The sequence below is a fragment of the Acinetobacter sp. FY683 genome, assembly GCF_059515885.1.
The window spans coordinates 1-54335 of sequence record NZ_JCAKNA010000011.1 but is presented as its reverse complement, the minus strand read 5'-3'; the positions used below and the strand labels follow the sequence as shown (position 1 = coordinate 54335).

The following is a 54335-nucleotide window of genomic DNA, read 5'->3' as shown; positions in this document are numbered from 1 at the left end:
TGTACGTCCGCAAACTGTAGGCTTTGTCATTCCTTTAGGTACGCAATTGAATATGGATGGAACTGCGCTTTATGAAGCGGCAGCAGCGTTGTTTATCGCAAACTTAATGGGTTTAGATTTGACTATTGGTCAGCAGCTGATTGTGTGTGCAACAGCAATGATTGCATCGCTTGGTGCACCAGGTATACCAAGTGCAGGTATGGTCACTATGATTATGGTTTTACAATCTGTTGGCTTGCCTGCCGAGGCGATTGCAATTTTACTACCTATAGATCGTTTGCTTGATACAGTTCGTACTGTGGTCAATGTTCAAGGGGATATGATGATTAGTGTGGTAGTAGATCGTTATACGAAAGAAGAAAGTGCAACTTAAATTTTAAAAAGTTGAATGTAAAAAAGGTCGGATATTCCGACCTTTTTTACTTGTTACTGGGGAAGAAAGTTAATCTTCTTTTTTATTTACTTCAGATGCTGTGGTGTTTTCAACATCAAGTTGACCTTCAAATTCAACATCATCAAAACTGCCTTCTTCAAACTCGAATTCACCTTCTTCAAAATCATTTTCAGAAGCTTCAGGAATACTGTCTAAATCGAAGTTGTTTGATTGTTCAAGTGTGAAGTTCAAACGACCTGCCATAACACTCGCAAGTTCTTCTAAACCTTGTTTGTTCATTGAAGAAAAAAGTTGAATTGAGAAGTTTAACTTCATCTTTTTCAATTCTGCTTTCACTTCTTGCAGTGCTTTAGAAGCAGGACCACGGTTTAATTTGTCTGACTTCGTTAAAAGTACATGTACAAATAATTTACGTGAGTAAGCCCACTCAAGCATCATGACATCAAAATGTTGTAATGGATGACGAATATCCATTAATAAAACTAAGCCCTGTAAGCTTTCGCGATGAATTAGGTAGTTTTCTAATTCTTTTTGCCAAACAATTTTCATGGCTTCTGGTACTGCAGCATAACCATAACCAGGTAAATCGACTAAACGCTGGTCTGGATTGCCTAAGCTAAAAAAGTTGATCATTTGTGTACGACCAGGTTTTTTAGAAGCACGAGCCAATTGCTTTTGGTTGGTCAAGGCATTGATTGCACTAGATTTTCCTGCATTTGAACGACCTGCAAATGCAACTTCATAACCTGTATCTTCAACACAAAGATTAAGCTTAGGCGCACTCATTAAGAACTCAGCTTTTCTTAACCAATTTAATGAGCGAACAGAGTACTCAGTAATGGCAGAATCAACTTTTTTCTCATAGCTGATCTTTTGCTTAGGCGCATTTGCTGTCTTACTGTTTTTAGACTTTCCTCTGCTGTGGTGCATAGCTTAACTTCAATCAATAATCTACAAACAGCTATTATAAAGGAAGTCGAACATTCAAGCGACCTTTGCAAATTTTAAAGCGAAGGAAATTTACAAAAGAACGTTATAAATGAATGAGAGGAATGGCAGACAGAGTGGAATATTTTGCTTTGGGCGATGTGTTGAGGACATCGTTGAGGGTGTATTGATTTAAGCTAATATAAAATTGTTCAAGTGCTTGATCTAAAATACCTTTTAGTCCACATTTGCTACGTAAAACACAAGGCGGGGTATTACATTCAACAATGTGATGGTCGCCTTGTAAAATTCTAACAATTTCACCAAGTTGTGAGTTTAATGCTTGAGGATTTAAGCGAATTCCACCACCTTTGCCACGAGTGGTAATAATCCAATCATGTTGTCCCATAAAATGAACAATTTTAACTAAATGATTTTTAGACACATGCAAATCTTCCGCAATTTCGGCAATGGTATACGGCATATCTCTTGGTTGAGCGATATACATTAAAATACGCAGTGCATAGTCGGTAAATTTGTTTAGTTGCATGTGATTTAAATAATATTAAGACCTGTTCTAGTGTAGCGTGAAAGTTCCTCTAAAGGAACTTTCAGCATAGAATCATCTATTTAGAATAAGGTGTTATAACTTAAAGAGGGGCAGTTACTTGTACTGTATCGCCTACTTTATAGTTTTCTAGCAATATATTCGCAACAGAGAATTCAGTACCATTTTCTTCAGCTTTAACCACAAATTTAAACTCGTTATGATCTTGTGCTTCAGCAAATTTAAATTGTTGAGGTTGTTGGAGCTCGTGGTTTGGCACATTAACTTTGACTGAAATGTATTGACCAACTTCTGCATTTACAACATCTTTTCCATCACTTGCTTTAATGGTAAAGGTCGTACCATTTTCGTTGCTTTCAATTGTTGTGATCTCAAATGTGCGCCATCCGCTCCATCCACCTTGTTTTGCAGCAAGGTTTTCAAATTTTTGTTTTTCTGCATTAATTAAAATATCAGCAAGTTGAAGATATGCTTCTTTCCAAGCTGCAATTAAGTCTGAATCCATAGGTACATCTAAAACCTCACTAATGGAATGAAGTAAATTTTCACCCACAATTGAATATTCATCTGGCTGAATGTTTAAGCTCACATGCTTTGTGGAAATGTGTTCAATTGCTTTTGCAAGTACGCTTGGGTTTTCAATGTTTTCAGCATAAGCCAATACAGCAGCTGCAAGGGCACGAGGCTGGCGACCAGTACTTTGGTGATCTAAGTTAAATGTATTTTTTAGCTCAGGATGATTGTTGAGCATGCGGTTGTAAAAATAACTTGTGAGTGCAACACCGTTTTCACGTAGTACAGGAACAGTTGATTTTACGAGTTCAATATATTGCGGATTCATGGCTTTACTTCTTGAGAGAGTTATAAGATATATTTAAAATACATCTTATAAAATGTATTTACAATACATCTTTAAGAAAACCATAAAAAAAATATGGGATATAAAAATATCCCATAATAAGTTAATAAATGATCGGTTTATTGGATTATTTTCTACCAAACAATGAGCCAAGCAATCCACGAACAATTTTTTGTCCTGTCGATCCACCTAAGCTACGTGCGGCACTTTTTGCAAAAGTACCGACTGTGTCTTGAATAATTTTTTCACGTTGTTTTGCTGCACGCTCAGCTTCTTTTTGCTGTTCGCGTGTAATACGCTCTTGCTCTTTGGCTTGTTGTTTGGCAAGAGCTTCTGCTTCTTTAGCTTGCTGTTTCTTTAGAGTTTCTCTTTCTTTTGCTGCTATTTTTTCTTGTTCTGCTTGAGCTGCCTGTTGTTGCATTTCGGCTACTTTATTTTGTAGGCGCTCAAATGCACTTTCGCGATCAACTTCTTTTTCATAAATACCAGCAACAACACTTTGGCTTATTAATGTTTTACGCTCATCAGTGCTAATTGGGTTAAAGGAGGAGTGCGGTGGCATAATCCAAGCACGCTCAACCATTTGTGGAATTCCTTTTTCATCTAAACAGCTTACAAGCGCTTCACCAACACCAAGTTCGGTAATTGCTTGGTCTACTTTAAATTCAGGATTGGCACGGAATGTATCCGCCGCTGTTTTCACTGCCTTTTGATCTTTAGGGGTAAAAGCACGTAAAGCGTGTTGAATGCGATTACCTAGTTGCCCTAAAACACTTTCGGGTAAATCGAGTGGGTTTTGGGTAACAAAGTAAATGCCAACACCCTTAGAGCGAATTAAGCGTACAACTTGTTCAATTTTCTCTTGTAGTGCTTGGCTTGCATTATCAAATAGTAAATGGGCTTCATCGAAGAAGAAAACAAGTTTTGGTTTGTCCATATCGCCAACTTCAGGAAGTTGCTCAAATAATTCAGAGAGCATCCAAAGCAAGAAGGTTGCATAAAGTTTTGGTGTATTCATTAATTTATCTGCCGCCAATAAATTAATATTTCCTCGACCTTCGCTATCTGTTTGAATGAAATCTAAAATATTTAAGCTTGGCTCGCCAAAGAATTTATCTCCGCCTTGATCTGCTAAAGCAAGTAAATTACGTTGAATTGCACCTAAGCTTGCAGGAGATAGGTTGCCATATTCTGCCTGATAACTTGCGGCATTTTCACTAACATGGCTAATCATTGCTTTTAGATCTTTAAAATCTAAAAGGAGTAGACCTTGGTCATCAGCAATTCTAAAGACTGCTGAAAGTACGCCTTCTTGTGTGTCATTTAAATTCAACATGCGTGAAAGTAATAACGGACCAATTTCTGAAACTGTTGTTCGAATAGGGTGTCCTTGCACACAAAATAAATCCCAAAAAACAACAGGGGATGCAGCAAAATCGACGGATTCTATATTTAGAGCTTTTAAGCGTTCATCAAATTTGGTATTGCTTTCACCTGCTTTAGCAAGGCTTGAAACATCACCTTTAGCATCGGCTAAAAATACAGGTACACCAAGACGTGAAAAACTTTCTGCAAGAACCTTTAGTGTTACAGTTTTACCTGTACCTGTAGCGCCTGCAATTAAACCGTGTCTATTGGCAAATTGGGAGTGTAAAACAACATCTTTTGTGGTGTCTGATGTTTTCTTTGCAACAACAATTGGTGTACCCATATTTATTCCTATTTCATTGTAATTTATGGCTTATCTAAGGTTTTAATTGCATTTTCTATATCTTGTATTAAATCTTCAGGGTGTTCTAGTCCTATACAAAAACGAACCAGTAATCCTTGTTTTATATGAGTATGTTCTAAAGTACGCATCTCATTCAAGTTGTATAGCATAACAAGGCTGATTGGGCCGCCCCAGCTAAAGCCAAGCTTAAATAATGTAAGAGCATCACAGAATTTACGAACATCTTCAAGTGTGTATTTAGGGTCTAAAATGACACTCACTAAACCTGCGCTATGACCGTCTGTACACACTTCTTTCCAATATGCGTGACCGGGTGATTCTTCATCACTTGGATGTAAAACTTGTATAAATTCTTTTTGCTGTTTTAACCAGTTTAATAGCGTAATTGTGCTTTGAGATTGATGTTCATAGCGGAGTTGCATAGAAGATAAGCTACGTTGAATTTGTGCTACATCATCTCCTGAAATGCTAATCCCTTGAATTGCATGCATACGATACAACTGATGGTGTAGCTTTTGGTTACGCGTTACTACTGAACCCATCAAAATGTCACCACCACCACTTGGATATTTCGTGAGTGCGTGAACTGTAATATCAACACTTAAATGCTCACTGCTAAAATCAAAAGCGTTAAAGGCTAAACCTGCACCCCAAGTATTATCAATAGCGGTAATAATATTGAGTTGTTTTGCTTTTTTTGCAAGATTGACTAAATCGGGGAATTCTAAAGTGACTGAACCAGCGGCCTCTAGCCATAAGAGTTTTGCTTTTTCTGTAGGTTGAAAAGATGAGGCATCAATAGGGTTGTAGACTTTTACAGTAATCCCATAACGAGATGAAAGGTTCTGTAAATGTTCCATGTTCGGACCATAAATATTATCAGCTACCCAAACCTCATCTCCTTGAGATAAAAAGCATGAGTTCACTAAATTGATAGCAGATAATCCACTTGGTGCAAGAAGTGAATAAATCCCGCCTTCAATCTGGGCAATGTTATCGCCTAAGGTAAAAGTCGTTGGTGTGCCGTGAGTACCGTAGCTGTAGTCGTAGTTATCTGTCCAATGACGATTAAATAAGGCATCTGTATTCTTAAAAATAATAGTGGATGCTCGATATAGGGGAGGTTGAATCGTATTTATAAGTTGGGGGGCTTTTCTTGGTGCATGGATAAGCTGTGTTTGTTGATTTTTTTTCACTTGAAAGTCTCTTGATCTGTCCGTAATGAAACTAGCTTAAGAGAAAATAAGCAATTCATGCTACAGAATTACGTAATTCTGTTAAAAACTGACAAATAAATAAAAGTTGGCTTCCTTTTTGCAAAACTAAAATTAGAGCAACAACAATTAGGTTATCGCGCATGAAGTCGCAGTTAAAAGTACATTATTTTCAGCATATTGCTGGCGAAGGGTTCGGGAGTTGTTATGAGCATTTAAAAAAGCTTAATGCACAAATAACAGCAACAGAGTTTTTTGCTTTACCTTTAGATCGTCCTTTAGATATCGAGGCATTACCTACAGTAGAAGAGGTAGACCTATTGATTATTATGGGGGGGACTATGAGTGTGAATGATGAAGCAAATTTCCCATGGTTAAAAGTAGAAAAAAGATGGCTAAGAAGATACCTGTCATTGGGTAAACCAGCTTTGGGGTTGTGTTTAGGAGGGCAGTTGATTGCAAATGCGCTGGGTGCTGCTGTTAGTAGAAACTCAGAGCAAGAGCTGGGGTGGAGTGTGGTTAATAAAGTTCAAAATGTACCTAAAGAATGTTTTGAGTTGCCACATACATTCAATGTAATGCAGTGGCATAGTGAAACATTTGAAATACCTAAAGGAGCAGTGCATTTAGCAGAAAACAATGCTTGTCGAAATCAGATGTATCAAATAGGCAAAAATGTGCTTGGCTTTCAGTTTCATCCAGAAATGACACCAGAAGCACTAACCTTATTTCTTGAAGATGAAGATGAGCTATCTAAATTTGCAGGTAAATATGTGCAATCTGAATTGAATTTAAAGAAAACACCAAAGGAAAAGTTTAGCGAAGGAAATTTTGTATTAAAGAATGCAATTGAATATGTTTTAAGAAGATCAGTGTATTAGAAAAGTGTTTACAAAATAAACAGGCCAAAAGCAGGGATATTTAAGATAAAAAGTAAAATAGGTTTGCTTATGCAATAAACAATCGTTATAATAAGCGACCCTTTAATGAAAGGGGTTAGCTACAAATAAGTTAGCTAATATCGTGACAGTCGTGGCATCGATCATGACCTTAGTGATTTTCACTGCCTTTGACACTTGCCTTACATTTGTGGGGGGGAGATGCGTCAAGGGTGATTCTTTATATATTTTGGCTTGGAGTTAACTGGTATGTCTAACCAGAGAATTCGTATCCGTCTTAAGTCTTTTGATCACCGTTTAATTGATCAATCAGCTCAAGAAATCGTAGAAACAGCAAAACGTACTGGCGCACAAGTTTGTGGTCCAATTCCGATGCCTACACGTATCGAACGTTTTAACGTTTTAACATCACCACACGTAAACAAAGATGCACGTGACCAGTACGAAATCCGTACTTACAAGCGTTTGATCGACATCGTTCAACCTACAGATAAAACTGTAGATGCGTTGATGAAGTTGGATCTTGCAGCTGGTGTTGATGTTCAGATCGCATTGGGTTAAGGCTTTCGGGTTAATTAACGTTCTATAAGTTAATTAGGCCGCTTTTTTAGAGGTTTATGCACATGGCTATTGGTTTAGTCGGTCGCAAGTGCGGTATGACACGTATCTTTACAGATGCTGGTGTTTCTGTACCTGTAACAGTGATTGAGGTTGATCCTAACCGCATCACTCAAATCAAAACGCTTGAAACTGATGGTTATCAAGCGATTCAAATCACTACTGGTGAACGTCGCGAATCTCGCGTAACTAACGCTCAGAAAGGTCACTTTGCGAAAGCTGGTGTTGCTGCTGGTCGTTTAGTTCAAGAATTCCGCGTTTCGGAAGCTGAACTTGAAGGTCGTGAAGTTGGTGGTACGCTTACTGTTGACTTGTTCACAGTTGGTCAAATTGTTGACGTAACTGGTCAGTCTAAAGGTAAAGGTTTCCAAGGTGGTGTTAAGCGTTGGAACTTCCGTACTCAAGACGCTACTCACGGTAACTCACTTTCTCACCGTGTTTTAGGTTCTACAGGTCAAAACCAGACTCCTGGTCGCGTATTCAAAGGCAAAAAAATGGCTGGCCATTTAGGTGCTGAACGCGTAACTACACAGGGTCTTGAAATTGTTGCTATTGACGCTGAACGTTCTGTTCTAGTTGTTAAAGGCGCGATTCCTGGTGCTACTGGTGGCGACGTAACTGTTCGTCCTACGATCAAGGCCTGAGGGGAAATAACGTGAATTTAAATACTGTTTCCGGCTCTGCTGTTGAATTATCTGAAGTTGCTTTCGGTCGTGAATTTAACGAAGCTCTTGTACACCAAGTTGTTACAGCTTATTTAGCTGGTGGTCGTCAAGGTTCGAAAGCTCAGAAATCACGTGGCGAAGTATCTGGCGGTGGTAAAAAACCTTTCCGTCAAAAAGGTACTGGCCGTGCACGTGCTGGTTCTATCCGTAGCCCAATCTGGGTTGGTGGTGGTAAAACTTTTGCTGCTCGTCCACAAGATTGGTCTCAAAAAGTTAACCGTAAAATGTACCGCGGTGCAATGCAATGCATCCTAGCTGAACTTGTTCGTCAAGATCGCTTGGTATTGGTTGAAGAGTTTGCTGTTGCAGCTCCAAAAACTAAAGAATTGCTTGCAAAACTTAACGACTTGAATGCAACTCGTGCATTAATCGTTACTGATGCTGTTGATGAAAACTTGTATCTTGCTGCTCGCAACATTCCACATGTAGATGTGGTTGATGCTACTGCAATTGATCCTGTTAGCTTGATCGCGTTCGATAAAGTTGTTATGTCTGTTGCTGCTGCTAAGAAAATTGAGGTAGAACTAGGATGAACAACGAACGTTTATATCAAGTCCTACAAGGACCTGTATTTTCAGAAAAAGCACAAGTTTTAGGTGAAACTGCTGGTGTTCAAGTTTTTAAAGTTGCTTTAGGCGCTAACAAACTTGAAATCAAAAAAGCAGTAGAACAATTGTTTGGTGTGGAAGTTGTTAAAGTTAACACGACTATCACTAAAGGTAAGACTAAACGCTTTGGTAAAACATTAGGACGTCGTTCTGATGTTAAAAAAGCATACGTCACCCTGAAAGCTGGCCAAGATGTTGAAATGGCTGACTTGGGCGATACCGCTGAAAGCGCAGCGGAATAAGGACGAGAATTATGCCTATTCAAAAATGTAAGCCAACGTCACCAGGACGCCGCTTTGTAGAGAAGGTTGTTCACAGCCATCTACATAAAGGTGCTCCTTACTCTCCGTTGGTTGAAGCTAAAAAACGTACTGGTGGTCGTAACAATAACGGTCACATTACGACTCGTCACGTTGGTGGCGGTCATAAGCAGCACTACCGTCTTGTTGATTTTAAACGTAACAAAGATGGCATTCCTGCTGTAGTTGAACGTATTGAATACGATCCTAACCGTACTGCACACATTGCACTTGTATTGTATGCTGACGGTGAGCGTCGTTATATTATTGCACCTAAAGGCCTTCGCGCTGGTGATCAAGTACAGTCTGGTAACGATGCTCCAATTCGTCCAGGTAACTGCTTGCCACTTCGTAACATGCCAATCGGTTCTACTCTTCACAACATCGAGCTTAAAATCGGTAAAGGCGCACAATTAGTACGTTCTGCTGGTACTTCTGCTCAATTGTTGGGTCGTGACGGTTCTTACGCAATCATTCGCTTACGTTCAGGCGAAATGCGTAAAGTACACGTTGAATGTCGTGCAGTTCTTGGTGAAGTTTCTAACCAAGAAAGCAACTTACGTTCACTAGGTAAAGCTGGTGCATCACGCTGGCGTGGTGTTCGTCCTACCGTTCGTGGTATGGCGATGAACCCAGTTGACCATCCACATGGTGGTGGTGAAGGGCGTAATAAAGGTATTCAACCTGTAAGCCCATGGGGTCAAAAAGCTAAAGGGTACAAAACACGTACCAATAAGCGTACGACTAAGATGATCATTCGCGACCGTCGCGTTAAGTAACAAGTAAAGGAATCTGACAATGCCTCGTTCTCTGAAAAAAGGCCCATTCGTCGATGCGCACTTGTTCGCTAAGGTTGAAGCGGCTATCGCGGCTAATAACCGTAAGCCGATCAAAACTTGGTCGCGTCGTTCGATGATCCTCCCGGATTTTGTTGGTTTAACAATTTCTGTCCATAATGGTCGTAACCATGTTCCAGTGATTGTATCTGAACACATGGTTGGTCATAAACTCGGTGAATTCGCGCCAACTCGTACCTATCGTGGTCACGGTGTTGACAAGAAGTCTAAACGTTAAGGTGCTATGATGGAAGTTACTGCTAAATTACGCGGTGCCGCTATCTCGGCACAAAAAACACGTTTAGTTGCAGATTTAATCCGTGGCAAATCAGTTGCTCACGCGCTTAATATCTTAAACTTCAGCAACAAAAAAGCTGCAGTTTTAGTTAAAAAAGCATTGGAATCTGCAATCGCAAACGCTGAACACAATAACAGTTTAGATGTTGACGATCTTAAAGTTTCTACGATTTACGTTGATGAAGGCACTAGCCTTAAGCGTATTTTGCCACGTGCTAAAGGCCGTGCAGATCGTATTACTAAGCGTACTTGTCACATTACCGTTAAGGTAGGGGTTTGATATGGGTCAGAAGGTTCATCCAATCGGTATCCGCCTAGGTGTTGTGAAACGTCATAACGCTAATTGGTATGCGAGTCCGAAACAATACGCTGAATACTTGCTTAAAGATTTGCAAGTTCGTGAGTTTTTGAACAAAAAACTTAAGAATGCAATGATCAGCAATATTCTTATCGAACGTCCTACGGGCGCTGCTAAAATTACTATTAGCACTGCACGTCCTGGTATCGTTATCGGTAAAAAAGGCGAAGATATTGAGAAATTACAACGCGAATTAACATCTATTATGGGTGTTCCTGCGCAAGTAAGTATCAACGAAATCGACCGTCCAGATTTAGATGCTCGTTTAGTTGCTGAAGGTATTGCTTCACAATTAGAAAAGCGTGTTATGTTCCGTCGTGCTATGAAGCGTGCGGTACAAAACTCTATGCGTGCTGGTGCTAAAGGTATCAAAGTTGAAGTTTCAGGTCGTTTAGGCGGTGCTGAGATTGCTCGTACAGAATGGTATCGTGAAGGTCGTGTACCTTTGCATACTCTACGTGCTGACATTGATTACTCATCAGTTCGTGCTGAGACTACTTACGGTACGATCGGTGTTAAAGTTTGGGTATTCCGTGGTGAGATTTTAGGTGGCATGAAACAAGTCATGAACCCTGCTCCTGCTGAAGAACGTCCAGCTAAACGCGGTCGCGGTCGTGGTGAAGGTCAAGAGCGTCGTGGTCGTCGCAATGATCGTTCTGCTGAAAAAGGAGAATAATCCATGTTGCAACCTAAACGTACTAAATTCCGCAAAGTGCAAAAAGGCCGTAACACTGGTTTAGCACATCGCGGTAGCACTGTATCTTTCGGTACAATTGCACTTAAATCAATTGAACGTGGTCAAATGACTGCGCGTCAAATTGAAGCAGCGCGTCGTACAATCAGCCGTCGTATTAAACGTGGTGGTAAGATCTTTATCCGTGTTTTCCCAGACAAACCAATTACTGAAAAACCATTAGAAGTTCGTATGGGTAAAGGTAAAGGTTCTGTGGAATACTGGGTTTGCCAAATCAAACCAGGTAAAGTCTTGTACGAAATTGATGGTGTTAACGAAGAATTGGCTCGCGAAGCGTTCACGCTTGCAGCTGCTAAACTTCCGTTTAAAACCACTATCGTGACTCGGACGGTAATGTAATGAAAACTAAAGATCTACGTGAAAAGTCGGTAGAAGAATTGACAGCTTTGCTTGATGAGCAACAGTTGAACCAATTCCGTCTTCGTATGGCGAAAGCAACTGGTCAATTGGGTAAATCGCACGAAGTTGCGCTTACTCGTAAGACAATTGCTCGTATCAAGACCCTCCTTACCGAAAAACAGGGGAACGCACAATGAGTGAGCAAACAGTTCGCACGTTAACAGGCAAAGTAGTAAGCGACAAGATGGACAAATCTATCGTTGTTCTTATCGAACGCCGCGTTCAACACCCGTTGTATGGCAAATTAATCCGCCGTTCAACAAAATTACACGCTCATGATGAGAGCAACACAGCTAAACTTGGCGACGTTGTAACCATCAAAGAATGCCGCCCAATGTCTAAAACTAAGTCATGGACTTTAGTTGAAGTTATTGAAGCTGCAGCTGAGTAATTAACGTTCTTGTTGCATCATCGGTCAAATTCGAGTACTCTTTGAGCCTTTCGAATTTGCGACCGGTGATGCTCGGTTTTGGAGTAGGGCAATGATTCAAACCGAAAGTATGCTAGACGTAGCAGACAACAGTGGTGCTCGCCGCGTACAATGTATTAAAGTACTAGGTGGTTCACATCGTCGTTATGCTTCTGTTGGCGACATTATTAAAGTTACTGTAAAAGAAGCTATTCCACGTGGTCGTGTTAAAAAAGGCGACGTGATGAATGCTGTAGTTGTTCGTACTAAGTTCGGCATCCGTCGTCCAGACGGTTCTGTAATCCGTTTTGATGATAACGCTGCTGTTATCTTAAATACGAACAAAGCGCCGATTGCAACTCGTATTTTCGGACCAGTGACTCGTGAACTTCGTACTGAACAGTTCATGAAAATTATTTCATTGGCTCCTGAAGTACTATAAGAGGCGATCATGGCTAAGATTAAAAAGGGCGATCAAGTAATTGTGATCGCAGGTAAAGAAAAAGGCAAACAGGGTTCTGTTTTGTCTGTTTCAAATGACCGTGTTCTAGTTGAAGGCTTGAACTTGGTTAAGAAGCATCAAAAGCCTAACCGTGCAACAGGTGCTGAAGGCGCTGTAGTTACACAAGAAGCTTCGCTTCATATCTCTAACGTGGCAATTTTTAATGCTACAACCCAAAAGGCTGACCGTGTTGGTTACCAAGTGATTGATGGCGCGAAAACTCGCGTTTACAAATCAAATGGTGAATCAGTGGCGGTAGCGAAGTAATAGGTTGAAAAGGCTATGGCCAGACTTAAAACACGTTATAACGACGAACTTAAGGCTCAGTTACAAGAAACTTTAGCTCTTAAGAATGTGATGGATATTCCACGCATTACTAAAATTACCATTAACATGGGTGTTGGTGCAGCTTCAGCTGACAAGAAATTGTTAGATGGCGCTTTAGCTGACATGCAAGCTATTGCTGGTCAAAAACCAGTTCTTACATTAGCTCGCAAATCAATCGCTGGTTTCAAAATCCGTGATGGTTGGCCGATTGGTTGTAAAGTTACTTTACGCGGCGAACGTATGTACGAATTCTTAGACCGTTTGATCTCTATCGCGATCCCTCGTATCCGTGACTTCCGTGGTTTCTCTGCGAAATCATTCGACGGTCGTGGTAACTACTCAATGGGTCTTAAGGAACAAATCATGTTCCCTGAAATCGATTTTGATAAGATTGACCGTATTCGTGGTATGGATATTACCATCACTACGACTGCTCGCACTGATGACGAAGGCCGTGCGCTTATGCGTGCATTCGGCTTCCCGTTCAAATAAGAGGTCGATATGGCTAAGAAAGGTATGATTAATCGCGAATTGAAACGCGAAGCTACTGTTGCTAAATACGCTGCGAAACGTGCTGAATTAAAAGCAATTATCGCAAACGTAAATGCATCAGACGAAGAACGTTTCGAAGCGATGATGAAATTTCAAGCATTACCACGTAATGCGTCTCCAGTACGTCTACGTAACCGCTGTGGTTTAACTGGTCGTCCTCATGGTTACTTCCGTAAGTTCGGTCTAAGCCGTAACAAATTACGTGATACAGTAATGCAAGGTGATGTGCCGGGCGTTGTTAAGGCAAGCTGGTAAGGAGCACTATAAATGAGTATGCAAGATACCGTTGCCGACATGTTAACACGTGTTCGTAACGCACAAATGGCTAAGAAACAAACTGTTTCTATGCCAAACTCAAAGTTAAAAGTTGCGATTGCTAATGTTCTTCAACAAGAAGGTTACATTGCAGACGTAGCTGTTGCTGATGCTGAAGGCAAAGCAACACTTACTTTGACTTTAAAATATTTCGAAGGCAAGCCAGTTATCGATACTGTTAAGCGCGTAAGCCGTCCAGGTCTTCGCCAATACCGCGGTAAAGATGCACTTCCTAGCGTTAAGCAAGGTTTGGGTATTGCAATTGTTTCTACAAGCAAAGGCATCATGACTGATCGCGCTGCACGTGCTGCAGGTATCGGTGGTGAAGTTATTGCTTTTGTTTCTTAATAGGTGATTCCTCATGTCTCGTGTGGCTAAAGCCCCAGTAACTGTGCCTAACGGTGTAACAGTTACTCAGAACGGCCGGCAGGTCGAAGTGAAAGGCAGCAAAGGTACATTGTCTTTCAACCTGCATGCGCTGGTCGAGCTTAAACAGGAAGACGGTACTCTAGTTGTTGCTCCAGTTAAAGAATCTAAAGATTCTTGGATGCAAGCTGGTACTGCTCGCGCTGTGCTTAACAACCTTGTTAAAGGTGTTAGCGAAGGTTTCGAACGTAAGTTGCAACTTATCGGTGTTGGTTATAAAGCTGCGGTTAAAGGTAATGTTATTAACCTTAACCTTGGTTTCTCTCACCCGATCGATTACAACCTTCCTGAAGGTGTGACTGCAGAAACTCCAACTGCTACTGAAATTGTTCTTAAATCTGCTGATAAAGCAGCTTTAGGTCAAGTAGCTGCTGAGATTCGTGGTTACCGTCCTCCTGAGCCTTATAAAGGTAAAGGTGTTCGTTATTCTGACGAAGTTGTACTTCGTAAAGAAGCTAAGAAGAAATAAGGCGCGAGGTTCTTATGAACGAAAAGAAACAATCCCGTTTGCGTCGTGCGAAAAGCACACGCTTGCACATTCGTGCATTGGGTGCGACTCGTTTGTGTGTAAACCGCACTCCGCGTCACATCTATGCTCAAGTTATCTCAGCAGATGGTGGCAAAGTATTAGCTCAAGCTTCTACTTTAGATGCTACTCTACGTGCTGGTACAACTGGTAACGTAAATGCAGCCCAACAAGTTGGTGCTTTAATTGCAGAGCGTGCGAAAGCTGCTGGTGTAACTAAAGTTGCATTTGACCGTTCTGGTTTTAAATATCATGGTCGTATCAAAGCCTTGGCTGATGCTGCTCGTGAAAACGGTTTGGAGTTCTAATCATGGCTAAAGTTGAACAAAACGAAGGTCTTGTTGAAAAGCTGGTTGCCGTTGATCGTGTAGCCAAAGTTGTTAAGGGTGGTCGTATCTTCTCTTTCACAGCATTAACTGTTGTGGGTGATGGTAATGGTCGTGTAGGTTTTGGTCGTGGTAAAGCACGTGAAGTTCCAGCTGCTATTTCTAAAGCACTAGAAGCTGCTCGTCGCAACATGATTACAGTTGATCTAGTTGATGGTACTGTTCAGCATCCTATCAATGCTCGTCACGGTGCAAGCCGCGTTTACATGCAACCTGCTTCTGAAGGTACTGGTGTAATTGCTGGTGGCGCTATGCGTGCAGTTTTAGAAGCTGTTGGCGTACGTAACGTATTGACTAAATGTTATGGCTCTACCAATGCTGCTAACGTAGTAAACGCAACTTTTAACGGTTTGCGTGATATGACTTCTCCTGAGAAAGTCGCTGCGAAACGTGGTTTGACAGTAGCACAAATTCAAGGGTAATCAATCATGAAAACGATTAAAGTTACCCAGACTAAATCTTCAGCTCATCGCTTGAAAAATCACAAGCTTAGCTTGCAAGGTTTAGGTCTGCGTCGTATTGGTCATACTGTAGAAGTGCAAGATACGCCTTCTAACCGTGGTATGATCAACCAAGTCTACTATATGGTTAGTGTAGAGGAGTAAGCCATGACTCTGCGTTTAAATGAACTTGCGCCTGCAGAAGGTGCAAAACGCGACAATTTGCGTAAAGGTCGTGGTATTGGTTCTGGTGTTGGTAAAACCGGTGGCCGTGGTGTGAAAGGTCAAACTTCACGCTCTGGTGGCGGTGTACGTGCTGGATTCGAAGGTGGTCAAACTGCGTTGTATCGTCGTTTACCTAAATTCGGTTTCACTAGCCAAATCGCTTTGAAAACTGCTGAAGTACGTTTATCTGAGCTTTCTAAAGTTGAAGGTGATATCGTTTCACTTGAAACTTTAAAAGCGGCGAATGTTGTTCGTAAAGACATGATTCGTGCACGTATCGTACTTTCTGGTGAAATTACTCGTGCTTTCACTGTACAAGGTGTTGCATTGACTAAAGGCGCTAAAGCTGCTCTTGAAGCTGCTGGCGGTAAAGTCGAGGAGTAATTCCCAGTGTCTATGACTCCTAGTTCTTCAGGTCATGTAAACATGATGAAAGGTCAACCATTTCATGTGAAATATCGTGAAATTATTCGCCGAATGATGTTCCTCATTGGTGCTTTGTTGGTTTTTCGACTAGGAGCGCATATTCCAGTACCGGGTATCAATAATGCTGCCCTTGAGAACCTTTTTAATGCAAACCAAGGTACTATCCTTGGTTTGTTTAACACGTTCTCAGGTGGTGCATTAGAGCGAATGTCTATTCTTGCATTAGGCATTATGCCGTATATTTCTGCATCGATTATTGTGCAGTTAATGTCTACGGTAGTACCTTCGCTTGAAGCTTTGAAAAAAGAAGGCGAGCAAGGTAAACGCAAAATAAACCAGTACACACGTCAAGGTACGTTGTTGCTTGCTTTTGTGCAGGCTACAGGTATGTGTGCAGGTCTTATTAGTCAAGGTATTACTTTGACTAATGGATTGGCATTTTATGTACCAGCAATAACATCGTTAGTTGCTGGCACAATGTTCCTTATGTGGTTGGGTGAGCAGATTACTGAGCGTGGTGTTGGTAATGGTATTTCCATGATCATCTTCGCTGGTATTGTTGCAGGGTTACCAAATATGGTTCTGCAATCGTTCACTTCTGTTGAGAACGGTCAAATGACTTTGATCAGTTTGGCTGTATTTGCACTTATATCATTAGGTGTACTTGCTGCAATTGTATTTATTGAGAAAGCGCAACGTCGTATTCCAGTAAACTACGCACAGAAACAACAGGGACGTCGTGTATTTACAGCGCAACAGACACATTTGCCATTAAAAATTAATATGGCTGGTGTTATTCCTGCAATCTTTGCAAGCTCATTGTTATTGTTCCCTGCGAGCTTAGGACAGTGGGTAGGAAGTTCTGATGCAAATGCTGGTTTTATTAAGCGTGGCTTACAAGAATTAGCATTAGTTCTGTCGCCTGGACAACCGTTGTATTTGGTGCTCTTTGGTGCGTTAATTATCTTTTTCTGTTATTTTTATACGGCTTTACAATTTAGCCCTAAAGAAGTTGCAGAGAACTTGAAACGCAGCGGAGCTTATGTACCTGGTATACGCCCAGGTGAGCAAACTGCTCGTTACTTAGATCATATTCTTAATCGTTTGACTTTTATTGGTGCAATCTACATTACAGTCATCTGCTTAATGCCGATGATTTTACAAAGTTCATTTGGTATCCCTTTCCATTTAGGTGGTACTTCTTTGTTAATTGTAGTAGTCGTTGTGATGGACTTTATGGCTCAGCTTCAAGCCCATCTTACTTCTCACCAATATGATAATCAGACATTAATGAGAAAAACGACTGCTCATCCTAAGGGATAAGCGCACTTAGAGGTTTCATCATGAAAGTACAAGCTTCTGTAAAGAAAATTTGTGGTAGCTGTAAAGTTATCCGTCGTAATGGGGTTATTCGCGTAATTTGTAGCGCTGAACCTCGTCATAAGCAGCGTCAAGGTTAATCTAATCAAGACCTGTTGATTTCAGTAGGCTAATTAGGTTATTATCCGCCCCTCAAGATTTTTGTGGGGCGGTTGATTATCTCAATTGCCTTTTTGGAGAAAATTGAATGGCTCGTATTGCCGGTGTAAACATTCCGGATAACAAGCATGCTGTTATCTCTCTAACGTACATCTTTGGTATTGGTCGCCATACTGCTAAGTCTATTTTGGCTGCAGCTGGTATTGCAACGACTACTAAGATCCGTGAATTAGATGACGCTCAGCTTGATGCGATTCGTGCAGAAGTTGCTAAGGTTCCGACCGAAGGTGATTTACGTCGCGAAATTTCCATGAACATTAAACGTTTAATGGATTTAGGCTGCTACCGCGGTCTTCGTCATCGTCGCAGCTTGCCTGTCCGCGGACAACGCACTAAAACTAACGCTCGTACCCGTAAAGGTCCGCGCAAACCTATTAAGAAATAAGATTTCTGGAAGCTAAAAGATGGCTAAAGATACTCGCACACGCAAGAAGGTCACTCGTACCGTCTCTGAAGGTGTTGCACACATTCACGCTTCTTTTAATAACACCATTGTGACTATTACCGATCGTCAAGGTAATGCACTGGCTTGGGCTACCTCTGGTGGACAAGGCTTCCGTGGATCACGTAAATCAACACCGTTTGCTGCTCAGGTAGCTGCTGAAGTTGCTGGTAAAGCTGCTTTAGATTACGGTTTGAAAAACTTGGACGTCCTTGTAAAAGGTCCTGGTCCTGGTCGTGAGTCTGCGGTTCGTGCTTTAGGTGCAGTGGGTTATAAAATTAACAGCATTACCGATGTGACGCCAATTCCGCACAACGGTTGCCGTCCACCTAAAAAACGTCGCGTGTAAGGAGAAACATTCATGGCTCGTTATATTGGTCCAAAATGCAAACTCTCTCGCCGCGAAGGGACAGACCTGCAACTTAAATCAGGCGTTAAACCGTTTGATGTTAAGACTAAAAAACATGCTAAAGCTCCTGGCCAACATGGCGGGGCTCGTGGTAGCAAACAATCTGAGTACTCACTACAATTACGTGAAAAACAAAAAGTACGTCGTATGTACGGTGTTTTAGAGCGTCAATTTAGTAATTACTATAAAGAAGCTGCTCGTGTTAAAGGCGCAACTGGTGAAAACTTGTTGAAATTGCTTGAAAGCCGCCTAGATAACGTTGTTTATCGCATGGGTTTTGGTTCTACACGTGCAGAAGCTCGTCAGCTTGTATCTCACCGCTCAATCACTTTAAATGGTCGTCGTGTTAACATCGCGTCAATCCAAGTTAAAGCGGGCGATGTGATCGCAGTTCACGAAGGTGCTAAACAACAATTACGTATTAAAAACGCAATTGAATTAGCTGCTCAACGTGGTATTCCTGCTTGGATGGAAATTGACCATTCTAAACTGGAAGGTACGTTTAAAGCTGCACCAGATCGTTCTGATTTACCTGCTGAAATCAACGAAAGCTTGATTGTAGAATTGTATTCTAAATAATCCTTGAGGTAGCAATAATGACGCGTACTGCAAATGAGTTTCTAACTCCGCAAGCGATCAAGGTCGAAGCGGTTAGCGGGACCTCGGCAAAAGTTATTCTAGAACCATTAGAGCGTGGCTTTGGTCATACTCTTGGTAATGCTTTACGTCGCATCCTTCTTTCTTCTTTGCCTGGCGCTGCTGTGGTAGAAGTTGAAATTGAGGGTGTTGAGCACGAGTACAGTACCTTGGAAGGCTTGCAGCAGGACATCGTCGAGCTCTTGCTGAACCTAAAAGGATTGTCTATTAAGCTGTTCGATCAAAATGAAGCTTATTTGACATTAGAGAAACAAGGTCCTGGCGACGTAACTGCCGCTGACCTTCGTTTACCTCATAATGTTGAAGTGGTTAACCCTGAACACTTGATCGGTACTCTTAGTGCTTCTGGCTCTTTAAAAATGCGCTTGAAAGTTTCTCAAGGCCGTGGTTATGAAACTTCTGATTCACGCTTCCCTGAAGGCGAAACTCGCCCTGTAGGTCGCTTACAATTAGATGCTTCTTATAGCCCGATCAAACGTGTGTCTTACATCGTAGAAAATGCGCGTGTAGAACAACGTACTGACCTTGATAAGCTGATCATTGATCTTGAAACAAATGGTACAGTAGATCCAGAAGAAGCGATCCGCAAAGCGGCAACAATTTTGCAACAACAAATTGCAATTTTTGTTGATCTTCAGAAAGATCAAGCTCCAGTTGCTCAAGAGCCTCGTGAAGAAGTTGACCCAATCTTGCTTCGTCCAGTAGATGATCTAGAGCTTACTGTTCGTTCTGCTAACTGTTTGAAAGCAGAAAATATTTACTACATCGGTGATCTTGTTCAACGTACTGAAGTTGAGTTGTTAAAAACTCCTAACTTAGGTAAAAAATCGTTGACTGAGATTAAAGATGTTCTGGCTTCAAAAGGCTTGCAACTCGGCATGCGTTTAGAGAACTGGCCACCGGCTAGTCTCCGTATGGACGATCGCTTTGCCTATCGTAGCCGTTAATTAAGTAGGACTATCACCATGCGTCATCGTAATAGTGGTGTGAAATTAGGCCGTACAAGCAGTCATCGTAAAGCGATGTTCCAAAACATGGCTAATTCTTTGTTCGAACATGAGTTAATTAAAACTACTGTTCCTAAAGCTAAAGAATTACGTCGTGTAGCTGAGCCTTTAATCACTTTAGCTAAAGTCGATACAGTAGCAAACCGTCGTTTGGCGTTTGCTCGTACTCGTTCAGCAGCAACTGTTGGTAAATTATTTACCGTTCTTGGCCCTCGTTACAAAGAACGTAACGGCGGTTATCTACGTGTGCTTAAAGCAGGCTTCCGTGCAGGTGATGCTGCGCCAATGGCTTATGTTGAGCTTGTAGATCGCGAAGTTAAATAATTTCGTAAGAATAGCTTCAGTTGTTCTTAGAAAAAGCCGGTTTTTAACCGGCTTTTTTTATGCTTAAATTTTGATATTAAACAAATGTTAAATTGACATTTTATATTGTCAAATTGTATTTTGGATTTAAATTTAATTTTGGGCATTATCGTGAAATCAGTAGATATCTTAATTGTAGGTGCAGGTATTTCTGGGCTTGGTTTAGCTGTTCATCTATTAAAGTCTTGTCCACAATTAAAATTTAGTATTCTAGAGAAACGTGAGCGTATAGGTGGTACTTGGGATTTGTTTAAATACCCTGGAATTCGTTCAGACTCTGACATGACTACATTTGGTTATAGCTTTAAGCCATGGACTAGAAAAAGTATTTTGGCTGATGGTGCTTCTATTCAGAAATATCTATTAGATGTAGTCGAAGAATATCAATTAGACCGTTATATTCAGTTTAATCATGAGGTTGTTAAAGCAAATTTCGATTCTTCTCTTCAAAAGTGGTTAGTCACAATTCAAAATAATCTTGGTGAAATACAAGATATTGAAGCAAAATATTTTGTGGGTTGTACTGGCTATTATCACTATGATCAGCCATATCAGCCAGAATTCGATAGTCAGGATGAGTTTAAAGGGCAGCTAATTCATCCACAATTATGGCCTGAAAATTTAGATTATAAGAATAAAAAAATTGTTGTTATTGGTAGTGGTGCAACGGCAATTACAATTGTACCTGCAATGGTTAAAGGTGGGGCAGCTCATGTAACGATGCTACAACGTTCGCCAACTTATATTGCATCCATTCCTGCATTAGATGTGCTTTATACGAAGTTAAGTAAAGTTGTCCCTACTAAGTATGCATATATGCTTACACGAGCAAGAAATATTGGTATGCAGCGTTTAGTTTATGTGCTCGCTCAAAAATACCCAAAACTACTTAAATATTTTCTATTGAAAGATATTCAGAAAAACCTTGAGGGTAAAGTCGATATCAAACACTTTACGCCAACATATAATCCTTGGGAGCAGCGTTTATGTGTGGTGCCTGATGGAGATTTATTTGAAGTATTGAAAACAGATAAAGCAGATATTGAAACGGATGAGATTGATCAATTTACAGTAAATGGTATTCAAATAAAATCGGGTAAACATCTTGATGCAGATATTATTGTGGTTGCAACAGGACTGAATATTCAGGTACTGGGCGGTATTCAAGCAAGTACAGATGGTCGAATGATTGATACCTCAGAGACTATGTTATATCAGGGTGTGATGGTGAGTGATGTACCAAATATGTTTATGATGATTGGTTACATTAATGCTTCATGGACATTAAAGGTGGATATTGCATCTGAGTATTTATGTCGCTTGTTTAATTATATGAGTGAAAATCATTATAAAAGCGTAGTGGCAGCTAAACAGCCCGATGCAATAACAGGTGAAACGATTATGGGGAAAATGTCATCGGGTTATATTGCTCGCGCATCTAGTGTACTGCCAAAACAGGGGAAATTTGTGCCTTGGCAAGTAACCAATAATTTTTTGGTGGATAGAAAAACATATAAACATGCAAAATTTGAAGATGGTGTGCTCAAATTTAAAGTTTAACTAGATGGTAGATGTAGTGGTGAAAAGTGTTGGGATTGTGATAAAGCCATCGAAACTTTTGAAGGGCTAGGGTACACTAGAGTTTATTAAAATACATGTATTTTGGGTAAAACGATGACTGAAGATATTAGCTTAGAAGAACGTAAGGTAATTTACCGTGCACGTCGTGGCTTAAAAGAAATTGATGTTTATTTTGATCCGTATGTAAAAAACTATTATTTGAAAGCAGATACTGAAGAGAAGCAAATGTTCAATGAACTTGTTGATCAAGAAGATCCAGATCTTTTAGATTGGTTTATGGAGGTTTCTGAGCCACCACGTCCAGAGCTTAAAGATTTCATTAAAAAGTTAAAGTTCTACGTGCATGGTTCATAAAGAATTTCACCTGAAACACAGTCGGTTTTCGATTGTGTTTCAATTTGTGATTATTCTCTTAATTATTTTCATTCTATATCAAGTATTAAGTATTCTATTTTTTATTATCGCTGTAGTACTTTTACTTCTTTCATTTTTCTTCTTCAATCAAAAACAAGAAATAGAATATTTTGCATATTTAGATGATGCTGTTTGGAGTTTGAAATTTAAAAATAATAAGAAAATATATAGAGTTAAAATCCAAAATATTTTAAATCATCAATTGTATATAGTTATCCAATTAAAAGATTCTGACTGTAAATCATTTGTTATTTGGTTTGATCAGCTTAATCGTATGCAGTGGAAAAATTTAAAAATATTATCAGTATTAAAATAAAAATCATGTAAAAAATAAGCATTGTTAGACAATTTTTATATGATGTTATTTAATTTCAATATAAATTAAGACCTAGAGAGCAATATTAATTTAAATTTTTATCTTATTCATTATTTTAAACAAATAGCCAAGTGATTGGCTGACCAGTTTATAAGTAGCATGTGCAGAACCGTCGCAATGCTACTTTTTTTTGTCTATTTTTAACTGCTTAAAGCTTTTTTTGAATGAGTGGGCTACAAAGTAAAATGGCAGACAAAATTAATACAAAGCCAATTATGCTATAGATGTCGGGCAGTTCGTGCCAAAATAAATATCCCCAAATTCCTGCAAAAATAATCGCAACATAATTGACGGGTCCAATTTGACCTGCAGGTGCGAGTTTGTAAGCATTAGACATAAAAATTTGACTAATATTTGCAAGAATCCCCGCGCAAACTAAATAACCGAGTTCTGTATAAGTATATGGACGCCAAACAAAGAACATCGGGATAGATGAGATTATTGTGCCAAAAAAGCAAAAGTAGAAAACAATTCGTTCTGGTGGTTCAGTTGCTGTTAATGCACGAACTGTCACAAATGCCATTGCAGCTAAAAAACTAGATAAAAGCCCAATAATAGAGAGTAAATTAAATAGACCTGAATCGGGTTTTGCTACACAAAGTACGCCAAATAATCCGATAGTTGCAGCTATAAGCATTGCCTTTGTTATTTTTTCTTTTAAGAATAGCCATGCAATCAGTGGAATGAAAATTGGGGATGAATAAGAAAAAACCATCGCATTAGATAGTTTTAAATGTGCAATCGCGTAGAAAAAACCATACATTGCCATTAAGCCAACAATTGATCGCCAAGTATGCATCCAAAGCTTATCTGTTTTGAAAAAGGGGGTGCCGTATTTGATGATAAATGGGATAAAAATAAATAGACCAACAACATTTCTAAAGAACACAACTGTTGCGTTATCAACTGTATGGGAGGCGTAGCGAATGCAGACTCCCATGAGTGAAAAAAGCAGTGCAGAACAGGTTAAACAAAAGATTGCTTTAGATAAGTCTTGCTTTGATGAAATGCTGGACATAAAAAATGGCTAGGATGAGTTTTCACCATTCTAGCCGAATTAGATAAAATTGATAATTTATTGCGATTCAGCAAGTTGTGCCTCAAGCAGTTTTATTTGCTCTTCTTTTAGCTCAATGAGTTGGTCTGCATCGGCATGTTGTTCTTTTAAAATAGTTTCTTGATCTTTGAGTTGGTTTTGAATGTCTTTAAGTTTAGCAACTTCTTCTTTTGCTAAAGATGCATTTTCAGGGATGGCTTCTTTTAAAATATCTTCTGAAATTAAAGTTGATGTGCTCGTTTCCGTAAGAGTGACTTCGCTTGCTGCTGGTGCAGGTTCACTTGTGGCAATCACTTCTGAAGCGGGTGTTGAAGTATTAGGTATCTTTTCAACGTCACTTTTTGTAAAGTTGAAATAGGCAAAGGCACTAGCAACAATTAAAATTAGAAGACCAGTAATTCCCCATAAAACCTTTGAACTATTTCTTTCTCTTATTGCCATGTGATTAATCCTATTATTATTTTTGACGTGGTTTGAATTGTATTACGCCAATATCATCTGGAATAGCGGGAACTTCAGGCTCATCTATATGAGTCGGTCGGTTCTCACTATAACCACAATCAATACATTCTATCCACTCATTTTCACCAGAAGTAAGCATGACAACACGATCTAAAGCCTGACATTTTGGACATTTTGCACCAGCGATGAAACGACGTTTAATAGTCATCATACTTACCTAAATTTAAACTAAGACTAGTAGTTTAAGATTTTACTAGGCTTTCGTCCAACCCTGATGACGCAATAGTGCATCAATTTTAGGCTCACGTTTACGAAAATTGATAAATGCATCAAGTGCTTGATCTTTTCCGCCGACTGCTAGAATAGAAGCTCTGAACTGTTTTCCTGTCTCTGTATTAAAAATACCATCTTGTTCGAAACGGTCAAACGCATCACTCGCTAGTACTTCAGCCCATTTGTATGAATAATAACCTGCTGCATATCCGCCTGCAAAAATATGGCTAAACCCGTGTTGGAAGCGATTATATGATGTTGTCGGCGCAACAGAATATTTGTGACGAATATCATCCATTGTGGCTTGGATACTCATCGCATTTAAAGCTGGATTGGCTTTATGAATGTTTAAGTCGAACAAAGCGAATTCAATTTGACGCAGGGTTTGCATGCCAGATTGGAAGAAACGTGCATCTAACAGGGCTTTTAAAAGTTCTTTAGATAAGGTTTCTTTGGTTTCGATATGTTCGCTCAGTAAATCTAGACTTTCATGATCCCAAGCCCAAAACTCCATAAATTGGCTTGGAAGTTCAACAGCATCCCATGCAACACCATGTGTACCTGCAACAGAAATATTGTCTACTTCTGTCAGCATGTGATGTAAGCCATGTCCAAATTCATGGAAAAGGGTGATGACTTCATCATGTGTTAATAAAGCAGGTTGATCACCTACAGGTGGGGTAAAGTTACATACCATGTAGCAAACTGGGTTCTGTAAGCCGCTATTTGTTTGCATACGAGAACGGAAACCACTCATCCATGCACCACCACGTTTACCGCTACGAGCATATAAGTCAAAGTAGAATCCACCTACAACTTTACCGTGATCTTCTAGTTCGTAATAATGTGCATCCTCATGCCAAACTGGTGCTTGGCGTTCTACGATATTAATACCGTAAAGGCGGTTCACAATACTAAACAAACCTTGCAAGACTTTAGGTGCAGGGAAGTATGGCTTTAATGCTTCTTGAGATAAGTTGAATTGTTGAACTTTCAGTTTTTCTGAATAGTAAGTGGTATCCCAAGGTTCTAAGTTTGTAATGCCATCTTCTGATGCAATTGCTTTTAATTCTGCAATTTCTTTTTCGGCAGGTGCTCGAGCATGTTCAGCTAAATCGATGAGGAACTTATCTACAGTTTCAACATCGGGTGCCATTTTGCTTGCAAGCGAAAGTTCGGCATAGTTTTGGAAACCTAAAAGCTGTGCCATTTCTTGACGCAGGCTTAGAATTTCTTCCATTACCGTTGTATTGTCAAATTCAGGATGATCACTCATTTCCGATGCGCGTGTTGTATAGGCTTTATAAAGCTCTTCACGTAATTCACGATTTTCGGCATACGTCATAATTGCTAAATAAGATGGAATATCTAAAGTAGCAACGGCTTGTTCTAATTCACGCTGTTGACCATATTGTTTTAAGAGTTCAATACTGCTTTGTGGTAAGCCTTTGAGTTGATCTTCTGAAAGTGCTTTAAAGTACGCTTGGGTTGCATCTAACACATGATTTGAAAAGTCAGATGAAAGCTGTGATAAACGAGCTGAAATTTCTGCATAGCGTTTTTTCGCTTCGCCTTCTAAAGCAACACCTGAAAGTTTGAAATCGCGTAAAGCAAGTTTGATTGCACTTTGTTGTGCTTCTGAAAGTGCTGAAAAATCGGCAGAATCATGTACGTGTTGGTAAGTTTGATAAAGTGCAGTGTGCTGACCAAGCGCTGTGTAGTATTCACTTAAAGCCGGAAGTAATGCTTGGTAAACTTCACGTGTTTCTGCATTGTTCATCACTGCGTTTAAGTGAGATAAAACACCCCAAGCTTCACTCATATTGTTTTCAAGTGCGTCAATTTGGTCGAGCGTTGCGAGTTGTTCAGTTGTTGAAGTAGGAACTTCTGTAAGATTTTTTAAGAAGCTTTGTCCTTGTTGAATGGCGTTTTCAATATTTTGTTTTAATGATTCGAGTGTAATTTGATCGAACTGTGGTACTGGCAAAGTTGCCTTTTCTAAAGTCATCGCAATGCGCCATAAATTTTTTAAGTTAGTAGTAGATGTAAGGGCAGTGAGAAGATAAATCAAGAAGATTTCTATGCTTTACGCTAATTAATAACTCAGAAGCATTTTTATTTAATTTTTTTCAGATAAAAAAAAGAGCGCCTAAGCGCTCTTTTCCGTTTTAAGAATTACTCTGTTTTTGCTTTCGCATTAGATTTTTTCTTTTTTGCTTTGGCTTTTTTCTTTGCCTTCGCTTTTTCTATTTTCTCCGCCGATTTTTTACTTGGCTTTTTCGTATACGAACTCGGTTGTCCTTTGGCTTTTTTCTTGCGAAGAGGTTTTTCACCATCTTCACTTAAAACTGCTTTAGGACGTTCGCCAAATACTTCTTTTTTGGTTTGAGTTGGGGCTTTCGCTGCAACTCGTGGAGCACGGCTACGAATAGTTCGACCTGCGTGGGTTAATTGTTGAAGCAATTCAAAGTCAATCTTACGATCTTCTAAGTTTACTGCTGCAACTTTAATTTTCACTTCATCGCCTAAGCTAAATGTTTGACCACGACTTTGTCCCACCAAGCTTTGACTTGCTTGATCGAAAACAAAGAAGTCATCGCCCAATTGGCTAACATGAATCATGCCATCTACATATAAGTCTTTTAAGGTTACAAATAGACCAAACTCAGCAACAGCTGAAATAACCCCAACAAACTCTTCACCTAAATGCTGATGCATGTAGTGACATTTTAGCCATGTAGTTACTGAGCGAGATGCTTCATCTGCACGACGTTCAGTTGCAGAAAAATGAGTTCCTGCTTCTTCTAAAGCACCGCCAGAAAGAGGAGATGGCTTTTGCTTCAAGTGTGCCTTGATTGCTCTATGAAGCAACAAGTCAGGGTAGCGACGAATTGGCGAAGTGAAATGCGTATAAGCATCGTAAGCCAAACCGAAGTGACCTGCATTGTTTGGACCATAATAAGCTTGCATCATTGAACGTAAAAGTACGGCATGAATGCTTGGCGCATCAATACGGTCTTTGGTCGCTTCAATCACTGCTTGATAGTCTGCTTGCGTTGGTTGTTCAGGGAATTGTAAACCTAAAAGTTTTACAAAATCGCGAACTTTTTGAATGCGTGAAAATTCAGGTGGCTCATGAATACGATAGAGCATTGGAATTTCATTTTTTAATGCATATTCTGCGGCTGCAACGTTGGCAAGCAACATACATTCTTCAATTAGTTTATGTGCATCGTTACGGCTACGAGGTAAGATTTTATCAATTCCACCAAGTTCATCGAATGTCATGTAGGTTTCAACAGTTTCAAATTCCATGGCATGGCGTTCCGCACGTAAGCCTTTTAGAACTTGGTATAACTGGAATAACGTATTTAATGATTTGCGAACATCACGATCTTCAGTGATTGCATTGCTGTCACCATCAAAATACTGTGCAACTTTGTCGTAGGTTAAACGTGCTTTTGAATGCATCACGGATGGATAGAATTCATAACCTGTTACTCGACCTGCACGTGATAATTTTAAATCACACACCATGCATAAGCGGTCAACATTTGGATTTAATGAACATAAGCCATTTGAAATTGCTTCAGGAAGCATTGGTAGAACAAAGTGAGGGAAGTATACAGAAGTACCGCGCTCTTGAGCTTCATCGTCTAGAGGCTTGCCTGTACGCACATAGTGGCTTACATCGGCAATGGCAACAACAACACGATAACCACCACCTGGACGTTTTTCTGCATATACAGCATCATCGAAGTCGCGTGCATCTTCACCATCAATCGTCACTAATGGTAAATCACGCAAATCGATACGATCTTTACGGTCTTGTGCTGATGGCTCTTTAAAGCTTTCGGCATCTTTAACTACTTCAGCAGGGAACTCATAAGGCAAACCAAATTCTAAAATAGTTTGCGGAATAATAATTTCTGTATCTGCTTTGTCTGCCATAGATTGAACAATATGACCTGTTGCAAATTCTTCGCGTGTTGGGTAGCTGTCGAGTTCTACACGTAGCGAGTCGCCCACATTTGCTTTGGCATGTTCAATCAGTTCTTTTTCTAAGGTAATAGGCTGATGTGCATTTGGATTTGAAGGTTGAATAAAGTATTCACCTTCATGAACAGCTAATTTACCAATAATTTGTTTTACACGATGTTGCACAACTTCTGTAATAAAGCCCCAAGCTTTACCTTTACGATCGACAGAAGTTTGGCGTACTTTAACGCGGTCACCGTTAAATACAAGACGAAGTTCACGCTCAGGAAGTAACAAGTCATCATGACCTGAAATGTTTGCGCTACCCATACCTTTAGAGTTGATGTAAACCGTTGCTTCGTGAACAGGTTGCTCTTCTGCAATTTGGAATTTAAACCCATCTTTCATGAGCTGACCATCACGAACCATTGCAATTAAACGATGGCTTAAAGCATCAATACTTTTTTGATCTACAATTTTAAATTGCTCGACTAAATCTGCATGAGATAAAGGCGTAGTTTGCTTTTCAATCGTCTCTAAAATAAGAGTACGACTTGGAATGGGATTTTCGTAACGTTCAGCTTCTGCTTTCGCTTCAGGATCGACCCAATTTTTCATAATATTTGTGACTTCAAGTGAGAAGAATAGGTTTAGCATAAGTCATGCAAAGAAATACTGCACGTAATTGATTACAATAATATGTATTCGATCGATTTTTATAAAAATGGCTTGGCTTAAATGATGTAAAAATATCAAAAAACACCCAAAATAAGAAAAACACACCATAAATTGTTTAAAAAGTATTTAATTGAACGAAAATATGAAAAATTTATAAAGACTAGGCTTGCAGTAAAGCTATTATCTTTGTATTATGGCGCCTCGTTACGGTGAGATGGGTGAGTGGCTGAAACCACATCCCTGCTAAGGATGCATACGGGTAACTGTATCGAGGGTTCGAATCCCTCTCTCACCGCCAACGAATAACTTGAAATGCGCTCATAGCTCAGCTGGATAGAGCACTTGGCTACGAACTAAGGGGTCGGGAGTTCGAATCTCTCTGAGCGCACCAATCAAGTTAATCGTGAACGAAGTCGAAAGACACTGGTACGCGCTCATAGCTCAGCTGGATAGAGCACTTGGCTACGAACTAAGGGGTCGGGAGTTCGAATCTCTCTGAGCGCACCAATTTAAACATTATTGCAAATGTTTAAAAATAAAGAACCGCACATGTTGCGGTTTTTTTGTGCCTGTAGGTTTTGTTTTATATCTCTTAAGCTGTGTTCTAGACGCAGACTAGATGCAAATTTTAGTCTTTTTAATACATAAAAGATGAAAGGTTACTTAGAAAATCAAAGATCGAATAATTACTAGACACTTGATAGCTAAATTGAAAAATAACACTTAACATCTTTGAATTATCACGTATAATGCGTTCCATCAAGACGTCGCGCTCATAGCTCAGCTGGATAGAGCACTTGGCTACGAACTAAGGGGTCGGGAGTTCGAATCTCTCTGAGCGCACCAACTTGATCATCTTCATGATGTAAAAAATAGAAAAAACCGCTTAATTGCGGTTTTTTTGTGCCTGAAGTTTATGAAAATAAAACCTTTACTAAATTAGCTCAATGTTTGGTATATAAAAAGACAAGCTAAGTCCGTTTCTAGTGTAATATTTAGTTCACTTTATAGAATATTGATGATGCATAGATGTCTGAAACTAAACCTACTTTATCTCTACGTTATTTTTTGAACTTAGAAGAATCGCAAGATGGTTTCGCACTTGCGACTTTTGGTAAAAAACAATTCACTCGCTTTATTACACCTGCGGTTAGCCTTGGTATTATGATTTGGGGCTTTTACTTAGGTTTTGAAGGTGTTGGGCGTTATTACGTTGCCTTAGGTGCAGTATTTTTACTTTTGCAGTTGTTTATGCGCTATTGGTTTTTACCTATGATGTTTAAGCGCCAATTTGTAAAATATCAGTTTGGTAAAAGTGAACAAGGTTTAGACTTATACCAAGATTATGCAGATCTTTATGCGAATGGTCGTAAAGTAACTGTAAATTATGCAGATGTACAAAATTTTGCCAGCGGTAAGTTAACTTATATGCTTGAGTTAAAAAATAAAACCGTCATTATTGTGCCAAAACGTGCAATTAGTGATTCGGCAGATATCACTATCTTTGAAAACACATTCAATAAAAAGTAATTTAAGATCACTGAAAGAAAGGGAATATCATGAGTACACGTCCGTCTAAAATTGTTTGTGTTGGTCGTAGCTATGCAGATCATGCAAGAGAGTTAGGAAATGCAATTCCTGATCGTCCCGTGCTATTTATCAAACCACCTAGCAGCTTGGTTTCATTGGAAGAGGGTATTTCATGGAATTCTGACTGGGGTAATTGTCATTATGAGTGTGAGCTGTCTTTACGTATAGACCGAACTTTAAAAGCGGAAACAGATCCGAAAAAAGCGTTAGAAGCGATTGGTGCAATGACATTGGGTTTAGACTTAACTTTGCGTGATGTGCAAGATGACTTGAAAAAGAAAGGTCAGCCTTGGGAGCGTGCAAAAGCTTATGATGGTTCATGTATTTTGGCAGATTGGATAGACGCTTCTGAAGTTAAAGATTGGGATGATGTTCATTACACCTTGCATATTAATGATGAGTTACGTCAAAAAGGTGATACATCTTTCTTAATTTTTGATATAGGTTATTTACTTGCAGATATTAGCCAAGTCTTTACTTTAGAACCTGGTGATGTTGTGATGACAGGTACGCCAGCAGGTGTGGGTGCACTTGTAAAAGGTGATCAATTGAAAATGACTTTAAAAGGTCAAAAGCAAGATTATGTTTGGAATACTGAAGTAAAAGCTTAATAATTCCGTGATAAAAAGGACTGTTTATACAGTCCTTTTTTTATTGAGTTTATTTAAGTAAATCTGAAAATTTACTACTCAGCTTTAATAGTTTCGGTGGAATGGCAAAGTTGCAGTAACCCTGAGTTGGATTTTTTGCAAAATAGTTTTGGTGATATTCTTCAGCAGGATAGAAGGTTGGAACAGGGCTTAATTCAGTCACAATATTTAGCTCTTCATCTTTTAATGATTGAATCATTTTTTCTGCTTGTTGTTTTTGTTCATCATTAAAATAATAAATTACAGAACGATATTGTGTGCCGACATCATTGCCTTGACGGTTTAATGTAGTTGGATCGTGAATTGCAAAAAAGACATTAAGCAATTGTTCATACGAAATTTGAGTTTCATCAAAATCGATTAAAATTACTTCAGTATGGTTGGTGTCGCCACGGCAAATATCATCATAAGTTGGGTTGGTTGTGTGCCCACCAGCATAACCACTCGTGATATGTGTAACACCTTGAAGTTGTAAGAATACGGCTTCTGTACACCAAAAACATCCACCACCGAATAATGCTTTTTGCATGAAATGATACCAACGATTTATATTGTTTAAATATATGGGGAGAGTTTGGGTAATTACAATATTGTTCGGGTAAATAGATACAAAAAAGCCTGCTTAAAGCAGGCTCTCTTTTCTGTTTGATTAACGCGGTTGAATTGCGCTTTCAAATTCGATTTGTACTGCACCTTGAGCATCAAGTAAATAAAGTTTTTTACCGTCTACTTTGTATTTTGTTACTTGAGATAGAGCTTTATTAAAGAGTTGATCTACATTGGCGTTGTTTAAGCAAGCCATACGAGTTGATGCAACTTGGCTGAAAGAAATTGAGTGTCGACCAGCGTCGAAAGAACCCATTAAGCGGTTACAGCCATCTGAACCTGTTACACGTTTTGTTGCTTCATCAAATTGTAAGCTCGCAATATTGCGCTCTGTTGGGTTTGTAATAAGCGCAGCATTGCCAATTTTAGTTGCTACCCAAGTTTTATTTTGTAATTGATTTAAGTTTGCAGTTGTTCCAGGTAGCTGAGGTGCTGATTGGCAACCAACGAAAGCTAATGTTGAGCCTAAAAGTGAAACTGCTAAGAATTTTTTTAACATTTTATAAAGTCCCTATAAATTGACTTGATTAATATAACTAAAAAAATTAGAAACTTATTAAGTTATTTGTATATAAATTTTTCATATTTATAGGCTTCTTGTTCAATCTGCTTGAGACTTTGGTTGGAGCAACTGTTGTCGTATGGTTTCTGAGTACTTTTCACTCGTAAATTTATCAATATTATTTACTTTAGGGTTTATGTGGGCTTTTTCATACCATGTTTTCATAGACCAATCATGACTTAATGCATTTAGGTCATATAAATAATTGGGTAAATAGCCTGAAGCAATAAGGCGATAATCGAATGGTAGTTGATTATTTGAAACGGATTGCACCATGTCAAAAACCAATGTCGTACAGTTGCTTGTTAGGGTGTTATACCATTTCGCTTGTGCTTTTAAGTCTGCTGATTTCTCTAAGTATTCTTCAAATAAAGCGCGCATTTCAGATTTAGGCATAGCAACAGGGAAAAAATAAACTTGCTCACCGCGGATATTGCTACGTGTATAGATAATATCTTTTTCATCTGCAGCAATTAGACTTAATTCAAATTTTCTAAAAAAACCACCCAATGCAGAAAAGCTTTCATTTTTTTCTTTACGAATTTCAATGGAAAAGGTAAGTGGGGCACTGTTTTTAAAATCAAAACTGACAAGTGTATGAGCAATTTGCGGTCCCATCCAATAGGATGTAATCACATTGACACCCGTAATGTCATTTAAGTTGTATGTGCGTGTTTCCCAGTGCTCATCATAATCTTGTTCTGTACGCCAATTAAAATTTCGTACATTGTGAAGTGTGACAATATCGCCTTTTTGCTCAAAGCTTAGGGTTTTAGCAACTTCGGGGTTCCATTCGCGGTCTTGACGTGCAGGAATACTGAAGTACCAAAATAAAGCGAATAAGAAGGCAAAGGAGTAAACTAAAAAATCTTGTTTACGACTTAAAAATATTTTGGAAAAGTAAATTCCTAAAATACTGAGTGCAAAGGCAATCCAAGTTCCAATTAAAATGCGACTAAAAAGCCAGCCAAAAGGCTCTTGAAACCAAATTGCAAAACAGAGCCAAATGGAGGTTAAAATGACAAAAAGATTAAAAAGGGAGTGCGTGATTGCGATTCCCAGTTTTTTGAAGTTTTGTTTTTTACCAATATTTTGCATATGGTTTCTATTTTATAAAAATAATTGTCTTTATTTTCGGTAAGTTGCAAACTCAAATGCAATACTAGTTTTGTCGTCTGTATGTTTTTCAGAAGCTACTTTCATAAAACTATTAGGAATTTCTGGGTAGAAAGCATCACCTTGTACATCAAGTTCAACATGAGTAAGTTCTAAACGATCGGCAATATTAATTGTTTGTTTGAAAATTTCACCACCACCGATAATAAAAATAGTATTTGGTTTTTCAGAGGCTTTTACATCTTCAACAGCTTGAGCAAGTGCATCTTCAATGCTATACGCAACCTTAGTTCCTTCAAAAGCCCAATTTGTGTCGCGTGTAATAATCCAATTCACACGTTTTGGTAAAGTACGTCCCATAGACTCAAGGGTTTTACGCCCCATCACCACAACACCACCTTGAGTGATTTCTTTGAAGTGTTTTAGGTCGGCAGAAATATGCCAAGGTAAGTCGTTGCCTTTACCGATGCAGTGCTTTTGATCCATGGCAACAACATGAACAACTTCTAAATTTTGAAATGCCATAATGACTCTAATCCTTTGAATCTCTCCCAATTTTTTTCATCAGTTGGGAGTTTTATATGAAAGCTCCCCCTTTGTTGTAGGGGGATTATTTTCTAAAAATTAAACCGCTACAGGTGCTTTAATACCTGGGTGTGATTCATAACCAACAATTTCGATGTCTTCAAATTTGAAATCGAAGATGTCTTTAATTTCAGGATTAAGCTTCAATTGACATAATGGTAATGGTTCACGGCTCAGTTGTAATTGAGTTTGTTCAAAATGGTTGGCATATAAATGCGTATCGCCACCTGTCCAAACAAAATCTCCTACTTCTAAGTCGCATACTTGAGCAATCATATGGGTAAGTAGGGCGTAGCTTGCAATATTAAATGGCACGCCAAGGAAAACATCAGCACTACGTTGATAAAGCTGACAAGATAATTTTCCGTTGTGAACAAAGAATTGGAACAAGGTATGGCAAGGTGGTAAAGCAACTTGACCTGCTTCATTGGGGTTCCAACCAGACACAATTAAGCGTCGTGAATTTGGATTGGTTTTAATTTCATTAATAAGCCATTTTATTTGATCAAAACCATCTTGCTCATACAAACCATTTTCTTTTTTAGTACCACCAAAGTTACGCCATTGATGACCGTAAACAGGACCTAATTCACCTTCAGGACGACCAAAGCGAGCAGTTTGTTCTGCTGTAGACCATTCATCCCAAATCGTTACTTTGTTGTCTTGTAAATATTTAACATTGGTATCGCCTTTAAGGAACCAAAGTAATTCAATGACAATTGAACGGAAGTGAACTTTTTTAGTGGTCAGTAATGGAAAACCTTTAGAAAGGTCAAAACGCATTTGGTGACCGAATACAGAACGTGTACCTGTACCAGTACGGTCGCCTTTATCGCCACCGTTGTCGAGGATGTGTTGTAGAAGGTCTAAATACGCTTTCATAAATGTCCTGTTTTATTCCCCTTTAAAAGCCGTCATAAATGAAGGGCTTTCAGGTGTATAGAAAAATAATATATTGCGATGAGTTTATACTAATAGCACATTAATTTTAAGTCGCACTGAAGAGAAAGTTTTCCATTAATTTTTTTGTTTTTAATCAATATCTTATATTTTAATTATAAGACATATATAAATAAGAGTTGTGAAATGAAAGATCAATTTAATTTCATAACGTATGAATGTACTTTCAAGCATTGTAATTTGTTCATGTTGTGTAGCAATTTAATTCCAAAAAGTTTTTGAACTAATAAAAATGATAAATTAGATTTATGCGATATGAGAGCTATAATCGAACGTAATTTAAGAATATACCCAGTCCAGTGGAGTACCTCGACATGGCAGGCGAAACCCAAAAATCTAAAACATTGTACGATAAATTATGGGATGACCATTTAGTAAAACAACGAGACGATGGTTCAGCATTGCTTTATATCGATCGTCATTTATTACATGAAGTGACTTCTCCACAAGCATTTGAAGGTTTGCAACTTGCAGGTCGTAAACCGTGGCGTTTAAGCGCAAACGTGGCTACACCTGACCATAACGTACCAACATCTACCAAAGAGCGTTCAGAAGGTATTGCGGGTATTGAAGATGACACGTCGCGTATTCAGGTTCAAACTTTAGATGACAACTGCAAAACATTTAACGTGGTTCAGTTTGATATTAATGATGTGCGCCAAGGTATTGCACACGTGGTTGGTCCTGAACAGGGTTTAACTTTGCCAGGTATGACTGTAGTTTGTGGTGACTCTCACACTGCAACACATGGCGCCTTTGGTTGTTTGGCACATGGTATTGGTACTTCTGAAGTTGAGCATGTATTGGCAACTCAGTGTTTAGTACAAAAGAAAATGAAAAACATGTTGGTGCGTGTTGACGGTAAGTTGGGTCAAGGCGTAACACCAAAAGATGTTGTATTGGCCATTATTGGAAAAATTGGTACCGCAGGTGGTACAGGTCACGCGATTGAGTTCGGTGGTCAAGTGTTCCGTGATATGTCGATTGAAGGTCGTATGACCGTATGTAATATGGCAATCGAAGGCGGTGCACGCGTGGGTATGGTGGCTGTCGATGACAAAACTATTGAATACGTGAAAGACCGTCCGTATGCACCGAAAGGCGAGCAGTGGGATCAAGCTGTTGCCTATTGGAATACTTTACATTCTGATGAAGACGCACATTTCGATACAGTAGTTGTATTGCAAGGTGAAGAAATTGAACCACAAGTGTCTTGGGGTACATCTCCTGAAATGGTGATTCCTGTTTCAAAAGCAGTTCCAACATTAGAACAAGCAAAAGATGATGTACAGCGTAATGACTGGACACGTGCGTATAACTATATGGGCTTAAATGCAGGTCAAGCCTTGGCTGATATTCAATTAGATCGCGTGTTTATTGGCTCTTGCACAAATTCTCGTATTGAAGATATTCGTGCTGCGGCTGAAGTTGCTAAAGGCAAAAAAGTCGCTGCAAGTATCAAACAAGCGATGGTTGTTCCAGGTTCTGGTTTAGTGAAAGCACAAGCTGAAGCTGAAGGTTTAGATAAAATTTTAATTGAAGCTGGTTTTGAATGGCGTGAGCCGGGTTGCTCTATGTGTTTGGCAATGAATGCTGACAAATTACAATCAGGTGAACACTGTGCTTCGACATCAAACCGTAACTTTGAAGGTCGTCAAGGTAATGGTGGTCGTACGCATTTGGTGAGCCCAGCAATGGCGGCAGCTGCAGCAATTGCAGGTCATTTTGTAGACGTGCGCAGTTTCTAAAATCTCCCTCTTGCGAAGCAATGCTTCTCACCTTTTCTAAAAGGGGGGGAGTTCCCATCTTTATTAAAGAGGGGTTAGGGGAAATTTAAAGTAATGATATTCTTTAGGAATAAAGACAATGAAAAAATATACCGTTGAACAAGGTATCGTTGCACCATTAGACCGTGCCAATGTGGATACAGATTTAATTATTCCAAAACAATTTTTGAAATCAATTAAGCGTAGTGGTTTTGGCGCAAATTTATTTGATGAATTACGTTATTTGGATGAAGGCTTTTTGGGGCAAGATAATTCAAAGCGCCCTTTGAATAAAGATTTCACCTTGAATCAACCACGTTATCAAGGTGCTTCAATCTTGATTTCACGTGCTAACTTCGGTTGTGGTTCTAGTCGTGAGCATGCGCCGTGGGCACTTGAAGAATATGGTTTCCGTACCGTGATTGCACCAAGTTATGCCGATATCTTCTTTAATAACAGCTTTAAAAATGGCATGTTGCCTGTGATCTTATCTGAAGAGATTGTAGATCAATTATTTAAAGAATGTTTTGCGACAGAAGGTTATCAATTAACCATTGATTTGGAAGCACAAGAAGTACGTACACCAAGCGGTGAAAGCTTTAAATTTGAAGTTGATCCATTCCGTAAGCACTGCTTATTAAATGGTTTAGATGATATTGGTTTAACTTTGCAAGCAAGCGATGATATTCGTACTTATGAGGAAAAAACCAAAGCATCTCGTCCTTGGGTATTTAGCGAAATTAGTGGCTAATATTTGAAATATTTTGTCGTGGATTAGAGACCTAACTCTTGTTAACATCAAAGCGTAATAATTTCTATTATGAATTTGACATTCTTGGGTTGGTTTTAAATGAAGATAAAATCTTTTGGTCAACTTATTTTAATGTGCAGTGCTGTTATGACTTTAGCAGCCTGCCAAACTTTAGACATTGCTAGACTAAAAAAGATTCAAGAAACACCAAACACACAATCTAATGCAAAACTATATTGTTCAGGTGTTGTGCTTTGTGAGTTTGAGCGTTTAGGACCAACAGTCATAGTAAAGGAAGATAGTCATCGAATTGATCGTGATGCAATGGAACAAGGCATTGTTCGGGTTAATCTCAATGCTGTAGATGCAGATAAAATTTATTTGTCTGTGAAGCCTATGCAACATGAAGTGGTTATTCGTTTTTATCCTGTGTCTAAAGATCGTGCTGAAAAGTTGTATGTTATTCATCGCTTTAAGGCAAATCAAAAATATACGTTTCGTATGTACCGCGAACGAAATAACGTAAGTGGTAGCCTTCTAAATGTTTCTGCGCCAGAACCTTTGTGCGTTGATTTAAAAGAAGGTCAAAAGGTTGTTCGACGTTTTTGTAAGCCCTACAACGTTTTAAATGGACTTGGCGAGTTTACAGAACAAAAAACTTAATACTTCATCAATTTTCAATTGATACTAAAAATGGAAAAACTCATGTCAAAACATATCTTGATTTTACCGGGTGACGGCATTGGTCCTGAAATTGTAAAAGCGGCTGAACAAGTGCTTACGCGTGTAAATGAAAAATTCAATTTAGGTTTGACGTGGGAACAAGGGTTGTTAGGTGGTGCAGCAATTGATGCTCATGGTTCACCTTATCCAGATGTAACAGCAGAACAAGCGAAAAAAGCGGATGCACTTTTATTAGGTGCGGTAGGTGGTCCTAAATGGGACACAATTGAGCGTTCAATTCGTCCTGAGCGTGGTTTGTTAAAAATTCGTAGCGAATTAAACCTTTTTGCAAATTTACGTCCTGCGATTCTTTATCCACAATTGGCAGATGCTTCTAGCTTAAAACCTGAAATTGTTGCAGGTTTGGATATTTTGATTGTTCGTGAATTAACGGGTGGTATTTACTTTGGTCAGCCACGTGGTATTCGTGAATTAGAAAATGGCGAGAAACAAGGTTTTAATACCGATGTTTATGCTGAGTCTGAAATTAAGCGTATCGCAAAGGTTGCATTTGAGTTGGCGGGTTTACGTGGTGGAAAAGTATGTTCTGTAGATAAAGCAAACGTACTTGAAGTAACCGAGCTTTGGAAGCAAACAGTAACTGCTTTGAAAGAAGAGCAGTATCCTGAGATCAATTTATCTCACATGTATGTAGATAATGCTGCAATGCAATTGGTTCGTGCACCTAAGCAATTTGATGTAATTGTAACGGGTAACTTGTTTGGTGATATCTTGTCTGATGAAGCTGCAATGTTGACAGGTTCTATTGGTATGTTGCCATCTGCATCTTTAGATGAAAATGGTAAAGGTATGTATGAGCCATGTCATGGTTCTGCACCTGATATCGCAGGTCAAAATATAGCAAACCCATTAGCAACGATTCTTTCTGTTGCCATGATGCTTCGCTATACATTCCGTGCTGAAGAAGCTGCTAAAGCAATTGAAGATGCTGTGGGTAATGTATTGGATCAAGGCTTACGTACAGCAGACATTATGTCTGAAGGGAACACAAAAGTGGGTACTGTAGAAATGGGTCAAGCTGTTGTATCTGCATTGAACTAATTCTAATTTGTATGGGAAAGCGCAGCTATTATGCTGCGTTTTTTTATTTCAGTATTTAAATACTTCGTATTTTAAAGCATATAAAAAAAGCCACTTCACAGTGACTTTTTTGCTATCGCTAAAACTTAACGCGCACGGTAAGTGATACGACCCTTCGTTAAATCGTAAGGTGTCATTTCAACTTTAACACTGTCGCCAGTTAAAATACGAATATAGTGTTTACGCATTTTACCAGAAATGTGAGCAATCACTTCGTGACCGTTTTCTAAACGTACACGGAACATAGTATTAGGAAGCGTTTCGGTGACAACGCCTTCGAACTCGATGAGTTCCTCTTTATTGGCCATAGCCTACCTGAGTATCAAATTGGGAAGGCGCAAATTATAGTCAATTTTTTTGCATATTACAAGGTTCTAAGCCTTGAACTATGCTCATCTGTCAATCAAATAAGCGAATGGTGCGTTTAAAGTTTTTTCATAAAATAGAATTTGTTCTGTTGTCAGTTTGGTCAATCACAGTTAATCTAAATTGAATGTTTTTAAGTATAAATGAAGAACATACAAGGAAGGTTTTTGCGTGAGTCAGCAAACAGATGCATCTGTAATACTACGATTGGGTTATCAAGCGATTCGTCGTGCGGGTTTACCCACAGATGAAATTTTGACAAAGGCAGGTGTTGCTTTAGGTCAAGTCGATGCCAATGATCGTACACCATTGAATGCGCAGTATGCATTTTGGGTTGCGGCAGAAGAGGTCAGTCGAGATACAGATATTGGTTTGCATCTAGGAGAGAACTTGCCTTTATATCGAGGGCAAGTAATTGAGCATCTCTTTATTTCTTCTGAAAATTTTGGCGAAGGTTTAAAACGTGCTTTGGCATATCAACGTCTAATTAGTGATGCTTTTAATGCAATATTGGTGGTTGAAGATGGACGTTGTTATTTAACGAATGGCAAGCAATCTCATGCTGAAAATATTGTAAATCGACATTTTTCTGAATGTGCGATGAGTGGCGTACTTCGTTTCTTTAAATTTATTACAGAAGGTCGCTTCGAACCTATTTATATCGACTTCAATTTTAGTCAGGGTGCTTCGGATGATGAATATTTACGTGTGTATGAATGTCCTGTGAGTTTAGGACAAGAGGAAACACGTTTGTATTTTGATCCTGCAATTTTAGATTATCAATTGTGGCAAGCAGAACCTGAACTTTTTCAAATGCATGAGCAATTAGCCTTAGAAAAATTACAGGAACTTGCTCGTTATGATTTGGTGGGTGAGGTGCGCCGTGCGATTGGTTTTACTTTGGAGAAAGGTGAAACCACATTAGAAACAGTTGCTTCACAATTAAGTATTACACCGCGTCGTTTGCGTACACAATTGAGTGAGGCAAATACCAGTTTTCAGCAAATTTTGTCAGATTATCGTTGTCGATTGGCAAAGCGCTTATTGGCAGGAACCAATGAAAGCGTAGAACGCATTGTGTATTTAACAGGTTTTTCTGAGCCAAGTACATTTTATCGAGCTTTTAAGCGTTGGACAAATGAAACGCCTGTCGAATATAGAAAAAGAAAGCAGCGTTAGAATTCATCTAAATCCCCCTTTTTTTAAAGGGGGCTTTTTTATTTCTATTCTTTATACAATGAGGGGTAGGAGGGATTATTACTCAGGCATATTCAACCAATGAGGGCCTAAAGGCATTTTAGGTAAATCAAATTGTTCAGGGTAATCTGCATGAATGAAATATAAGCCATCTGGCGGAGCGGTAATACCTGCAGCTTTACGATCTTCAGCTGCAAAAATTTCATCAATATGGTCAACTTCATACATGCCTTGACCAATTTCTAATAAGCATCCCACAATATTTCTAACCATGTGATGTAAGAAACCATCGGCTTGAATATCTAAAACTAAATAACAGCCATGTCGAATTAGTCTTGAATGAGTCACATGACGAACTGGCTGATTCGATTGGCAAGCAGCGGCGCGGAAACTTTCAAAGTTATGCGTGCCTTCAAACTTTTTAGCCGCTTCCATCATTTTTTCAACATTCAGCGGATTAAATACATGTGTAACTTGCTTGTGCAAAAGTGCAGGACGTTGTGGATTATTATAAATAACATAACGATAGCGGCGTGCTTGCGCTTTAAAACGCGCATGAAAGTCCGAATCCATTTCTTTAATCCATTGGATCGAAATGTCTTTAGGTAGTGTGCTATTTGCACCCATCAACCAGCCACGAATTGGACGAATAGCATGGGTATCGAAATGTGCAACCATATTTGTTGCATGCACGCCAGCATCGGTTCGACCTGCGCCGTGAAGTAGAATAGGTTCATTGGCAATTTTGGATAAAACCGTTTCAATGGTTTCTTGCACGCTTACTACGCCAGACTGTTGAGTTTGCCACCCTCTATATTGAACGCCAGAAAACTCAATACCGACTGCAAAACGTTGCATATTCACCTCAAATACTTAATTAATCCAATGGTTGTGCCATTGTTCTACGGAGTCGTATTTTAAATACATTTTTAATGCTTTTGCATAAAGATCTGCATGACTAAAGCTATTACTTACTAAAAAGTTTGAATGTGTAATCCATTCACTTACGGCATAGCGTTGATCAAGTGAGCCAAAGGGTACTTGGCTATTAATAATTACAGCGCAGTTTTTGGCTCGAATACTTTTTAAAACCTGAATGAGTTTTTCATTCACAGCAATGTTTCCTGTACCAAATCCTTGTAAAATTAAGGCATGCGGTGGATTTTCAATGAATGATTCTAAGTTCTGTATTTGTTGCTCTATCGCAATGGGTTGCCACATGAGATTTAAGCAATTAAAACTTTGGGCTTTAGTAATAAGCTGATTATCTATCTTGAATGCGTCTGTAGTCGCCAAAATTGCCTGATTAGCATCTATACCAATAAATGCATCAAGTTCTGTTGTATGTCGTTTTAACGCTGTTTGAGCGTGAATTAGGCGGTGGTGGAAGGCTAGGAAAACGCCGTTTGAATATTTAAAAACTGAATCTAGTGCAAAATTAAGATTTATTGTGGCATCTGTAAATTCGCGTGTGTCATCACCTTTTATATTTAACAGGGGATATTGACTGCCCGTAAGTACAACACTTGCAGAATTACCTAAGAAATGTGCAAGAACGGCGCTTGCATAACTTAGAGTATCTGTACCGTGAATAATCACAAAATGTTGATATCGTTTTTGCTGTAATTCTTGAATAAACTTTATAAGTTTTAACCAGTCTTCCGCTGTGCAAGCACTACTGTCTTTAATCACAGGTGATACAAAACATTCAATATCAAATTGAAGTGTAAGGAGGTGTTGTAATAGAGGAAGAAAATTTTCAGCAGGCATGGGCGCTAGTGGCTCACCAATACAACCAAAAGTTCCCCCCATATAAATTAAAGCAATTTTTTTCATCATAAAAAAAGCAGCCAAGAATGACTGCTTTAGTGTAATTCGTTTTTTATTAAGATGCGATTTGATTCAGTAACTGATCTGCAATTTGACGTTGTTCAGATGAATAGTCCACTTCATTCTCTGCCAAGATTGTACGTGCAGCATCGTAAGCGCCAAGTTCAATATATTTTTGAGCTAGGTCTAGGTTTAATTCAATTTCATTGATTTCTGCAAGAGATGGAAATGATTGAACTAAAGGATCTGTAGTATCTAAATTAGATACGGCAACAACAGGTGTTTCTATAGCAACAGGTGTTGGTAAGATTTCTTCTGGCACAGCAATATTCAGATCTGTTTCGATCTCTACTTCATTGCTTACTGTTTCAGAGCTAGATGGTGTTGAATCTAAACTAAAACTAAATTCAGGTTGCTCATCTAATGTAGCTGTTGCTTTTTCAGGTTCTGCAGCAGGGGTTTTATTCGATATAAAGTCTAAATTAAATTCATTGGCTTTCAGTGGTTCTTCAGCAATAAACTCAGATTGTTGGTTTGGCTTTTCTTCAGTTAATTCTTCATTGCTAGAAAGCGTAAATGAAAAATCTAGTGGTTTAATTTCATCTGCTACAGATACTTCTTCAACTTTAGGTTGAGCTTCGGAAGGCGCAAATGATGGGTTGAATTCTAAAGGTGTATTTTCAACAGCAGGATGAATTTCTTCAGGAGCTTCTTTAATAATAGGAGCCGTAAATTCTAATTGAGTTTCTTCAAATGCTATTTTTTCTTCTTCAACAGCTTTTGTTGGCGCTGTTGGTGCACTAATCAGTGCATCAAAAGCATCATCTGACAAAGAATCTTGAGGAGCTGGTTTTACAGGCTGTTGAGTTGCTTCTGCAGTGTTTGGTGTGAATTGAATTAATTTATCAGCTTTAGCACTCGATTTTTTATCAGCAACTTTTGCTTCTGCTTGTTGAGCGATGTCGTAAAGTTCTAACGCATTTAGATGGTTAAGTAATTGATTAATTGCAAATTCATCTTTTTGCTCTAAGTGAACATCGAGTAATAATAAATATAGTTCGTGTTGAGCATTGTTACGTTTTAATGCTTGGTTAATTTGAGCTTCGGCTGCAAAAAAATTATGATCTTTTATGAGTATTTCAATTTTTTTACGAGTATCTGCTGAAAGAGGCTGAGTTTGTTTTGTTTCAAGAATGTCATCTTCAACAATTTTAGTTGAACGTGCAGATGATCGAGTTGGACTCGATTTTTTGGCCTTACTTTTTGTATTTCCTTTCTTTGCAGGCTGACTTGATTCTTGAGCATCTTGACGCTTTTTGACAACAAGTAAAACGATAATCAAAATGATGAGTGGAATCACGTACATCAGCATATCTATACCCCTTATGGAAGTACCTTTTTAATGAAGGTAAATCCTTGAAAACTTAGTGAAACAAATTAGTTGTGAGCTTTTTTTACAGCTTGTTGGTTTTCCAACTGTTGTTGAAGTTGAGCAAGACGGGCATTCAATAATTGAATTCTATGATCCTTTTGATTTAACGCCTTTTCTAACTGGGTTACGTCTTTCTGTAATTTAACGGTTTTTTCTCGAGATGTCATAACCTTTGATGTTAAATTTTGAGAAGTTTTATTGCTTGTCGTATTTTTTGATGAAGAGCCATGAGCCGAGTTTTGTTCACTCTCTGCAACTAAGCTCATTTCCGCTTGGTTTAAGCGATATTTTGCTTTCCCAGACTGTTTCATTTGAGGTTGTTTAGCTTTATTTGCAGCAACTTTTTTAGCATTTTGGTCTGCTGTTGTTTCTTGCAAGTTTAAAGTTACGCCACGTTTTAAACGATTAGCATCACCTCTAATAAACGCATGTTCATTATTCGCTTTAATTTGTTGCATAACAGAATTTACAGAACGATTTTGTTGATCTGCAATTCTTGATGCAATTGCCCATAAAGATTCATTACTTCTCACCACATGTTTTTCGTTAGTGTTAGCTGAATTAGAACGTGGACTTGTTTTTATTTCAGATTTTGGTTGTTTATTAGTTGGAGCTTCAGTTTTTTGAGGCTCCACTTTTATTGCTTCATCTGTTCGAGATTCTACAGGTTTAGCTTTGGCTTCTTGTGCTTTTTTCGCTAGTTCTTCTTCTGCAAACTTTCTAGCTAAAGGATCAGCAGAAACATTTGGTTGTGGAATAGGTGGTGCAATTTGAATATTTTGAGCAGGCACAGATTTTGGAACTGAACTTTGCACTTTAACCGCGGGTTGTTGTGTTGGATTTTCTATGACTTTTTCAGTTTTAACCGATGATGATATTGCTTGAGATGTATTATTTACCATTGGTGCAGATTGCAGAACAATTGGTGCAGGTGTTGTTACATTTGATTTTTGAAGCGGGGGAGGTGTTATTTTTAGTGGCTCTAAATTTACGGTTTGTTGTACAGATGGCAATGTATATGAACTACTTGTAGGTAAATTTAAGGCAATATCTTTTTCATTAACAATCATAATAGGAGTTAATGAATTTTCTCTGTTTGATGTTTTGTTTGTTGTAGTGGTACTGCTGCGAGCTAATGGTTTTTTAATTTGTTGTAAGCGAGTTGTAGAACCTTCTTTAATTTTTACAATAATATTGAGTTCAGGATCAATAATAGGTCTTGACGATGTAATAGTAATTACACCTGTACCATTCGTATTTCTACGAGTAAAAAAGTTAAGATGTCCTGGTGGTTGGTGTGTTGCCCCAATAGATATTAAGTCTTCTGGTTTTGCTAAACTCACCTCAAGAGGTGTATTTGTATCAGATTGACGAAAACTTAATTCTGCATAAAGTAATTCACCCGCACTTGATTGAATAATGGCAGGGTCGACATTGATCGCATAAATATTTTGTGATGCAATAATTGTTAAAATTGCGATCTTTAATTTGTTATACGTGGTCATATTAATCTTAGGCTCGGTCACAATCGCAAAGCGGAAATTATAATTATAGATTAGCGATTTGAAGACTATTTGTAAAATAAATACCGTGAACTGTCATAAAAAAGCCGATCATACTAGATCGGCTTTTTAGATTTTTAATTGAAATTAAGCATTTTTAAAATCAATTAAAATTCGAAGCATACGGCGTAAAGGCTCAGCAGCGCCCCAAAGTAATTGGTCACCTACGGTGAATGCACCTAGGTACTCTTTACCCATATTTAGTTTACGTAAACGACCTACTGGAACGCTTAAAGTACCTGTTACAGCTACAGGTGTAAGATCTGTCATAGACGCTTCACGTGTATTTGGAACAACTTTAGCCCATTGGTTTGCGCTACGTAACATATCTTCAATTTCATCAAGCGGAACATCTTTTTTCAATTTTAATGTTAATGCTTGAGAGTGACAACGCATTGCGCCAATACGAACACAATGACCGTCAATAGGAACGATTTGTTGATTACCTAAAATTTTGTTGGTTTCAACTTGACCTTTCCATTCTTCTTTAGATTGACCGCTTTCAAGTTGCTTGTCGATATAAGGAATGAGTGAGCCAGCTAAAGGCACGCCAAAGTTTGCAGATGGGAAGCCTTCACCACGTTGTAATTCAGCAATTCTTGAATCGATATCAAGAATTGGTGAGCGTGGGTCATCTAACAAGTCTTTTGTATTGTTGTACAAGTAGCCCATACCACTAATGAGTTCACGCATATTTTGCGCACCAGCACCTGAAGCGGCTTGGTAAGTCATAGATGTTGCCCATTCCACTAAATTGTTTTGGAATAAGCCACCTAAGCCCATCAACATGAGTGAAACGGTACAGTTACCGCCTACAAATGTTTTAGTACCATTTACTAAACCATCTTTAATCACGTTCATGTTCACAGGATCTAGAACGATAATTGCTTCATCATCCATACGTAAAGTAGATGCAGCATCAATCCAATAACCAGCCCAGTTTTCCGCTTTTAATTTAGGGAAAACTTCAGACGTGTAGTCACCACCTTGGCAGGTAATAATGACATCCATTTGCTTCAGACTCTTAATGTCTGTTGCATCCATAAGTGCTGGGGCAGTTTTACCGCCAAACGCAGGGGCTTCACCACCTGCATTACTGGTAGAGAAATAGAATGGCTCAAAATGAGCAAAATCATTCTCTTCAACCATACGTTGCATAAGGACAGAACCAACCATCCCGCGCCAACCGACCAGACCTACTTTCATGTCACTTTGCCTCGGTGCGTTAAAATAAAAAAAGGGCTTTGAGTGTATCAAAAGAGCACGTAACTGCAAGTGCTACAGAATGAAAACATCATTTATATTGTGAAATATAACTTGTTTATGTTACATGGAAAATTGATATAAATTTATGAGTCCATTAAAAATAAAGAATAAAAGAGAAAAAGTATGGTTTGGATAGAAGTAATTGCAGTTGTAGTGATTTGGCTAAGCTTTTGGTCACTTATTCCTAGAGATGAGTGGTGGTTTCGTGGAGCCGATTTCCCACGTTTACAAATACTTATCTTGGGAGTAGGTGCTCTTATTTTGCTTTTAATTTGGGATGCACCATGGGATATATGGCGTGAAATAATACTTATAGGTTTAATCGCAGCAGTAGCTTATCAGCTAAAAATGGTACTTCCATATACGTTTATATGGAAGAAACAGGTAAAAAAGGTGCGTAAAGATCAATTGGATCGAAGCAAACAGATTTCGATATTAGTTTCTAATGTACTTACACCAAATCAGAAATATGATGCTCTCATTACTCAAATTAAAGAATATCAGCCAGACATTGTATTAACACTAGAAACAAACGAGGTCTGGCAAAAGAAGCTTGAAGTCATAGAGCCTGATTATCCATATAAAGTTGCTGTTCCTTTAGATAATTTGTATGGAATGCACTTATATAGCCGACTCAAGCTTTCTAATACAGAAGTGAAATTTATTTTGAGTGATGAAATTCCATCCATTCATACTACAGTGACTTTACATTCAGGTCACAAAGTTCAGTTGTATTGTTTGCATCCAAAACCGCCAAGCCCCACGGAAGCAAAAGATTCTAAATTACGTGATGCTGAACTTTTAATTGTGGGAGATCAAATTAAAGATCTTGATGCAAGCTGCATTGTGATGGGTGATCTAAATGATGTTGCATGGTCGCGTACAACACGGTTATTTCAACGAATTAGTGGCTTATTAGATCCGCGTGTTGGTCGTCATTATGTCAATACTTTCCATGCAGATTATCCATTACTTCGTTGGTCGCTCGATCATGTTTTTCATAGTACAGACTTTGCTTTGGTTGAAATGAAGCGGTTATCACATATAGGATCGGATCATTTTCCAATTTATGTGGTTTTACAAACAGGACGAGTCTTTGAGGACGTTCAGCAAGAGTTGGAGCAAACCGAAGCTGATGAAGAAAAAGCACAAGAAGCAATTCAAGAAGGCATTGAAAAAGCAGAAAAAGAGGAAAAAGTTGTGACTGATGAAATTGCACAAGATTATAAAAATAAGGGCTAAAATCATATTTTGTAGTCAATATCCTACAAGCTTTTGAGGATTTGGAGGCTATGAAGGAAAAGGTTAAAACATTATTGTTGCTACATCAGCACAAGGAACGGGAATGGATAGTCCCACTAAGGAAGACAACGCTGAAGGAAAAACATCAAGGACATGATGTATGGTTAGGATAACCAATGATAAAAGAATAAATATATGAAACAGCACAACCCTATATAGCCCGAGTTTTACAGGATGTAGAACTCGGGTTGTTGTTTTTAAGGGATACGACTTTAAAATTAAAAGATTAATACAAGCTTTCTGAGCCTTCAGGGCGCGTTTTAAAACGACGGTGGAACCACATATATTGCGTTGGGGCTAGACGCAATTGACGTTCAATAATTAAATTTGTACGAGTCGCATCATCCACTTCATCTTCACTTGGTAAGTTTTCTACAGGTGGTTCAATTAAAACTTTGTATTTAGGATTAGAAATATCACCATCACGATAGAAATAAAGTGGAATGGCTTCTGCTTTAGTCATTTTTAACAAACGACGATGTGCTGTTACTGTTGCAGCAGGAACGCCAAAGAATGGTGCCATAACACCTTGTTTTAAGCCAAAATCTTGGTCTGGGCTGTACCAAATTGCGCGTCCATTTTTTAAATGTCGAATTAAGCCACGCATATCATCATGGTCAATTTGGTTTGTATAAATGGTTGAGCGACAACGGTAAATGAGCATATCGAGTAATGGATTGTTTTGCGGACGATACACGACATCTGGGTCGAAGTATTGAGCACAAACATATCCACCAGCATCAAGTAAAGTTGAATGTGTTCCTAGCAGAAGTGCACCTTTGCCTTGAGCTTGCGCATTTTGAATATGTTCTAAGCCTTCAATCTCTACACGCCCTTCAAACCATTTAGGGCAGTACCATGCATTTAGTGTTTCAAAAATGCCAAGCATTTGGTCGATAAAGACTTGTTCAGATTTTTCAAGAACCTCTGCTTCAGACCATTCAGGAAAACACAGTTCTAAATTTCGTATCGTTGTTTTTTTACGAGATTTTAAATATTTAAATGCAACCGATCCAAGGAAGTTTGCAATTCTGTACTGAATTGACCAAGGTAAAATTGCCAAAATCATCAGGAATAAAATACCCATCCATATTCCCCAATATTTGGGTAATAGAAATGACCATTGAAATTCACCTGGTTTATAGTCTGGCTTTTTACTCATTGCAACAAGGAAACCTTAAAAATTAACTGTAGTTTAACACGATTAATTTGTGCAAATAAAAAGACATCTAAACCCAAGGTCAAGATGTCTTTTTTGATACGAAATTAAGCTTAGTTTCCTTTGCTTAAGTTCTCAAGTTCTTCCCAACGCTCTAACTTTTCAAGTAAAAATTCATCAATTTCACTTAAACGAGTTGAAAGCTTCATTGCTTTATCTGCATCAGATACAAACATAGAACCATCTGCAAGTTGTGCATTAATTTCAGCTTGTTCTTTTTCAAGCGCTTCCATTTCAGCAGGCAGTTGTTCTAAAGCACGTTGATCTTTATAGCTAAGTTTAGCTTTTTTTGGTGCAGCTGCAGCGGCAGTTGCTTCAGCTTTTGCCGCAGCTTTCTTGGCATCACTTTTTAAGCCAACAGCAGTTTGGTCGGGACGTTGTTCAAGATAATCTTGATAACCACCGATGTATTCATCGATTTGTCCTTTGCCATCAAATACCCATGTAGAGGTAACCACGTTATCCATGAATGCACGGTCATGTGAAATCAATAGTAACGTACCTTTGTAACCACCTAGCATTTCTTCAAGTAACTCTAAAGTCACCATGTCTAGGTCGTTTGTTGGCTCATCCATGACAATTAAGTTAGATGGCTTAAGTAGTAGCTTCGCCAATAAAATACGATTACGTTCACCACCCGATAGGGCTTTAACAGGTGTACGAGCACGCTCAGGTGAGAATAAAAAGTCTTGTAAATAGCTGTAAATATGACGACGATTACCATTTACATCAACATGGTCTGAGCCTTCAGATACGTTATCTTTTACAGATTTTTCAAGGTCAAGTGCATTACGTAATTGGTCAAAGTAAGCAACTTCGAGTTGTGTGCCTGTTTTTACAGAGCCGCTATGCTCAAGTTCACCTAAAATTGCTTTGATTAATGTTGTTTTACCTACACCGTTATCGCCAACTAAGCCAATACGATCGCCACGAAGTACCAATGCAGAGAAGTCTTTGATAATTGGCGCATTGTCACCAAAGGTAACGCTTAGGTTTTCAATATCAAATACCAATTTACCTGAGCGATTGGCTTCTTGAGTAGCCATGCTCACTTTGCCTTGTTGTGAGCGACGTGCTTTAGATTGTTCACGTAATTCTTTTAGTGCGCGAACACGACCTTCATTACGGGTACGACGTGCTTTAATCCCTTGACGAATCCAAACTTCTTCTTCTGCAAGACGTTTATCGAAAAGCGCATTTTGCTTTTCTTCAGCTTCCATTTGCTGCGCTTTAAGCTCTAAATAACGTGAATAGTTACCTTCGTAGCTACGTAAAGTACCGCGATCAAGCTCGACAATACGAGTTGCAATGCTATCTACAAATGAACGGTCATGCGAAATAAACAATAAGGTCAAATTGTTTTGGTCGAGTAAGAATTTTTCTAACCATTCAATACTTTCAACGTCCAAATGGTTTGTTGGTTCGTCGAGTAATAATACGTCAGGTTGTGTAAGTAGGGCACGAGCTAAAAGCACGCGACGTTTACGACCACCCGATAAATCTGCAAGATCGGCATCTGGGTCTAAGCCCATTTTGCTTAAAATAGAGTTAACTTTAGTTTCTAAAGACCAACCATCGAATTGATCCATTTTGTGTTGCAAATCGCCCATGCGTTCGCAGGCATCCATATCGCCAAGTACACATGCATCGCTTGCTTCATGATATGCACGAAGAATAGATGCGGCTTCGCCAGCACCATCGGCTACAATATCAGCGACTTTGCCTGAATCCATGGGTACATCTTGAGCAAGCATTGAAATTGTAATGCCATTTTGCAACGAAACTTCACCCGCATCGGGTAATAAAGTTCCCTCAATCAGTTTAAGTAAAGTAGACTTACCCTCACCATTACGACCGATTAAACACACTCGTTCGCCACGCTCCAAACTGAAGTTCGCGCCGTCGAGTAGGGCAGGTCCGCCAAAAGCGAGTTGGACATCCCTTAAAGTAATATAGGCCATAATGTTTCCTAAAAAATCCTACGTGAGGAGTGTAAAGTGACTAAACAACAAAATCTTGATGAACAGGCGTCATTTTCCGCACCCATTGAAGATTTGCAAGTGCGAATTGCATTTTTAGATGATTTAGTTGATCAGTTGAATGAACAATTGATCATTCAAGGTCAAGAACTTGCTGATTTAAAAAAACAAATGCGGATTTTGTATCAACGTGTAGAAGCATCAGATAATTCTGATGGAATTGCACCGTTTGATCCATTGACGAATAAACCACCGCATTATTAATGAGTTTTGATTTATTCACAACTTGTTTGAGTTAAGTAGTATATGAAGGTTGGATTATATTTGACCTTTTTTACGCTTATCTATCTAATAAAGTTAATTATTGAGCATAATTGTATTTATGAGCCAAAAAGTCGTTCTATTCGATCTAGAGCAAAATATTCCAACAATATCTTTATTACGTAAAGTCATTGAACATTATTCAACACTTTATGTCTTTAATTGTGGTGGTAAATTTGAATTTGCTTTGGAAGATTTAACTGAATTTTCAAGCTGGATCAGCAGTGGTCAAGTAGTGGTATTAGACACACCTCAAGCATCGCAACGTGAGTTTGAATATGCTGTTGTGGTTGGTCAGTTATTGGCATTATTGGATGCAAACACACACGTTGAAGTCATTTCAGCTATGCCAAGTAGTGACATGCTTATTTTAATGCTACAAAGCTCAAATATCAGTTGTAGCTTAATTCAAGTTGAATTAGAAAATTCTGCAACTAAAGTGGCCAAACAAGTTGTGCCAAGTGTTCAAGCTATTTTGAATCATCCTGACTTAATACTTGTGAAACAGTATTGTGATGTTCTGGAAACCATGTCAGGCAAACCTAATAGTATTGAGAAACTTAAAAATTCAATTTTAAATGTACTCAATGTAGATGCAGACAAAGCACAACATTTAATTGGGATGTTAATTAATTTAAAACTGGTGAAGAATTTTGAAGATCAAATTTCATTTCGTAAGAAGGTTTTGAAACAGTGGGTTGCGTTGGATTTAGAACATGTAGATGAACCTGAAACCATAACGCAATCGGCTTTAGAATTTATAAGTAATATAAAAGCTGAAAAAGAGCAGTTAGAAAGTGAATTGAATGCCAATACCGATATTCAAAATGCACATAATGGTTTATTTAAAAACTTTGCAGTCATTGACCCTGTTCAATTAGAAGTTGCACAAAAACTTCGAGAACTAAAGTCTGATAAACCGAAAGATATTTACGAGCTTCGTGATTTATTAGAACAATTATTTCCACAATCAAATATTCGTTTGTTACTGAAAGAGCTGTTAGATAAAGGTTATATTTATTGGAATGGACATGAAGTTTTGTACAGTCATGAGATGTTTTTGAGTTAGAGAAATAACTTATGAATATTGATGATATTTTGGGGCGTATAGGTAAGTTTTTCTTATTTATTTCAACACTCTTTATCGCATCTATTTCACTTGCTGGAATTTTATATACAGATTCTTTTGCACGGAAGTTAGGTTTTAATTTCTCTCTCTTTGATCTAAATGCTTATACATCTTTTACGCAAGTTTTAGTGTCTGATCGTTACAATGTTTTTGGAAATGGCATTGTTATAACAATATTTATAATGTCCTTCATTTTTGTTTATCCTAAATCATTACTCCTTGTTTATGATTTATTGGTAATTCTAGTAAGTAAGATTTATTGCGCTTTGCCTTCAAAAATTTTTCTTCTTTTATTCTTAGTAATTTCACCATTTTTATTACCATTATTTTTCATAATTTTGGTATTTGTATCAATTACATTAAAGCTTAATGAGTTGGATTGTCTCAAAAAAAGATGGAAAGAAGTTCATTTAAAGTTAGAGGGAAATGAATATTATAAAAAAAGCGATAAGCGTATCTCTTTTAATTTTCTCTCATATATTAAAGCTACTTTCTTGTTTGTACTTATGACTGGTTTTGTTGCACAAACCTATCTGTAAAGGGTTTTTCAGCGATATAATTTTCAAATGAAGAAGCCTACACACAAAATCTACCGCACAACCAATTGGCCCGCATATAACCGAGCACTCATGAGTCGCGGAAATATTGCCATTTGGTTTGATCCTGCTACGCAATGGTATGCGCCATCAAAAGGCAAACAAGGGCGAAATCAAACCTACTCCGACGCAGCCATCCAATGCTGCTTAATGATTAAATCCTTATTCCGTCTGTCTTTACGTATGGTCACTGGCTTTGTGCAAAGTCTGATTAAACTTTGCGGATTAAATTGGATAGCTCCAGATTACACCACGCTTTGTAGAAGACAAAAGCATATTGATATTGTAATCAGCTACCAAAAAAGTAGCGATGGGCTGCATCTACTCATGGACTCTACAGGGATGAAGTTTCTAGGTGAGGGCGAATGGAAACGCAAGAAACATGGACCTGAATATCGTCGCCAATGGCGTAAACTTCATATTGGTATAGATGCTAAAACCCTACAAATACGAGCAGTTCAGCTTACAA

Annotated in this window: 66 protein-coding genes, 4 tRNA genes and 2 pseudogenes (1 of these 72 running past the window's edge); 49 read left to right on the top strand and 23 right to left on the bottom strand. The window is 38.6% G+C overall.

Annotated features, from left to right (window positions below):
• Positions 1–373 carry the final stretch of a dicarboxylate/amino acid:cation symporter gene (locus tag AC5YDH_RS07870; protein ID WP_496118329.1) on the top strand. 863 nt of this gene lie to the left of the window's left edge, so 373 of the gene's 1236 nt are visible here — the last part of the coding sequence; its start codon lies beyond the left edge, outside the window; its stop codon occupies positions 371–373.
• A 69-nt stretch (positions 374–442) separates the two neighbouring features.
• Here AC5YDH_RS07870 and yihA read toward each other — a convergent pair whose 3' ends face one another.
• The 5 genes from yihA to AC5YDH_RS07845 all read right to left on the bottom strand — a co-directional run bounded on the left by yihA (position 443) and on the right by AC5YDH_RS07845 (position 5676).
• Positions 443–1324 carry a ribosome biogenesis GTP-binding protein YihA/YsxC gene (yihA, locus tag AC5YDH_RS07865; protein ID WP_496118327.1) on the bottom strand — a complete coding sequence of 294 codons (882 nt, stop codon included), beginning with the start codon at positions 1322–1324 and terminating at the stop codon, positions 443–445.
• A 103-nt stretch (positions 1325–1427) separates the two neighbouring features.
• Positions 1428–1871, bottom strand: a complete 444-nt coding sequence (locus AC5YDH_RS07860; RefSeq protein ID WP_496118325.1) for an RrF2 family transcriptional regulator — start codon at positions 1869–1871, stop codon at positions 1428–1430.
• 100 nt (positions 1872–1971) lie between these two features.
• Complete coding sequence (locus tag AC5YDH_RS07855) at positions 1972–2730, bottom strand: globin domain-containing protein (RefSeq protein WP_496118323.1); 759 nt, start codon at positions 2728–2730, stop codon at positions 1972–1974.
• A gap of 145 nt (positions 2731–2875) precedes the next feature.
• Positions 2876–4459 carry a helicase HerA-like domain-containing protein gene (locus AC5YDH_RS07850; protein WP_496118321.1) on the bottom strand — a complete coding sequence of 528 codons (1584 nt, stop codon included), beginning with the start codon at positions 4457–4459 and terminating at the stop codon, positions 2876–2878.
• A 23-nt stretch (positions 4460–4482) separates the two neighbouring features.
• Complete coding sequence (locus tag AC5YDH_RS07845; RefSeq protein WP_496118319.1) at positions 4483–5676, bottom strand: PLP-dependent transferase; 1194 nt, start codon at positions 5674–5676, stop codon at positions 4483–4485.
• A 161-nt stretch (positions 5677–5837) separates the two neighbouring features.
• On the opposite strand from AC5YDH_RS07845, the gene AC5YDH_RS07840 reads away from it, so the two are divergent.
• From AC5YDH_RS07840 to AC5YDH_RS07685, 32 genes and pseudogenes are all read left to right on the top strand, one after another.
• A complete protein-coding gene (locus tag AC5YDH_RS07840; RefSeq protein ID WP_496118318.1) occupies positions 5838–6575 on the top strand; it encodes a type 1 glutamine amidotransferase in 738 nt (245 codons plus the stop codon).
• Between the two features lie 267 nt (positions 6576–6842).
• Positions 6843–7154: a 30S ribosomal protein S10 gene (gene rpsJ, locus AC5YDH_RS07835; protein ID WP_000070912.1), complete on the top strand. Its 312-nt coding sequence runs from the start codon at positions 6843–6845 to the stop codon at positions 7152–7154.
• A 62-nt stretch (positions 7155–7216) separates the two neighbouring features.
• Positions 7217–7855 carry a 50S ribosomal protein L3 gene (rplC, locus tag AC5YDH_RS07830; protein ID WP_496118310.1) on the top strand — a complete coding sequence of 213 codons (639 nt, stop codon included), beginning with the start codon at positions 7217–7219 and terminating at the stop codon, positions 7853–7855.
• An 11-nt stretch (positions 7856–7866) separates the two neighbouring features.
• Positions 7867–8469, top strand: a complete 603-nt coding sequence (rplD, locus tag AC5YDH_RS07825) for a 50S ribosomal protein L4 (RefSeq protein WP_496118308.1) — start codon at positions 7867–7869, stop codon at positions 8467–8469.
• Complete coding sequence (rplW, locus tag AC5YDH_RS07820) at positions 8466–8786, top strand: 50S ribosomal protein L23 (protein ID WP_154771857.1); 321 nt, start codon at positions 8466–8468, stop codon at positions 8784–8786. The genes rplD and rplW overlap by 4 nt, the downstream gene beginning before the upstream one ends.
• Before the next feature lie 11 nt (positions 8787–8797).
• Positions 8798–9622 (top strand): 50S ribosomal protein L2, encoded by an 825-nt coding sequence (gene rplB, locus AC5YDH_RS07815; RefSeq protein ID WP_154771858.1) that lies wholly within the window; start codon positions 8798–8800, stop codon positions 9620–9622.
• A gap of 19 nt (positions 9623–9641) precedes the next feature.
• A complete protein-coding gene (rpsS, locus tag AC5YDH_RS07810; RefSeq protein WP_004281508.1) occupies positions 9642–9917 on the top strand; it encodes a 30S ribosomal protein S19 in 276 nt (91 codons plus the stop codon).
• Positions 9918–9926: 9 nt separating this feature from the next.
• Complete coding sequence (gene rplV / locus AC5YDH_RS07805) at positions 9927–10256, top strand: 50S ribosomal protein L22 (protein ID WP_067762914.1); 330 nt, start codon at positions 9927–9929, stop codon at positions 10254–10256.
• A 1-nt stretch (position 10257) separates the two neighbouring features.
• Positions 10258–11074: pseudogene (gene rpsC, locus AC5YDH_RS07800) on the top strand (30S ribosomal protein S3).
• On the top strand, positions 11014–11427 hold the full coding sequence (gene rplP, locus AC5YDH_RS07795; protein WP_067669331.1) for a 50S ribosomal protein L16: 414 nt from the start codon (positions 11014–11016) through the stop codon (positions 11425–11427). Before rpsC ends, rplP begins: the two are co-directional and overlap by 61 nt.
• Positions 11427–11624, top strand: coding sequence for a 50S ribosomal protein L29 (gene rpmC / locus AC5YDH_RS07790; protein WP_004825188.1), 198 nt, complete (start codon positions 11427–11429; stop codon positions 11622–11624). The genes rplP and rpmC overlap by 1 nt, the downstream gene beginning before the upstream one ends.
• The gene (gene rpsQ, locus AC5YDH_RS07785) at positions 11621–11878 is read left to right on the top strand and encodes a 30S ribosomal protein S17 (protein ID WP_496118304.1); all 258 of its coding nucleotides are present in this window, start codon (positions 11621–11623) and stop codon (positions 11876–11878) included. Before rpmC ends, rpsQ begins: the two co-directional genes overlap by 4 nt.
• A 91-nt stretch (positions 11879–11969) precedes the next feature.
• On the top strand, positions 11970–12338 hold the full coding sequence (gene rplN / locus AC5YDH_RS07780; RefSeq protein WP_067762909.1) for a 50S ribosomal protein L14: 369 nt from the start codon (positions 11970–11972) through the stop codon (positions 12336–12338).
• Between the two features lie 9 nt (positions 12339–12347).
• Entirely contained in the window at positions 12348–12665 is a 318-nt protein-coding gene (rplX, locus tag AC5YDH_RS07775; protein WP_154771861.1) for a 50S ribosomal protein L24, read from the top strand.
• Between the two features lie 15 nt (positions 12666–12680).
• Positions 12681–13217, top strand: coding sequence for a 50S ribosomal protein L5 (gene rplE, locus AC5YDH_RS07770; RefSeq protein WP_154771862.1), 537 nt, complete (start codon positions 12681–12683; stop codon positions 13215–13217).
• A 9-nt stretch (positions 13218–13226) separates the two neighbouring features.
• Positions 13227–13532 (top strand): 30S ribosomal protein S14, encoded by a 306-nt coding sequence (gene rpsN, locus AC5YDH_RS07765; protein WP_120373538.1) that lies wholly within the window; start codon positions 13227–13229, stop codon positions 13530–13532.
• Positions 13533–13544: 12 nt separating this feature from the next.
• A complete protein-coding gene (gene rpsH, locus AC5YDH_RS07760; RefSeq protein WP_496118300.1) occupies positions 13545–13940 on the top strand; it encodes a 30S ribosomal protein S8 in 396 nt (131 codons plus the stop codon).
• 13 nt (positions 13941–13953) lie between these two features.
• Entirely contained in the window at positions 13954–14487 is a 534-nt protein-coding gene (gene rplF / locus AC5YDH_RS07755; RefSeq protein WP_496118298.1) for a 50S ribosomal protein L6, read from the top strand.
• 14 nt (positions 14488–14501) lie between these two features.
• Positions 14502–14852: a 50S ribosomal protein L18 gene (rplR, locus tag AC5YDH_RS07750; RefSeq protein ID WP_152874603.1), complete on the top strand. Its 351-nt coding sequence runs from the start codon at positions 14502–14504 to the stop codon at positions 14850–14852.
• A gap of 2 nt (positions 14853–14854) precedes the next feature.
• Entirely contained in the window at positions 14855–15352 is a 498-nt protein-coding gene (rpsE, locus tag AC5YDH_RS07745; protein WP_154771865.1) for a 30S ribosomal protein S5, read from the top strand.
• A 6-nt stretch (positions 15353–15358) separates the two neighbouring features.
• Positions 15359–15535 (top strand): 50S ribosomal protein L30, encoded by a 177-nt coding sequence (rpmD, locus tag AC5YDH_RS07740; protein WP_004691302.1) that lies wholly within the window; start codon positions 15359–15361, stop codon positions 15533–15535.
• Between the two features lie 3 nt (positions 15536–15538).
• The gene (rplO, locus tag AC5YDH_RS07735) at positions 15539–15979 is read left to right on the top strand and encodes a 50S ribosomal protein L15 (RefSeq protein ID WP_496118295.1); all 441 of its coding nucleotides are present in this window, start codon (positions 15539–15541) and stop codon (positions 15977–15979) included.
• A 45-nt stretch (positions 15980–16024) separates the two neighbouring features.
• On the top strand, positions 16025–17344 hold the full coding sequence (gene secY, locus AC5YDH_RS07730) for a preprotein translocase subunit SecY (RefSeq protein WP_496118404.1): 1320 nt from the start codon (positions 16025–16027) through the stop codon (positions 17342–17344).
• Positions 17345–17364: 20 nt separating this feature from the next.
• Positions 17365–17481, top strand: a complete 117-nt coding sequence (rpmJ, locus tag AC5YDH_RS07725; RefSeq protein ID WP_000867907.1) for a 50S ribosomal protein L36 — start codon at positions 17365–17367, stop codon at positions 17479–17481.
• A gap of 107 nt (positions 17482–17588) precedes the next feature.
• On the top strand, positions 17589–17945 hold the full coding sequence (rpsM, locus tag AC5YDH_RS07720; protein WP_004825176.1) for a 30S ribosomal protein S13: 357 nt from the start codon (positions 17589–17591) through the stop codon (positions 17943–17945).
• Between the two features lie 19 nt (positions 17946–17964).
• Positions 17965–18351 carry a 30S ribosomal protein S11 gene (gene rpsK, locus AC5YDH_RS07715; protein ID WP_001040166.1) on the top strand — a complete coding sequence of 129 codons (387 nt, stop codon included), beginning with the start codon at positions 17965–17967 and terminating at the stop codon, positions 18349–18351.
• Positions 18352–18363: 12 nt separating this feature from the next.
• Positions 18364–18990 carry a 30S ribosomal protein S4 gene (gene rpsD / locus AC5YDH_RS07710; protein WP_004657698.1) on the top strand — a complete coding sequence of 209 codons (627 nt, stop codon included), beginning with the start codon at positions 18364–18366 and terminating at the stop codon, positions 18988–18990.
• A 17-nt stretch (positions 18991–19007) separates the two neighbouring features.
• The gene (locus AC5YDH_RS07705) at positions 19008–20015 is read left to right on the top strand and encodes a DNA-directed RNA polymerase subunit alpha (RefSeq protein WP_154771870.1); all 1008 of its coding nucleotides are present in this window, start codon (positions 19008–19010) and stop codon (positions 20013–20015) included.
• 18 nt (positions 20016–20033) lie between these two features.
• The gene (rplQ, locus tag AC5YDH_RS07700; RefSeq protein WP_034587447.1) at positions 20034–20399 is read left to right on the top strand and encodes a 50S ribosomal protein L17; all 366 of its coding nucleotides are present in this window, start codon (positions 20034–20036) and stop codon (positions 20397–20399) included.
• A gap of 147 nt (positions 20400–20546) precedes the next feature.
• Positions 20547–21998 carry a flavin-containing monooxygenase gene (locus AC5YDH_RS07695; RefSeq protein ID WP_496118402.1) on the top strand — a complete coding sequence of 484 codons (1452 nt, stop codon included), beginning with the start codon at positions 20547–20549 and terminating at the stop codon, positions 21996–21998.
• A 114-nt stretch (positions 21999–22112) separates the two neighbouring features.
• On the top strand, positions 22113–22373 hold the full coding sequence (locus AC5YDH_RS07690) for an FAD assembly factor SdhE (protein WP_496118269.1): 261 nt from the start codon (positions 22113–22115) through the stop codon (positions 22371–22373).
• Positions 22374–22407: 34 nt separating this feature from the next.
• On the top strand, positions 22408–22749 hold the full coding sequence (locus AC5YDH_RS07685) for a hypothetical protein (protein WP_496118267.1): 342 nt from the start codon (positions 22408–22410) through the stop codon (positions 22747–22749).
• Positions 22750–22957: 208 nt separating this feature from the next.
• Here the strand turns inward: AC5YDH_RS07685 and AC5YDH_RS07680 are convergent, their stop codons facing one another.
• From AC5YDH_RS07680 to rnr, 5 genes are all read right to left on the bottom strand, one after another.
• Positions 22958–23827, bottom strand: a complete 870-nt coding sequence (locus AC5YDH_RS07680; RefSeq protein WP_496118265.1) for a DMT family transporter — start codon at positions 23825–23827, stop codon at positions 22958–22960.
• A 57-nt stretch (positions 23828–23884) separates the two neighbouring features.
• A complete protein-coding gene (locus AC5YDH_RS07675) occupies positions 23885–24307 on the bottom strand; it encodes a hypothetical protein (RefSeq protein ID WP_496118263.1) in 423 nt (140 codons plus the stop codon).
• 16 nt (positions 24308–24323) lie between these two features.
• A complete protein-coding gene (locus tag AC5YDH_RS07670; protein WP_496118400.1) occupies positions 24324–24530 on the bottom strand; it encodes a YheV family putative zinc ribbon protein in 207 nt (68 codons plus the stop codon).
• A gap of 51 nt (positions 24531–24581) precedes the next feature.
• Positions 24582–26609 carry a M3 family metallopeptidase gene (locus AC5YDH_RS07665; RefSeq protein WP_496118262.1) on the bottom strand — a complete coding sequence of 676 codons (2028 nt, stop codon included), beginning with the start codon at positions 26607–26609 and terminating at the stop codon, positions 24582–24584.
• Positions 26610–26776: 167 nt separating this feature from the next.
• Entirely contained in the window at positions 26777–29200 is a 2424-nt protein-coding gene (gene rnr / locus AC5YDH_RS07660; RefSeq protein ID WP_496118399.1) for a ribonuclease R, read from the bottom strand.
• A 265-nt stretch (positions 29201–29465) separates the two neighbouring features.
• Between rnr and AC5YDH_RS07655 the strand changes: the two genes are divergently transcribed.
• From AC5YDH_RS07655 to AC5YDH_RS07630, 6 genes are all read left to right on the top strand, one after another.
• A tRNA-Ser gene (locus AC5YDH_RS07655) sits at positions 29466–29555 on the top strand.
• 16 nt (positions 29556–29571) lie between these two features.
• Positions 29572–29648, top strand: a tRNA-Arg gene (locus tag AC5YDH_RS07650).
• 39 nt (positions 29649–29687) lie between these two features.
• A tRNA-Arg gene (locus AC5YDH_RS07645) sits at positions 29688–29764 on the top strand.
• Positions 29765–30026: 262 nt separating this feature from the next.
• A tRNA-Arg gene (locus AC5YDH_RS07640) sits at positions 30027–30103 on the top strand.
• 183 nt (positions 30104–30286) lie between these two features.
• Positions 30287–30787 carry a YcxB family protein gene (locus AC5YDH_RS07635; protein ID WP_496118260.1) on the top strand — a complete coding sequence of 167 codons (501 nt, stop codon included), beginning with the start codon at positions 30287–30289 and terminating at the stop codon, positions 30785–30787.
• 29 nt (positions 30788–30816) lie between these two features.
• Positions 30817–31458, top strand: a complete 642-nt coding sequence (locus tag AC5YDH_RS07630; RefSeq protein WP_496118259.1) for a fumarylacetoacetate hydrolase family protein — start codon at positions 30817–30819, stop codon at positions 31456–31458.
• A 49-nt stretch (positions 31459–31507) separates the two neighbouring features.
• On the opposite strand, the gene msrA is transcribed toward AC5YDH_RS07630, so the two are convergent.
• The 5 genes from msrA to thyA all read right to left on the bottom strand — a co-directional run bounded on the left by msrA (position 31508) and on the right by thyA (position 35248).
• On the bottom strand, positions 31508–32026 hold the full coding sequence (msrA, locus tag AC5YDH_RS07625) for a peptide-methionine (S)-S-oxide reductase MsrA (RefSeq protein ID WP_496118257.1): 519 nt from the start codon (positions 32024–32026) through the stop codon (positions 31508–31510).
• A gap of 120 nt (positions 32027–32146) precedes the next feature.
• On the bottom strand, positions 32147–32602 hold the full coding sequence (locus tag AC5YDH_RS07620) for an META domain-containing protein (protein WP_496118256.1): 456 nt from the start codon (positions 32600–32602) through the stop codon (positions 32147–32149).
• 102 nt (positions 32603–32704) lie between these two features.
• Positions 32705–33763, bottom strand: a complete 1059-nt coding sequence (locus tag AC5YDH_RS07615; protein WP_496118255.1) for an Lnb N-terminal periplasmic domain-containing protein — start codon at positions 33761–33763, stop codon at positions 32705–32707.
• A 30-nt stretch (positions 33764–33793) separates the two neighbouring features.
• Positions 33794–34306 (bottom strand): dihydrofolate reductase, encoded by a 513-nt coding sequence (locus AC5YDH_RS07610; protein WP_496118253.1) that lies wholly within the window; start codon positions 34304–34306, stop codon positions 33794–33796.
• A gap of 99 nt (positions 34307–34405) precedes the next feature.
• Complete coding sequence (gene thyA / locus AC5YDH_RS07605) at positions 34406–35248, bottom strand: thymidylate synthase (RefSeq protein ID WP_496118251.1); 843 nt, start codon at positions 35246–35248, stop codon at positions 34406–34408.
• A gap of 392 nt (positions 35249–35640) precedes the next feature.
• Between thyA and leuC the strand changes: the two genes are divergently transcribed.
• The 4 genes from leuC to leuB all read left to right on the top strand — a co-directional run bounded on the left by leuC (position 35641) and on the right by leuB (position 39628).
• The gene (gene leuC, locus AC5YDH_RS07600) at positions 35641–37074 is read left to right on the top strand and encodes a 3-isopropylmalate dehydratase large subunit (protein ID WP_496118249.1); all 1434 of its coding nucleotides are present in this window, start codon (positions 35641–35643) and stop codon (positions 37072–37074) included.
• A 118-nt stretch (positions 37075–37192) separates the two neighbouring features.
• A complete protein-coding gene (gene leuD, locus AC5YDH_RS07595) occupies positions 37193–37843 on the top strand; it encodes a 3-isopropylmalate dehydratase small subunit (protein ID WP_496118248.1) in 651 nt (216 codons plus the stop codon).
• A gap of 99 nt (positions 37844–37942) precedes the next feature.
• Entirely contained in the window at positions 37943–38506 is a 564-nt protein-coding gene (locus AC5YDH_RS07590; RefSeq protein WP_496118246.1) for a hypothetical protein, read from the top strand.
• Positions 38507–38548: 42 nt separating this feature from the next.
• Positions 38549–39628: a 3-isopropylmalate dehydrogenase gene (gene leuB, locus AC5YDH_RS07585; protein WP_496118244.1), complete on the top strand. Its 1080-nt coding sequence runs from the start codon at positions 38549–38551 to the stop codon at positions 39626–39628.
• Between the two features lie 125 nt (positions 39629–39753).
• Here leuB and infA read toward each other — a convergent pair whose 3' ends face one another.
• Entirely contained in the window at positions 39754–39975 is a 222-nt protein-coding gene (gene infA, locus AC5YDH_RS07580; protein ID WP_001284370.1) for a translation initiation factor IF-1, read from the bottom strand.
• Between the two features lie 229 nt (positions 39976–40204).
• Here infA and AC5YDH_RS07575 point away from each other — a divergent pair, with 229 nt between their 5' ends.
• Entirely contained in the window at positions 40205–41212 is a 1008-nt protein-coding gene (locus tag AC5YDH_RS07575) for an AraC family transcriptional regulator (RefSeq protein ID WP_496118217.1), read from the top strand.
• Positions 41213–41290: 78 nt separating this feature from the next.
• Here the strand turns inward: AC5YDH_RS07575 and truA are convergent, their stop codons facing one another.
• From truA to asd, 5 genes are all read right to left on the bottom strand, one after another.
• Positions 41291–42088, bottom strand: coding sequence for a tRNA pseudouridine(38-40) synthase TruA (gene truA / locus AC5YDH_RS07570; RefSeq protein WP_496118215.1), 798 nt, complete (start codon positions 42086–42088; stop codon positions 41291–41293).
• Between the two features lie 15 nt (positions 42089–42103).
• Complete coding sequence (locus tag AC5YDH_RS07565; RefSeq protein WP_496118397.1) at positions 42104–43069, bottom strand: asparaginase; 966 nt, start codon at positions 43067–43069, stop codon at positions 42104–42106.
• A 46-nt stretch (positions 43070–43115) separates the two neighbouring features.
• On the bottom strand, positions 43116–44432 hold the full coding sequence (gene fimV / locus AC5YDH_RS07560) for a T4P machinery localization factor FimV (protein WP_496118213.1): 1317 nt from the start codon (positions 44430–44432) through the stop codon (positions 43116–43118).
• A gap of 65 nt (positions 44433–44497) precedes the next feature.
• A complete protein-coding gene (locus AC5YDH_RS07555; RefSeq protein WP_496118211.1) occupies positions 44498–45997 on the bottom strand; it encodes a type IV pilus assembly protein FimV in 1500 nt (499 codons plus the stop codon).
• Between the two features lie 144 nt (positions 45998–46141).
• Complete coding sequence (asd, locus tag AC5YDH_RS07550; protein ID WP_496118209.1) at positions 46142–47260, bottom strand: aspartate-semialdehyde dehydrogenase; 1119 nt, start codon at positions 47258–47260, stop codon at positions 46142–46144.
• 183 nt (positions 47261–47443) lie between these two features.
• Here asd and AC5YDH_RS07545 point away from each other — a divergent pair, with 183 nt between their 5' ends.
• Positions 47444–48562 (top strand): endonuclease/exonuclease/phosphatase family protein, encoded by a 1119-nt coding sequence (locus tag AC5YDH_RS07545; RefSeq protein WP_496118207.1) that lies wholly within the window; start codon positions 47444–47446, stop codon positions 48560–48562.
• Between the two features lie 286 nt (positions 48563–48848).
• Here AC5YDH_RS07545 and lpxL read toward each other — a convergent pair whose 3' ends face one another.
• Together lpxL and AC5YDH_RS07535 are read right to left on the bottom strand one after the other, a co-directional pair.
• Positions 48849–49784 carry an LpxL/LpxP family Kdo(2)-lipid IV(A) lauroyl/palmitoleoyl acyltransferase gene (gene lpxL, locus AC5YDH_RS07540; RefSeq protein WP_496118205.1) on the bottom strand — a complete coding sequence of 312 codons (936 nt, stop codon included), beginning with the start codon at positions 49782–49784 and terminating at the stop codon, positions 48849–48851.
• 110 nt (positions 49785–49894) lie between these two features.
• Positions 49895–51802: an ATP-binding cassette domain-containing protein gene (locus tag AC5YDH_RS07535; protein ID WP_496118203.1), complete on the bottom strand. Its 1908-nt coding sequence runs from the start codon at positions 51800–51802 to the stop codon at positions 49895–49897.
• A gap of 36 nt (positions 51803–51838) precedes the next feature.
• Between AC5YDH_RS07535 and AC5YDH_RS07530 the strand changes: the two genes are divergently transcribed.
• The 4 genes and pseudogenes from AC5YDH_RS07530 to AC5YDH_RS07515 form a co-directional block, all read left to right on the top strand.
• The gene (locus AC5YDH_RS07530; protein WP_496118201.1) at positions 51839–52084 is read left to right on the top strand and encodes a SlyX family protein; all 246 of its coding nucleotides are present in this window, start codon (positions 51839–51841) and stop codon (positions 52082–52084) included.
• Positions 52085–52202: 118 nt separating this feature from the next.
• Positions 52203–53210, top strand: a complete 1008-nt coding sequence (locus AC5YDH_RS07525; protein ID WP_496118200.1) for a hypothetical protein — start codon at positions 52203–52205, stop codon at positions 53208–53210.
• Between the two features lie 11 nt (positions 53211–53221).
• On the top strand, positions 53222–53809 hold the full coding sequence (locus AC5YDH_RS07520) for a hypothetical protein (RefSeq protein WP_496118198.1): 588 nt from the start codon (positions 53222–53224) through the stop codon (positions 53807–53809).
• A gap of 27 nt (positions 53810–53836) precedes the next feature.
• Positions 53837–54335 (top strand): annotated as a pseudogene (locus AC5YDH_RS07515) (IS5-like element ISAba12 family transposase); the annotation flags it as partial.

What these genes read in the sequence shown, in the direction of transcription:
- AC5YDH_RS07680 (WP_496118265.1), bottom strand. Translation starts at nt 23,827, where the DNA reads ATGTCCAGCATTTCATCAAAGCAAGACTTATCTAAAGCAATCTTTTGT.
- AC5YDH_RS07705 (WP_154771870.1), top strand. Translation starts at nt 19,008, where the DNA reads ATGACGCGTACTGCAAATGAGTTTCTAACTCCGCAAGCGATCAAGGTC.
- asd (WP_496118209.1), bottom strand. Translation starts at nt 47,260, where the DNA reads ATGAAAGTAGGTCTGGTCGGTTGGCGCGGGATGGTTGGTTCTGTCCTT.
- leuD (WP_496118248.1), top strand. Translation starts at nt 37,193, where the DNA reads ATGAAAAAATATACCGTTGAACAAGGTATCGTTGCACCATTAGACCGT.
- AC5YDH_RS07675 (WP_496118263.1), bottom strand. Translation starts at nt 24,307, where the DNA reads ATGGCAATAAGAGAAAGAAATAGTTCAAAGGTTTTATGGGGAATTACT.
- AC5YDH_RS07535 (WP_496118203.1), bottom strand. Translation starts at nt 51,802, where the DNA reads ATGGCCTATATTACTTTAAGGGATGTCCAACTCGCTTTTGGCGGACCT.
- rplN (WP_067762909.1), top strand. Translation starts at nt 11,970, where the DNA reads ATGATTCAAACCGAAAGTATGCTAGACGTAGCAGACAACAGTGGTGCT.
- AC5YDH_RS07545 (WP_496118207.1), top strand. Translation starts at nt 47,444, where the DNA reads ATGGTTTGGATAGAAGTAATTGCAGTTGTAGTGATTTGGCTAAGCTTT.
- AC5YDH_RS07860 (WP_496118325.1), bottom strand. Translation starts at nt 1,871, where the DNA reads ATGCAACTAAACAAATTTACCGACTATGCACTGCGTATTTTAATGTAT.
- leuC (WP_496118249.1), top strand. Translation starts at nt 35,641, where the DNA reads ATGGCAGGCGAAACCCAAAAATCTAAAACATTGTACGATAAATTATGG.
- AC5YDH_RS07630 (WP_496118259.1), top strand. Translation starts at nt 30,817, where the DNA reads ATGAGTACACGTCCGTCTAAAATTGTTTGTGTTGGTCGTAGCTATGCA.
- fimV (WP_496118213.1), bottom strand. Translation starts at nt 44,432, where the DNA reads ATGCTGATGTACGTGATTCCACTCATCATTTTGATTATCGTTTTACTT.
- AC5YDH_RS07635 (WP_496118260.1), top strand. Translation starts at nt 30,287, where the DNA reads ATGTCTGAAACTAAACCTACTTTATCTCTACGTTATTTTTTGAACTTA.
- rpsH (WP_496118300.1), top strand. Translation starts at nt 13,545, where the DNA reads ATGAGTATGCAAGATACCGTTGCCGACATGTTAACACGTGTTCGTAAC.
- AC5YDH_RS07840 (WP_496118318.1), top strand. Translation starts at nt 5,838, where the DNA reads ATGAAGTCGCAGTTAAAAGTACATTATTTTCAGCATATTGCTGGCGAA.
- rplP (WP_067669331.1), top strand. Translation starts at nt 11,014, where the DNA reads ATGTTGCAACCTAAACGTACTAAATTCCGCAAAGTGCAAAAAGGCCGT.
- rpmC (WP_004825188.1), top strand. Translation starts at nt 11,427, where the DNA reads ATGAAAACTAAAGATCTACGTGAAAAGTCGGTAGAAGAATTGACAGCT.
- msrA (WP_496118257.1), bottom strand. Translation starts at nt 32,026, where the DNA reads ATGCAAAAAGCATTATTCGGTGGTGGATGTTTTTGGTGTACAGAAGCC.
- rplC (WP_496118310.1), top strand. Translation starts at nt 7,217, where the DNA reads ATGGCTATTGGTTTAGTCGGTCGCAAGTGCGGTATGACACGTATCTTT.
- rplE (WP_154771862.1), top strand. Translation starts at nt 12,681, where the DNA reads ATGGCCAGACTTAAAACACGTTATAACGACGAACTTAAGGCTCAGTTA.
- AC5YDH_RS07665 (WP_496118262.1), bottom strand. Translation starts at nt 26,609, where the DNA reads ATGACTTTAGAAAAGGCAACTTTGCCAGTACCACAGTTCGATCAAATT.
- rplB (WP_154771858.1), top strand. Translation starts at nt 8,798, where the DNA reads ATGCCTATTCAAAAATGTAAGCCAACGTCACCAGGACGCCGCTTTGTA.
- AC5YDH_RS07620 (WP_496118256.1), bottom strand. Translation starts at nt 32,602, where the DNA reads ATGTTAAAAAAATTCTTAGCAGTTTCACTTTTAGGCTCAACATTAGCT.
- truA (WP_496118215.1), bottom strand. Translation starts at nt 42,088, where the DNA reads ATGCAACGTTTTGCAGTCGGTATTGAGTTTTCTGGCGTTCAATATAGA.
- rplQ (WP_034587447.1), top strand. Translation starts at nt 20,034, where the DNA reads ATGCGTCATCGTAATAGTGGTGTGAAATTAGGCCGTACAAGCAGTCAT.
- rplV (WP_067762914.1), top strand. Translation starts at nt 9,927, where the DNA reads ATGGAAGTTACTGCTAAATTACGCGGTGCCGCTATCTCGGCACAAAAA.
- AC5YDH_RS07615 (WP_496118255.1), bottom strand. Translation starts at nt 33,763, where the DNA reads ATGCAAAATATTGGTAAAAAACAAAACTTCAAAAAACTGGGAATCGCA.
- rpsM (WP_004825176.1), top strand. Translation starts at nt 17,589, where the DNA reads ATGGCTCGTATTGCCGGTGTAAACATTCCGGATAACAAGCATGCTGTT.
- AC5YDH_RS07590 (WP_496118246.1), top strand. Translation starts at nt 37,943, where the DNA reads ATGAAGATAAAATCTTTTGGTCAACTTATTTTAATGTGCAGTGCTGTT.
- rpsE (WP_154771865.1), top strand. Translation starts at nt 14,855, where the DNA reads ATGGCTAAAGTTGAACAAAACGAAGGTCTTGTTGAAAAGCTGGTTGCC.
- infA (WP_001284370.1), bottom strand. Translation starts at nt 39,975, where the DNA reads ATGGCCAATAAAGAGGAACTCATCGAGTTCGAAGGCGTTGTCACCGAA.
- AC5YDH_RS07520 (WP_496118198.1), top strand. Translation starts at nt 53,222, where the DNA reads ATGAATATTGATGATATTTTGGGGCGTATAGGTAAGTTTTTCTTATTT.
- AC5YDH_RS07525 (WP_496118200.1), top strand. Translation starts at nt 52,203, where the DNA reads ATGAGCCAAAAAGTCGTTCTATTCGATCTAGAGCAAAATATTCCAACA.
- rpsJ (WP_000070912.1), top strand. Translation starts at nt 6,843, where the DNA reads ATGTCTAACCAGAGAATTCGTATCCGTCTTAAGTCTTTTGATCACCGT.
- rpsD (WP_004657698.1), top strand. Translation starts at nt 18,364, where the DNA reads ATGGCTCGTTATATTGGTCCAAAATGCAAACTCTCTCGCCGCGAAGGG.
- AC5YDH_RS07565 (WP_496118397.1), bottom strand. Translation starts at nt 43,069, where the DNA reads ATGATGAAAAAAATTGCTTTAATTTATATGGGGGGAACTTTTGGTTGT.
- rplF (WP_496118298.1), top strand. Translation starts at nt 13,954, where the DNA reads ATGTCTCGTGTGGCTAAAGCCCCAGTAACTGTGCCTAACGGTGTAACA.
- AC5YDH_RS07690 (WP_496118269.1), top strand. Translation starts at nt 22,113, where the DNA reads ATGACTGAAGATATTAGCTTAGAAGAACGTAAGGTAATTTACCGTGCA.
- rpmJ (WP_000867907.1), top strand. Translation starts at nt 17,365, where the DNA reads ATGAAAGTACAAGCTTCTGTAAAGAAAATTTGTGGTAGCTGTAAAGTT.
- rpmD (WP_004691302.1), top strand. Translation starts at nt 15,359, where the DNA reads ATGAAAACGATTAAAGTTACCCAGACTAAATCTTCAGCTCATCGCTTG.
- leuB (WP_496118244.1), top strand. Translation starts at nt 38,549, where the DNA reads ATGTCAAAACATATCTTGATTTTACCGGGTGACGGCATTGGTCCTGAA.
- rplW (WP_154771857.1), top strand. Translation starts at nt 8,466, where the DNA reads ATGAACAACGAACGTTTATATCAAGTCCTACAAGGACCTGTATTTTCA.
- lpxL (WP_496118205.1), bottom strand. Translation starts at nt 49,784, where the DNA reads ATGAGTAAAAAGCCAGACTATAAACCAGGTGAATTTCAATGGTCATTT.
- AC5YDH_RS07555 (WP_496118211.1), bottom strand. Translation starts at nt 45,997, where the DNA reads ATGACCACGTATAACAAATTAAAGATCGCAATTTTAACAATTATTGCA.
- thyA (WP_496118251.1), bottom strand. Translation starts at nt 35,248, where the DNA reads ATGAAAGCGTATTTAGACCTTCTACAACACATCCTCGACAACGGTGGC.
- rplR (WP_152874603.1), top strand. Translation starts at nt 14,502, where the DNA reads ATGAACGAAAAGAAACAATCCCGTTTGCGTCGTGCGAAAAGCACACGC.
- yihA (WP_496118327.1), bottom strand. Translation starts at nt 1,324, where the DNA reads ATGCACCACAGCAGAGGAAAGTCTAAAAACAGTAAGACAGCAAATGCG.
- secY (WP_496118404.1), top strand. Translation starts at nt 16,025, where the DNA reads ATGAAAGGTCAACCATTTCATGTGAAATATCGTGAAATTATTCGCCGA.
- rpsK (WP_001040166.1), top strand. Translation starts at nt 17,965, where the DNA reads ATGGCTAAAGATACTCGCACACGCAAGAAGGTCACTCGTACCGTCTCT.
- rpsN (WP_120373538.1), top strand. Translation starts at nt 13,227, where the DNA reads ATGGCTAAGAAAGGTATGATTAATCGCGAATTGAAACGCGAAGCTACT.
- rplX (WP_154771861.1), top strand. Translation starts at nt 12,348, where the DNA reads ATGGCTAAGATTAAAAAGGGCGATCAAGTAATTGTGATCGCAGGTAAA.
- rplO (WP_496118295.1), top strand. Translation starts at nt 15,539, where the DNA reads ATGACTCTGCGTTTAAATGAACTTGCGCCTGCAGAAGGTGCAAAACGC.
- rpsS (WP_004281508.1), top strand. Translation starts at nt 9,642, where the DNA reads ATGCCTCGTTCTCTGAAAAAAGGCCCATTCGTCGATGCGCACTTGTTC.
- AC5YDH_RS07850 (WP_496118321.1), bottom strand. Translation starts at nt 4,459, where the DNA reads ATGGGTACACCAATTGTTGTTGCAAAGAAAACATCAGACACCACAAAA.
- AC5YDH_RS07855 (WP_496118323.1), bottom strand. Translation starts at nt 2,730, where the DNA reads ATGAATCCGCAATATATTGAACTCGTAAAATCAACTGTTCCTGTACTA.
- rpsQ (WP_496118304.1), top strand. Translation starts at nt 11,621, where the DNA reads ATGAGTGAGCAAACAGTTCGCACGTTAACAGGCAAAGTAGTAAGCGAC.
- AC5YDH_RS07610 (WP_496118253.1), bottom strand. Translation starts at nt 34,306, where the DNA reads ATGGCATTTCAAAATTTAGAAGTTGTTCATGTTGTTGCCATGGATCAA.